59 protein-coding genes and 2 pseudogenes (1 of these 61 running past the window's edge) are annotated in these 56,023 nt (G+C 65.2%); 45 read left to right on the top strand and 16 right to left on the bottom strand.

Annotated elements, in window-relative coordinates; genetic code table 11:
- The first annotated feature begins 17 nt into the window (after nt 1-17).
- The 10 genes and pseudogenes from HNP02_RS19460 (at nt 18) to HNP02_RS19415 (ending at nt 10,970) form a co-directional block, all read left to right on the top strand.
- Nucleotides 18-1,046, top strand: a complete 1,029-nt coding sequence (locus HNP02_RS19460; protein WP_184441464.1) for an MCE family protein — start codon at nt 18-20, stop codon at nt 1,044-1,046.
- Nucleotides 1,043-2,389, top strand: coding sequence for an MCE family protein (locus tag HNP02_RS19455; RefSeq protein ID WP_184441740.1), 1,347 nt, complete (start codon nt 1,043-1,045; stop codon nt 2,387-2,389). The genes HNP02_RS19460 and HNP02_RS19455 overlap by 4 nt, the downstream gene beginning before the upstream one ends.
- Nucleotides 2,386-3,684 carry an MCE family protein gene (locus HNP02_RS19450; protein WP_184441463.1) on the top strand — a complete coding sequence of 433 codons (1,299 nt, stop codon included), beginning with the start codon at nt 2,386-2,388 and terminating at the stop codon, nt 3,682-3,684. Before HNP02_RS19455 ends, HNP02_RS19450 begins: the two co-directional genes overlap by 4 nt.
- On the top strand, nt 3,681-4,814 hold the full coding sequence (locus HNP02_RS19445; protein WP_184441461.1) for a virulence factor Mce family protein: 1,134 nt from the start codon (nt 3,681-3,683) through the stop codon (nt 4,812-4,814). Before HNP02_RS19450 ends, HNP02_RS19445 begins: the two co-directional genes overlap by 4 nt.
- A gap of 1 nt (nt 4,815) precedes the next feature.
- Nucleotides 4,816-6,288 carry an MCE family protein gene (locus tag HNP02_RS19440; protein ID WP_184441459.1) on the top strand — a complete coding sequence of 491 codons (1,473 nt, stop codon included), beginning with the start codon at nt 4,816-4,818 and terminating at the stop codon, nt 6,286-6,288.
- Nucleotides 6,252-6,908, top strand: coding sequence for a mammalian cell entry protein (locus tag HNP02_RS19435; protein ID WP_255506676.1), 657 nt, complete (start codon nt 6,252-6,254; stop codon nt 6,906-6,908). The genes HNP02_RS19440 and HNP02_RS19435 overlap by 37 nt, the downstream gene beginning before the upstream one ends.
- A complete protein-coding gene (locus HNP02_RS19430; RefSeq protein ID WP_255506675.1) occupies nt 6,905-7,528 on the top strand; it encodes a hypothetical protein in 624 nt (207 codons plus the stop codon). The genes HNP02_RS19435 and HNP02_RS19430 overlap by 4 nt, the downstream gene beginning before the upstream one ends.
- Nucleotides 7,529-7,561: 33 nt before the next feature.
- Nucleotides 7,562-9,961, top strand: coding sequence for a CaiB/BaiF CoA-transferase family protein (locus HNP02_RS19425; RefSeq protein ID WP_184441457.1), 2,400 nt, complete (start codon nt 7,562-7,564; stop codon nt 9,959-9,961).
- Nucleotides 9,962-10,316: 355 nt separating this feature from the next.
- Nucleotides 10,317-10,463 (top strand): annotated as a pseudogene (locus HNP02_RS19420) (DUF732 domain-containing protein); the annotation flags it as partial.
- A 45-nt stretch (nt 10,464-10,508) separates the two neighbouring features.
- Entirely contained in the window at nt 10,509-10,970 is a 462-nt protein-coding gene (locus tag HNP02_RS19415) for a CAP domain-containing protein (protein ID WP_184441734.1), read from the top strand.
- A 133-nt stretch (nt 10,971-11,103) separates the two neighbouring features.
- On the opposite strand, the pseudogene HNP02_RS19410 reads toward HNP02_RS19415, so the two are convergent.
- Nucleotides 11,104-11,755 (bottom strand): annotated as a pseudogene (locus tag HNP02_RS19410) (IS1380 family transposase); the annotation flags it as partial.
- 100 nt (nt 11,756-11,855) lie between these two features.
- Here HNP02_RS19410 and nadD point away from each other — a divergent pair.
- The 7 genes from nadD (at nt 11,856) to HNP02_RS19375 (ending at nt 16,122) form a co-directional block, all read left to right on the top strand.
- On the top strand, nt 11,856-12,542 hold the full coding sequence (gene nadD / locus HNP02_RS19405; RefSeq protein WP_184441455.1) for a nicotinate-nucleotide adenylyltransferase: 687 nt from the start codon (nt 11,856-11,858) through the stop codon (nt 12,540-12,542).
- Nucleotides 12,539-12,907 (top strand): ribosome silencing factor, encoded by a 369-nt coding sequence (gene rsfS, locus HNP02_RS19400; protein WP_184441453.1) that lies wholly within the window; start codon nt 12,539-12,541, stop codon nt 12,905-12,907. The genes nadD and rsfS overlap by 4 nt, the downstream gene beginning before the upstream one ends.
- Nucleotides 12,904-13,572 (top strand): glucosyl-3-phosphoglycerate phosphatase, encoded by a 669-nt coding sequence (gpgP, locus tag HNP02_RS19395; protein ID WP_184441444.1) that lies wholly within the window; start codon nt 12,904-12,906, stop codon nt 13,570-13,572. Before rsfS ends, gpgP begins: the two co-directional genes overlap by 4 nt.
- Complete coding sequence (octT, locus tag HNP02_RS19390; RefSeq protein ID WP_184441442.1) at nt 13,562-14,299, top strand: diglucosylglycerate octanoyltransferase; 738 nt, start codon at nt 13,562-13,564, stop codon at nt 14,297-14,299. Before gpgP ends, octT begins: the two co-directional genes overlap by 11 nt.
- A gap of 2 nt (nt 14,300-14,301) precedes the next feature.
- On the top strand, nt 14,302-15,141 hold the full coding sequence (locus HNP02_RS19385; RefSeq protein ID WP_184441440.1) for a DegV family protein: 840 nt from the start codon (nt 14,302-14,304) through the stop codon (nt 15,139-15,141).
- 5 nt (nt 15,142-15,146) lie between these two features.
- Nucleotides 15,147-15,755, top strand: coding sequence for a maleylpyruvate isomerase family mycothiol-dependent enzyme (locus HNP02_RS19380; protein WP_184441732.1), 609 nt, complete (start codon nt 15,147-15,149; stop codon nt 15,753-15,755).
- 118 nt (nt 15,756-15,873) lie between these two features.
- Nucleotides 15,874-16,122 carry a hypothetical protein gene (locus HNP02_RS19375; RefSeq protein WP_184441438.1) on the top strand — a complete coding sequence of 83 codons (249 nt, stop codon included), beginning with the start codon at nt 15,874-15,876 and terminating at the stop codon, nt 16,120-16,122.
- Between the two features lie 23 nt (nt 16,123-16,145).
- On the opposite strand, the gene HNP02_RS19370 is transcribed toward HNP02_RS19375, so the two are convergent.
- Nucleotides 16,146-17,201, bottom strand: a complete 1,056-nt coding sequence (locus tag HNP02_RS19370; RefSeq protein WP_184441436.1) for a dihydrodipicolinate reductase — start codon at nt 17,199-17,201, stop codon at nt 16,146-16,148.
- A 155-nt stretch (nt 17,202-17,356) separates the two neighbouring features.
- On the bottom strand, nt 17,357-17,485 hold the full coding sequence (locus HNP02_RS42850) for a hypothetical protein (protein ID WP_255506674.1): 129 nt from the start codon (nt 17,483-17,485) through the stop codon (nt 17,357-17,359).
- Nucleotides 17,486-17,978: 493 nt separating this feature from the next.
- Here HNP02_RS42850 and HNP02_RS44070 point away from each other — a divergent pair, with 493 nt between their 5' ends.
- Nucleotides 17,979-18,521, top strand: coding sequence for a TnsA-like heteromeric transposase endonuclease subunit (locus HNP02_RS44070; RefSeq protein ID WP_375373693.1), 543 nt, complete (start codon nt 17,979-17,981; stop codon nt 18,519-18,521).
- 430 nt (nt 18,522-18,951) lie between these two features.
- On the opposite strand, the gene HNP02_RS19360 is transcribed toward HNP02_RS44070, so the two are convergent.
- Nucleotides 18,952-19,581, bottom strand: a complete 630-nt coding sequence (locus HNP02_RS19360) for a TetR/AcrR family transcriptional regulator (protein WP_184441432.1) — start codon at nt 19,579-19,581, stop codon at nt 18,952-18,954.
- A gap of 108 nt (nt 19,582-19,689) precedes the next feature.
- Between HNP02_RS19360 and HNP02_RS19355 the strand changes: the two genes are divergently transcribed.
- The 4 genes from HNP02_RS19355 (at nt 19,690) to HNP02_RS19340 (ending at nt 23,647) form a co-directional block, all read left to right on the top strand.
- The gene (locus tag HNP02_RS19355; RefSeq protein WP_184441430.1) at nt 19,690-20,937 is read left to right on the top strand and encodes an alpha/beta fold hydrolase; all 1,248 of its coding nucleotides are present in this window, start codon (nt 19,690-19,692) and stop codon (nt 20,935-20,937) included.
- Between the two features lie 5 nt (nt 20,938-20,942).
- On the top strand, nt 20,943-21,464 hold the full coding sequence (locus HNP02_RS19350; protein WP_184441428.1) for a pyridoxamine 5'-phosphate oxidase family protein: 522 nt from the start codon (nt 20,943-20,945) through the stop codon (nt 21,462-21,464).
- Between the two features lie 229 nt (nt 21,465-21,693).
- Nucleotides 21,694-22,782: an NADH:flavin oxidoreductase/NADH oxidase gene (locus HNP02_RS19345; RefSeq protein ID WP_184441426.1), complete on the top strand. Its 1,089-nt coding sequence runs from the start codon at nt 21,694-21,696 to the stop codon at nt 22,780-22,782.
- Nucleotides 22,783-22,984: 202 nt separating this feature from the next.
- Nucleotides 22,985-23,647 carry a sigma-70 family RNA polymerase sigma factor gene (locus HNP02_RS19340; RefSeq protein WP_184441424.1) on the top strand — a complete coding sequence of 221 codons (663 nt, stop codon included), beginning with the start codon at nt 22,985-22,987 and terminating at the stop codon, nt 23,645-23,647.
- A 361-nt stretch (nt 23,648-24,008) separates the two neighbouring features.
- On the opposite strand, the gene HNP02_RS19335 is transcribed toward HNP02_RS19340, so the two are convergent.
- From HNP02_RS19335 to HNP02_RS19310, 6 genes are all read right to left on the bottom strand, one after another.
- Complete coding sequence (locus tag HNP02_RS19335; RefSeq protein WP_184441422.1) at nt 24,009-25,028, bottom strand: LLM class flavin-dependent oxidoreductase; 1,020 nt, start codon at nt 25,026-25,028, stop codon at nt 24,009-24,011.
- A 165-nt stretch (nt 25,029-25,193) separates the two neighbouring features.
- On the bottom strand, nt 25,194-25,658 hold the full coding sequence (locus tag HNP02_RS19330; RefSeq protein WP_184441420.1) for a hypothetical protein: 465 nt from the start codon (nt 25,656-25,658) through the stop codon (nt 25,194-25,196).
- Between the two features lie 140 nt (nt 25,659-25,798).
- A complete protein-coding gene (locus tag HNP02_RS19325; RefSeq protein WP_184441418.1) occupies nt 25,799-26,689 on the bottom strand; it encodes an SDR family oxidoreductase in 891 nt (296 codons plus the stop codon).
- Nucleotides 26,686-27,612 carry an alpha/beta hydrolase gene (locus HNP02_RS19320; RefSeq protein WP_184441416.1) on the bottom strand — a complete coding sequence of 309 codons (927 nt, stop codon included), beginning with the start codon at nt 27,610-27,612 and terminating at the stop codon, nt 26,686-26,688. Before HNP02_RS19320 ends, HNP02_RS19325 begins: the two co-directional genes overlap by 4 nt.
- A gap of 59 nt (nt 27,613-27,671) precedes the next feature.
- A complete protein-coding gene (locus HNP02_RS19315) occupies nt 27,672-28,742 on the bottom strand; it encodes an SDR family oxidoreductase (protein WP_184441414.1) in 1,071 nt (356 codons plus the stop codon).
- Nucleotides 28,743-28,790: 48 nt separating this feature from the next.
- Nucleotides 28,791-29,771 carry an SDR family NAD(P)-dependent oxidoreductase gene (locus HNP02_RS19310; protein WP_221317746.1) on the bottom strand — a complete coding sequence of 327 codons (981 nt, stop codon included), beginning with the start codon at nt 29,769-29,771 and terminating at the stop codon, nt 28,791-28,793.
- Between the two features lie 22 nt (nt 29,772-29,793).
- Between HNP02_RS19310 and HNP02_RS19305 the strand changes: the two genes are divergently transcribed.
- The 11 genes from HNP02_RS19305 (at nt 29,794) to holA (ending at nt 41,039) form a co-directional block, all read left to right on the top strand.
- Entirely contained in the window at nt 29,794-30,696 is a 903-nt protein-coding gene (locus tag HNP02_RS19305; RefSeq protein ID WP_221317745.1) for a LysR family transcriptional regulator, read from the top strand.
- Nucleotides 30,697-31,122: 426 nt separating this feature from the next.
- On the top strand, nt 31,123-31,650 hold the full coding sequence (locus HNP02_RS19300) for a hypothetical protein (protein ID WP_184441408.1): 528 nt from the start codon (nt 31,123-31,125) through the stop codon (nt 31,648-31,650).
- A 517-nt stretch (nt 31,651-32,167) separates the two neighbouring features.
- Nucleotides 32,168-32,332, top strand: a complete 165-nt coding sequence (locus HNP02_RS19295) for a hypothetical protein (RefSeq protein ID WP_184441406.1) — start codon at nt 32,168-32,170, stop codon at nt 32,330-32,332.
- Entirely contained in the window at nt 32,317-34,020 is a 1,704-nt protein-coding gene (locus HNP02_RS19290) for a hypothetical protein (protein ID WP_184441404.1), read from the top strand. Before HNP02_RS19295 ends, HNP02_RS19290 begins: the two co-directional genes overlap by 16 nt.
- Nucleotides 34,020-35,198, top strand: coding sequence for a hypothetical protein (locus HNP02_RS19285; protein ID WP_184441402.1), 1,179 nt, complete (start codon nt 34,020-34,022; stop codon nt 35,196-35,198). The genes HNP02_RS19290 and HNP02_RS19285 overlap by 1 nt, the downstream gene beginning before the upstream one ends.
- Before the next feature lie 61 nt (nt 35,199-35,259).
- The gene (locus HNP02_RS19280) at nt 35,260-36,291 is read left to right on the top strand and encodes an acetamidase/formamidase family protein (RefSeq protein ID WP_184441400.1); all 1,032 of its coding nucleotides are present in this window, start codon (nt 35,260-35,262) and stop codon (nt 36,289-36,291) included.
- Complete coding sequence (locus HNP02_RS19275; RefSeq protein WP_184441398.1) at nt 36,288-36,716, top strand: RidA family protein; 429 nt, start codon at nt 36,288-36,290, stop codon at nt 36,714-36,716. Before HNP02_RS19280 ends, HNP02_RS19275 begins: the two co-directional genes overlap by 4 nt.
- 78 nt (nt 36,717-36,794) lie before the next feature.
- Nucleotides 36,795-37,622, top strand: a complete 828-nt coding sequence (locus tag HNP02_RS19270) for a slipin family protein (RefSeq protein ID WP_184441729.1) — start codon at nt 36,795-36,797, stop codon at nt 37,620-37,622.
- A gap of 94 nt (nt 37,623-37,716) precedes the next feature.
- Nucleotides 37,717-38,526, top strand: coding sequence for a ComEA family DNA-binding protein (locus tag HNP02_RS19265; protein ID WP_184441396.1), 810 nt, complete (start codon nt 37,717-37,719; stop codon nt 38,524-38,526).
- Nucleotides 38,523-40,073, top strand: coding sequence for a ComEC/Rec2 family competence protein (locus HNP02_RS19260; RefSeq protein WP_309241627.1), 1,551 nt, complete (start codon nt 38,523-38,525; stop codon nt 40,071-40,073). Before HNP02_RS19265 ends, HNP02_RS19260 begins: the two co-directional genes overlap by 4 nt.
- A 21-nt stretch (nt 40,074-40,094) precedes the next feature.
- Nucleotides 40,095-41,039, top strand: coding sequence for a DNA polymerase III subunit delta (holA, locus tag HNP02_RS19255; RefSeq protein WP_184441726.1), 945 nt, complete (start codon nt 40,095-40,097; stop codon nt 41,037-41,039).
- Between the two features lie 28 nt (nt 41,040-41,067).
- Here the strand turns inward: holA and rpsT are convergent, their stop codons facing one another.
- Nucleotides 41,068-41,328 (bottom strand): 30S ribosomal protein S20, encoded by a 261-nt coding sequence (gene rpsT / locus HNP02_RS19250; RefSeq protein WP_184441394.1) that lies wholly within the window; start codon nt 41,326-41,328, stop codon nt 41,068-41,070.
- Between the two features lie 151 nt (nt 41,329-41,479).
- Here rpsT and HNP02_RS19245 point away from each other — a divergent pair, with 151 nt between their 5' ends.
- The 3 genes from HNP02_RS19245 to HNP02_RS19235 are packed head-to-tail and all read left to right on the top strand — an operon-like array spanning nt 41,480 to nt 45,017.
- Complete coding sequence (locus HNP02_RS19245; RefSeq protein WP_184441392.1) at nt 41,480-43,153, top strand: circularly permuted type 2 ATP-grasp protein; 1,674 nt, start codon at nt 41,480-41,482, stop codon at nt 43,151-43,153.
- A gap of 45 nt (nt 43,154-43,198) precedes the next feature.
- Nucleotides 43,199-44,176: an alpha-E domain-containing protein gene (locus tag HNP02_RS19240; protein ID WP_184441390.1), complete on the top strand. Its 978-nt coding sequence runs from the start codon at nt 43,199-43,201 to the stop codon at nt 44,174-44,176.
- Nucleotide 44,177: 1 nt separating this feature from the next.
- Nucleotides 44,178-45,017 carry a transglutaminase family protein gene (locus HNP02_RS19235; RefSeq protein ID WP_184441388.1) on the top strand — a complete coding sequence of 280 codons (840 nt, stop codon included), beginning with the start codon at nt 44,178-44,180 and terminating at the stop codon, nt 45,015-45,017.
- Here HNP02_RS19235 and HNP02_RS19230 read toward each other — a convergent pair.
- Nucleotides 45,001-45,504 carry a MarR family winged helix-turn-helix transcriptional regulator gene (locus tag HNP02_RS19230; RefSeq protein ID WP_309241626.1) on the bottom strand — a complete coding sequence of 168 codons (504 nt, stop codon included), beginning with the start codon at nt 45,502-45,504 and terminating at the stop codon, nt 45,001-45,003. The genes HNP02_RS19235 and HNP02_RS19230 overlap by 17 nt on opposite strands.
- A gap of 87 nt (nt 45,505-45,591) precedes the next feature.
- Between HNP02_RS19230 and HNP02_RS19225 the strand changes: the two genes are divergently transcribed.
- Both HNP02_RS19225 and HNP02_RS19220 read left to right on the top strand, forming a co-directional pair.
- Nucleotides 45,592-46,314 carry a hypothetical protein gene (locus tag HNP02_RS19225; protein WP_184441384.1) on the top strand — a complete coding sequence of 241 codons (723 nt, stop codon included), beginning with the start codon at nt 45,592-45,594 and terminating at the stop codon, nt 46,312-46,314.
- A 2-nt stretch (nt 46,315-46,316) separates the two neighbouring features.
- Nucleotides 46,317-47,189, top strand: a complete 873-nt coding sequence (locus HNP02_RS19220; protein WP_184441382.1) for a TIGR03560 family F420-dependent LLM class oxidoreductase — start codon at nt 46,317-46,319, stop codon at nt 47,187-47,189.
- Here HNP02_RS19220 and HNP02_RS19215 read toward each other — a convergent pair.
- Nucleotides 47,179-48,027: a ribonuclease Z gene (locus HNP02_RS19215; protein ID WP_184441380.1), complete on the bottom strand. Its 849-nt coding sequence runs from the start codon at nt 48,025-48,027 to the stop codon at nt 47,179-47,181. The two genes, HNP02_RS19220 and HNP02_RS19215, sit on opposite strands and share 11 nt — an antisense overlap.
- 236 nt (nt 48,028-48,263) lie before the next feature.
- Here HNP02_RS19215 and HNP02_RS19210 point away from each other — a divergent pair, with 236 nt between their 5' ends.
- The 5 genes from HNP02_RS19210 to HNP02_RS19190 are packed head-to-tail and all read left to right on the top strand — an operon-like array spanning nt 48,264 to nt 53,139.
- Nucleotides 48,264-49,427 (top strand): aromatic ring-hydroxylating dioxygenase subunit alpha, encoded by a 1,164-nt coding sequence (locus HNP02_RS19210; RefSeq protein ID WP_184441378.1) that lies wholly within the window; start codon nt 48,264-48,266, stop codon nt 49,425-49,427.
- An 11-nt stretch (nt 49,428-49,438) separates the two neighbouring features.
- Entirely contained in the window at nt 49,439-50,824 is a 1,386-nt protein-coding gene (glnT, locus tag HNP02_RS19205) for a type III glutamate--ammonia ligase (protein ID WP_184441376.1), read from the top strand.
- The gene (locus HNP02_RS19200; protein WP_184441374.1) at nt 50,824-51,639 is read left to right on the top strand and encodes an SDR family NAD(P)-dependent oxidoreductase; all 816 of its coding nucleotides are present in this window, start codon (nt 50,824-50,826) and stop codon (nt 51,637-51,639) included. The genes glnT and HNP02_RS19200 overlap by 1 nt, the downstream gene beginning before the upstream one ends.
- Entirely contained in the window at nt 51,636-52,379 is a 744-nt protein-coding gene (locus HNP02_RS19195; protein ID WP_184441372.1) for a creatininase family protein, read from the top strand. Before HNP02_RS19200 ends, HNP02_RS19195 begins: the two co-directional genes overlap by 4 nt.
- Nucleotides 52,380-52,401: 22 nt before the next feature.
- Nucleotides 52,402-53,139, top strand: coding sequence for a helix-turn-helix domain-containing protein (locus tag HNP02_RS19190; protein ID WP_309241625.1), 738 nt, complete (start codon nt 52,402-52,404; stop codon nt 53,137-53,139).
- Between the two features lie 3 nt (nt 53,140-53,142).
- On the opposite strand, the gene HNP02_RS19185 is transcribed toward HNP02_RS19190, so the two are convergent.
- Nucleotides 53,143-54,150 carry an aldo/keto reductase gene (locus tag HNP02_RS19185; RefSeq protein ID WP_184441370.1) on the bottom strand — a complete coding sequence of 336 codons (1,008 nt, stop codon included), beginning with the start codon at nt 54,148-54,150 and terminating at the stop codon, nt 53,143-53,145.
- A 132-nt stretch (nt 54,151-54,282) separates the two neighbouring features.
- Between HNP02_RS19185 and HNP02_RS19180 the strand changes: the two genes are divergently transcribed.
- Nucleotides 54,283-54,711 (top strand): CBS domain-containing protein, encoded by a 429-nt coding sequence (locus HNP02_RS19180; RefSeq protein ID WP_184441368.1) that lies wholly within the window; start codon nt 54,283-54,285, stop codon nt 54,709-54,711.
- Nucleotides 54,712-54,724: 13 nt separating this feature from the next.
- On the top strand, nt 54,725-55,345 hold the full coding sequence (locus HNP02_RS19175; RefSeq protein ID WP_309241624.1) for a GNAT family N-acetyltransferase: 621 nt from the start codon (nt 54,725-54,727) through the stop codon (nt 55,343-55,345).
- A 15-nt stretch (nt 55,346-55,360) separates the two neighbouring features.
- On the opposite strand, the gene HNP02_RS19170 is transcribed toward HNP02_RS19175, so the two are convergent.
- Entirely contained in the window at nt 55,361-55,789 is a 429-nt protein-coding gene (locus HNP02_RS19170; protein ID WP_184441366.1) for a DUF3887 domain-containing protein, read from the bottom strand.
- Nucleotides 55,790-55,995: 206 nt separating this feature from the next.
- A protein-coding gene (locus HNP02_RS19165) for a type II toxin-antitoxin system PemK/MazF family toxin (RefSeq protein WP_255506673.1) crosses the window boundary here: on the bottom strand, nt 55,996-56,023 show its final stretch. The gene runs 575 nt beyond the window's last position; only the last 28 of its 603 coding nucleotides appear in the window; the start codon falls outside the window, past its right edge; the stop codon is at nt 55,996-55,998.

Raw genomic sequence — 56,023 nt, 5'->3', positions numbered from 1 at the left:
CATGAAAGGCGCAAACGTTGAGGAACACCCTCGCAAGTGCCAGTTGGCGTCTCGCTACCTTCGGGGTGGTCTGTCTGTTCTTCACGTTCGCGCTGTACGCCACCTTCGCTCAACTCCGATTTCAGACGCAGACGACATATCGCGCGCTCTTCACCAATGTATCGGGTCTCAAGGAAAACCAATTCGTCAGAATCGGCGGCGTGGAGACGGGCAAAGTCAAGTCGATCAAGGTTCAGCCCAACACCACAGTGCTCGTAGAGTTCACGGCAGACCCCTCGGTGATCCTCACCGAGGGCAGCCGAGCAGTCATCCGCTACGACGACCTCATCGGCGGTCGATACCTTGCTCTCGAAGAGGGGACGGGCAGCACCAAAAGGCTGAACTCGGCAGCGACGATTCCGTTAGCGAACACCTCACCGGCACTGGACCTGGATGCACTCATCGGTGGATTTCGCCCGCTCTTCCACGCACTGGACCCGGAACAAACCAACGAATTGACCGGCCAGATCGTCAATGCCTTTGAAGGACAGGGCGATACGATCGGGTCGTTTCTCGATCAAACTGCTGCGCTGACGACGACTTTGGCCGACCGCGACGACCTCATCGGCCAAGTCATCACGAACCTCAATGCGGTACTGGGCTCGCTGGGCGATCAAGACACCCAGTTCGCCAAGGCCGTTGATTCGCTGGCTGCACTCGTTGGCACGCTGGCCGGACGGAAAGACGAACTAGCCGACTCCGTCGCCCATGCCAACGCATCATCGAAATCCATCGCCGAACTCCTCGATCAATCCAGAGCCCCCATCGAAACGGTGGTACACGAGACGGACCGAACGGCCGGCATTGTCGTCGCAGACCACGACTACGTAGACAACCTCCTGAAGTCGCTGCCCGACGCCTACCAAATGTTGGGCAGGCAAGGTCTCTACGGCGACTACTTCAGCTTCTACCTGTGCGACCTCGTCCTCAAGCTCAATGGCAAAGGCGGCCAACCGGTTTACGTCAAGGTGGCCGGCCAAGACTCTGGGAGGTGCACACCCCGATGAAGATGTTCGCCGAACGAAACCCAATTGTCATCGGCGCCCTGGGCGTCGGATTCACCGTGGCCGTCATGGTGGCGGCGCTCAACTACCGATCATTGCCGCTGCTCAACCACACCGACGACTATGCCGCATACTTCGCCGACGCCAGCGGTCTCTACTCAGGCTCAGACGTCGAGGTGTCCGGCGCTGGGGTTGGCAAGGTTACGAGCATCGCTCTAGACGGACCGCGTGTGCTGGTCAAATTCACAGTGGCGGACGACATTCCGCTTGGGGACCGTACCGAAGTCGACATCAAGACCAAGAGCCTGTTGGGGGCCAAGGTGATCGACGTGACCCCCCGTGGGCAGGGAACGCAATCCGGTACGATCCCGTTGGACCGAACAACCTCGGCTTACCAGCTTCCCGACGCGCTCGGCGACGTGACGGCCGCCATCAGCGGACTGAATACCGATCAGCTCTCGCAATCGTTGGCCGTGCTCTCCGACACCTTCAAGGACACCCCGCCGGACCTGAAGGCCGCGATCGTCGGCGTTACACGCTTCTCCGACACCCTCGACCGTCGCGATGGTCAGTTGCGAAGTCTGCTGACCAATGCGAGCAGGGCTTCGGCCGTGTTGTCGCAGCGCAGCGACGAAATCGCCAAACTGATCGCAGACACCGACGACCTGCTGGCCGAGTTGCGCACGCAAAGCAGCGCTCTCGAACAAATCGCGGGCAATCTGTCCGCGGTCAGCAGGCAGATAAAGGGGTTCATCACCGACAACAGGGACACGTTCAAGCCTGCCCTCGACAAGCTGAACGGGGTGCTCACGATCGTGGACAACCGTAGGGACAAACTGCAGGAGTCGATCAAAAAGCTAGACGCCTATGCGCTTTCGCTTGGTGAATCGGTCGGGTCTGGCCCGTTCTTCAAGGCCTATCTTGCCAACCTCATTCCAGGTCAGTTCATTCAACCCTTCGTCGACGCGGCGTTCTCGGACCTGGGTCTGGACCCCAGCACGCTGTTGCCCTCCCAGCGTACGGATCCGCAAGTCGGACAGCCTGGAACTCCGGCGCTTCCCATCCCGTATCCACGTACTGGACAAGGTGGCTCGCCAAACCTCTCGCTTCCCGACGCGATCACCGGCAAACCTGGTGATTCCCGCTATCCGTACCGAGAACCGCTTCCCGCGCCAGCACCCGGTGGGCCGCCTCCGGGACCGCCAGCGCTGCCGCCCGACGGAGTCGCGCCCCCGGTACCAACGTCGGTGCCGGTCTATCAACAGGCGCCTGGTGAAGTCCCGCCATTCGCTTCGGCGGCGCCACCACCTGCTGCGCCAGCCTCGTCGGGAGGCGACTCACAATGAAGCACCGCACCCGAGTGTTGACTGTCATTGCATTGATCATCGCCTTGGCAGGAGGAGTCCTGCTGGTGACGCGGGTCATCGACCGAAACGATCACCTCCATCTGACGACGTACTTCGCCAACAGCAATGGCATCTTCGTCGGCGACGACGTGCGCGTCCTGGGCGTGCCCGTGGGCAAGATCGACAAGATCGAGCCCGAGGCTCAACGGGTCAAGATTGCCTTCTGGGTCGACGGTGCGGTGAAGATTCCCCAGAAGGCCAATGCCGTTGTCATCTCGCCGTCGTTGGTGTCCGCGCGAGCAATCCAGCTGACGCCGGCCTACAACGGCGGTGCGGCCATGACCAACGACACCGTGATCCCGCAGGAACGCACCGCCGTTCCCATCGAGTGGGACGAACTGCGGCAACAATTGAAGCGACTCACCGACACCCTGCAACCGAGGCAGCCAGGCGGTGTCAGCAGCCTCGGTTCCTTAATCGACACCACGGCCGACAATCTTCGTGGTCAAGGGACGGACATCCACGACGCCATCACCAAGATGTCACAGGCGTTTTCGGCGCTGGGCGATCACAGCAGCGATCTCTTCAGCACGATCAAGAACATCTCCGTCATCGTGTCTGCCCTACAAGCGAGTCATGACCTGTTGCGACAGCTCAACGAGAACCTTGCCGCGGTGACGGGTCTTCTGACGGAGGACCCAGGCGGTGTCGGGACGGCCGTCGCCGAGCTGAACGCAGTGGTCGATGACGTCAGGTCCTTCACCGCCGACAACAAAGAAGCGGTCGGAACGACATCGGACAAGCTGGCGTCGATCACCACTGCGCTCAACCAAAGCCTTGGCGACATCAAACAGGCATTACACGTGGCTCCCAACACGTTCCAGAACTTCATCAACATCTACCAGCCAGCGCAGGCAACGCTCACGGGAGCACTGGCGGCGAGCAACTTCGCCAACCCACTCAGCTTCATATGCGGAGCCATTCAAGCGGCATCACGGCTGAACTACGAGCAGTCCGCCAAACTGTGCGTCCAGTACCTAGCACCAATCGTGAAGAACCGTCAGTACAACTTCCCGCCACTTGGCGAGAACCTATTCGTCGGAGCGGCCGCGCGGCCCAATGAACGCACTTATTCAGAAGACTGGCTGCGACCCGACTACGTGCCACCCGCGGCGCCGTCGATCGATCCAATGGGGCCGACGGTCCCGCCGCTCGCCGCCGAATCCCCCGCCCCGGCGACAGATCCCGGACAAGGGCTGCAAGGGATGATGGTCCCATCGGGGTCCGGTTCATGAGGCAACGCAACGCAACGCTCATCACCGTGACTCTGATGCTGAGCCTCATACTCGCCGGCTGCGGTAAATGGCAAGGGGCGAACTCGCTGCCATTGCCCGGCACGGCGGGGCAGGGACCTGGCTCCTACACGGTCCAGGCTCACATGCCCGACGTCGACAACATCCAACGAAACTCGCGAGTGCGCGTCGGTGACGTCACCGTCGGAACAGTGACCTCCATCGAACGCCAAGGGTGGCATGCGCTGGTGACGATGAGTATCGACGGCGACGTGAACTTGCCCGAGAACGCCGTAGCCAAACTCGGCCAAACCAGTCTGCTGGGCTCCAAGCACATCGAGCTCGCGGCTCCCAAGGGCGTACCAGCGCACGGCCGGCTCCACGACGGCTCCGTCATTCCGCTCGCGTCAGGCGACGCCTACCCAACCACCGAGCAGACCTTGAGCGCACTGTCGCTGCTGCTCAACGGTGGCGGGATCGGGCAGATCCAGGAAATAACCCAAGAGCTGTCCAATGCGTTCGCCGGCCGCGAGAAGGACTTACGGGACCTCATCTCGCAAATCGACATATTCGTGACGAAACTCAACAAGCAGACCGACGACATCATCGCAGCCAGCGAGAGCTTCAACGATCTAGTCGGTCAGGTCGCGGCGCAGAAGCCCGTCGTCGACAAGGCGCTCAAGGCGATACCCGACGCGTTGGCGGTGATGAAGAACGAGCGCGACACCCTCGTCGACGCGCTGGAGCAGTTCGGCAAATTCAGTGCACTCGCAGCTGATACGGCCAACCAGACCAAGGACAACCTGGTCAAGGAACTCGAGGAATTGGGCCCCGTACTCAAGTCACTTGCTGACGCAGGACCAGCACTGACTCGGGGCGCCGGTGCTCTGACGACCTACCCGTTCCCGATCTCCTCGCTGTCCAAATGGTTTCGGGGTGACTACGCCAACCTCACGGCGGTCGTTGACTTGACACTGAGTCGGCTGGACTCGACGCTCTTCACGGGAACGCGCTGGGAGGGCAATCTCACTGAGCTCGAAATGCAGTGGGGGAGAACGATCGGCCAGCTTCCAAGCCCCTACACAGCGGGTAATCCACTCATCGTCCCCTACCACCTCGATCAAGGGCCTTAGCATGCGAATGACACGGCGCCTGTGGACCCAGCTCGGCATCCTCTCCGTCATCGCCACTACGGCGTTCGCCATCATGATCTTCGCCTACCTGCGCCTACCGACCATGCTCTTCGGAGTTGGCCAGTACTCGGTGACAGTGCAACTCAAGGAGGCCGGCGGGCTCTACGAACGAGCCAACGTCACCTATCGCGGTACCGAAGTGGGCCAAGTCAAAGCCGTGCAGCTGACCCCTTCAGGGGTGAACGCGATCTTGTCGCTGCGGTCCGACGTCAAAGTGCCGTCGGATCTGACCGCCGAGGTGCACAGCACATCGGCCGTGGGCGAACAGTACGTCGCCCTGGTTCCACGCGATGGCAACGGGCCGGCGCTCAAGAACGGTGACGTGATCTCCGTCGCCAACACGACACTGCCGCCCGACATCGGCACACTGCTCGACGCGACCGACAAGGGCTTACAAGCAATACCGCTGAACAATCTGCAGACCGCGATCAACGAATCATACGCCGCCGTCGGCGGACTCGGCCCAGACATTCACCGACTCATCAAGGGATCGACGTCGCTAGCGATCGACGCCGATCACAATCTGCCCGATCTGCTTAACGTCGTGGACAATTCGGCACCACTGCTCGCTACGCAATCCGACACCTCCGCAGCGATTCACGCATGGGCGAACCACCTCGCGGATCTGACCGGTCAGTTGTCGCAACATGACAAGGACGTCCGAGGACTCTTGGTCGGCGGAGCCTCCGCAGCAGACCAGGCGCGACAACTGCTTGACCGCATCCAGCCGACGATACCCATCTTGGCTGCCAACCTGGCCAGTGTGGCGCCGGTACTGGTTAGTTACCGGGCGGACCTCGAGCAGATCCTCGTACTCCTGCCCCAGGCGATCGCCAACACCCAAGGAATCAGCCTACCGAACCGGTTCACGAAACTGGCCTACAAGGGTGGCTTTCTGAGCTTCAACCTCAATCTGAATCTCCCTCCGCCGTGCAACACCGGGTTCCTGCCCGCGCAGCAGCAGCGCGACGCATCCTTCGAAGACTATCCAGACCGCCCAGCAGGCGACCTCTACTGCCGCGTACCGCAGGACTCGCAGTTCAACGTGCGCGGCGCCCGGAACATCCCGTGCGAAACCAAGCCCGGCAAGAGGGCGCCGACCGCCGCCATGTGCGAGAGCGACGAGGAATACGTCCCCCTCAACGACGGGACAAGCTGGAAGGGCGATCCAAACGCCACGTTGTCGGGTCAAGGCGTCCCCCAGCTACCTGCAAGTATGACGCCGACGCATCCAGACACTCCAGCCGCGGGACTGCCGCCTGCCGTGCCGGCGCTGACCACAGCCGAATATGACCCTGCGACAGGCACTTACATGGGGCCTGACGGTCACGTTTACACGCAGTCAGACCTTGCGCAAACTGCACCAAAGGAGCAGACATGGCAGTCGATGCTGATGCCGCCACCGGCACGTTGACCGCCGAGCCCGGCACCGACGAACTCGATGTCGATGCCCATCACGACGCCGATGCCCAGCCGATCGGCCCCGACGGGGCCGAAACCGACATCGATGAGCGTCTTGCTGGATCTCGGCGGTGGAGTCACCGAATGATGCGATCGGAGGTCGGACTCGGGTTGGCGACGGGCATCGGCATTCTGATCGTGCTCGCAGGGCTCGCCTCCTGGTTGGGCGTCAAGGTTCACCACGAGTATCAAGTCGAACAGCAGCACCAGATGTTCCTTCAAGCCGGCCGACAAGCCGCAATCGATCTGACCACCATCGAATACACCACGGTGGACACCGACATCCAACGCGTCCTCGCATCGTCGACGGGCTCATTCAACGAGGATTTCCAGAAACGTCACTCCGCGTTCGCCCAAGTAATCACGCAGGCAAAGGCCACATCCGAAGGCGCTGTCACCGAAGCGGGCGTCGAATCGGTGAACGGTGACTCGGCGCAGATCCTCGTCGCGGTCTCGGTCAAGACGTCGAATGCCGGCGCGCCCGAACAGGAGCCGCGACACTGGCGAATGCGCATCACCGTACAGAACGTCGGAGGAAGCATGAAGGCAGCCAACCTTGGATTCGTGCCGTGATCGCGCGGCTGCGGCATCGCGCCAATCGGTCGACCACTGAACCAGCCTCGGCTGCGTTCGACACCAACCCCGGTGAGGTGGATCCCGCACTGCCCCAGGCACCCAGCTCGTCTGATGTCAGCGATCAAGTACGGCGACGGCGGACTTCACGCGTCATCGTGTTCGGATTGATTCCGGTGATCGCGATGGGACTCGCCGTCGCCGCTGGATACCTCAAGTGGCAGCAGGGCGCCTTAGACGACAGCGGCCGCGCGTCTGTCGAGTCGGTACGCGCTGCTACTGACGCGGCGGTGAAGATGCTGTCCTATCGACCCGACACCGCGGACGCTGCTCTGCGGGGCGCGCGCGACGACCTTACCGGGCCCTTCCGAGACGCCTATGCGGCTCTGGTCAATGACGTGGTCGTACCAGGGGCAAAGCAGAAGTCGATCTCCGCCGTCGCGACGGTGCCCGCCGCATCTTCGGTGGCATCAAGCCCCACCCATGCGGTGGTCCTGCTGTTCATCGACCAGTCGATAGTTGTCGGCTCCGATGCCCCCACCGCATCCTCTTCCGTAGTCAAGGTGACCCTCGAAAAGATCAGCGGGCGTTGGCTCGTGTCGGCATTCGACCCGGTCTAGATGGTCGATTTCCACTTCGGAAGGTAGGCAACGATGGCCGACACGGCGCTACCGCTTTCCGGTATCCGCGTCATAGACCTCACCGACGGCGTCGCCGGCACGACCGGACGGTTCTTGGCCGAAGCCGGTGCCGACGTCGTCCTCGTCGAGCCGCCCGAGGGAGCGGCGTCACGCCGCCAGCACCCCCAGTTCGAGGGCCACGGTTTGCGTTTCGCCACGACACACTTCAACAAGCGCGGCATCGTGCTGGACCTGAGGACAGACGAGGACCGTCAATACCTGTTGGGTCTCACCGACGAAGCCGATCTCGTCGTGGAGTCGTGGGCACCGGGACGGTTGGCCGAGCTCGGTGTCGGCCCGCAGGTCATGCGACACCGCAACCCTGGATTGGTCGTCGCCTCCATCACCGGTTTCGGTCAGGTTGGTCCATACCGTGACTGGAAGGCAACGGATCTGGTGCTCACGGCGATGTCGTCGGCAATGACCCGGTCCGGGGCCCCACAGCGCGAGCCGCTAAGACCACCCGGTGAACTCGCCAGTCAAACTGCCGCAGTGCACGCCGCCTTCGTTGCGCTGCTGGCGATGTATCGCGCCCGGCGCACTGGGCGAGGTGAATACGTCGACTGCTCGTTGTTCGATCTCGTCGTCCAAGGATTCGATCCCGGATACGGCATGGGCGGCACGGCCACCATGGGACAACCACTCTCACGGCTCCCGCCAGGGCGCCCCGATCGGCGCATGCTGTACCCGATCGTGCCCTGTGCCGATGGGCACGTCCGGATGTTCATCGCATCGGCCAAGCAGTGGCGATCGATGTTCGGATGGATGGGCAAGCCGGCCGAACTGGCAGATCCCGCATACGAGCAGCTCGTGACGCGGTTCATGCAGTGGGAGCGGATTCGCCCCGCCATCGCCGAACTGTTCTCAGACAAGACACGTCAAGACATCGTCCAGACGGCAGCGAGCCTGGGCATCGCCGTGGCATCGCTGAACACGCCGGATGAAGTCCTCGCCAGCAGTCACGTCGAGGAGCGAAATTCCTTCGCTCAGATGGAAGTGGCACCAGGACTCGTCGGCATCGTACCCAACGGATACGTCGAATACGACCGGCAAAGAGCCGGTTTCCGCTGCCGCGCACCGGAACTCGGAGAGCACACCACCGAGGTTCTGTCCGAGACAGCGGTGTGTCGTGCCGAAACGCCAGCCGATGAACACGTGAGTCGACCGCTGCAGGGTCTGCGAGTGCTCGACCTGGGGGTCATCGTGGTGGGTGCAGAAACGGGGCGGGCGTTGGCCGACCAGGGAGCAGACGTCATCAAGGTCGAGAACGCAGCCTTCCCCGACGGTGCGCGCCAATTCGACGGTCCCGAGGCGTGCGGGTACGTCTGCGCGGTCGGCAACCGCGGAAAGCGTAGCCTCGGGCTTGATCTTCGCTCTGACACCGGACGACAACTGTTCGGCGCGCTCGTCGCTCAGTCCGACGTCGTGCTCACCAATTTCAAACCCGGCACCCTGGAAGCACTGCGACTCGACTACGACTCGCTGCGCGCGATCAACCCTGGCGTCATCCTCGTCGAGAGCAGTGCACTCGGCAACACCGGGTCGTGGAGCACACAGATGGGCTACGGGCCGCTCGTCCGATCGACGATTGGTCTCACCCAGCTGTGGCGCCACCCGGATTCCGCCGACGCCTTCGGCGACGACATAACCGTCTATCCCGACCACGCAGCCGCGCGCGTCGGAACCGCCGCGATTCTGGCGGCGCTGGTCGGCAGGCAACGAAACGGCATCGGTTGCAAGATCAGCTTGGCCCAGATGGAGACCATTTTTTGCCAGTTGGCGACCAGCTATCTCCGCGAATCCCTGGAGCCGGGAACCATGGTCGCTCGCGGCAACGCCGGCGAATTCGATGCCCCTTCTGGGGTGTATCGGTGTAAGGGCGCGGACGCCTATTGCGTCATCGACGTCGACGGTGACCAGCAATGGTTGGATCTCGCACACGGGATGTCGCGAGCCGACCTCGCGGCCGATCCGGCCTACGCCACGGCAGCTGGAAGAGTGGCACATCGCCAAGTCCTCGATGGGGCGGTTGAGGAGTGGACGTCACGTTTGGCACCGCGTGACGCGCAGAACCAGCTCCAAGCTGCTGGCGTTGCGTGCGGGGCCGCCGTCCACGTCAGCGCGCTGCTGACCGATCCGCATCTTCGTGCCCGGCATCAGTTCGGCCGACTCGTGCAGCCAGGGTTCGAGACACCGCTCGAGGTGGAGACCGGGCCCGCGTTGTACGACGAGATTCCCGAGCCGGCGCCTCGGCCCGCGCCCCTGTTGGGTGCCGACACCCGCGCGGTGTGCCGGGAACTGCTCGGCATGAGTGACGCCGACATCGACGAGCTCATCATGGCCGGCGTACTCGCAGAGAGCGAGCGACCGTGACGTCCGATCGAACGATACGGTCGACCGAGAGCAGCACGGTCCCCGTTCGTCGGATGATCGATGCTCGTACTTCCGGCGGTTTCTCGGTCGGTGCGCGCGCGCTCGTCGATCCAGAAACGAGAAGGCCGAAGGCCTGTCGACGACGTCGGTGTCGGTTCGGGAGAACCACGCCGACGGTTGACGTCGGGCGGGTGAGGGGGACGGACCTCCTCATCAGTCGGGGCGCGAGGGCAACGGCGACGACCATCGGCGTGCTGACCACGCACGACGCTGGGTGCTCACCGGGGTTGCCAGACGATGGCGCCGACCAACAGACGACTGTGAGATGAAACGGATGAAGTTCCAGATCAGCGCGGTGGTGGGCGATGTCAAGGCCGACTTCGCTACGTCCGACGAGTTCCAAGCCTCTTATCTAGTCACTCATGCGGTCAACGAGCTTTGCCCCGAACAGATTTGGCTGCTCCGCAACTCTGCGGCCGGCTACCGGCCGCCACCTTCGTGACCGAGAGGACACGTCTTGAGCTCGTACAGACGCTTTTACTCCGTGATGGCAACACTCTTGGCGACGGGCGCTGCCGCAGTGGTCATGCCCCCCACGGCGCATGCTGACAACAAGCGCCTAAACAACGGTGTGGTGTCCAACGTTTACACCGTTCAGCACCAAGCCGGGTGCACGAACAACGTCGTCGCCAACAACCAACTTCAGCTCGCCGCGCAGTGGCACACCGATGACGTCTTGAACAACACCGACCTCGATGGCGACATCGGCTCGGATGGGTCGACCACGCAGGACCGCGCCAACGCTGCGGGCTTCAAGGGAGTCGTCACCGAAACCGTGGCCATCAATCCGGCGCTGGCGATCAATGGTCTCGAGGTCATCAACCAGTGGTACTACCGCCCGGACTACATGGCGATCATGTCCAATTGCGCCAACACCATGATCGGCGTCTGGTCTGAGAACAGTCTCGCCCGCAGCGTGGTGGTGGCCGTCTACGGGAAACCCCGATGACCTCGACGCAGACGCGGTCGAGGTGGATGACCATCCACGTCGCTTCGTTACCGAGAAGATGACGGTGAGCCTAGTCACTCGTCTTGAATCCACCGACGGATATGGGGTTGATCCGGGTGTCGGAATAAGGAGACTGGGCCCCTGCGCCCAAGCATGACCGCACCACCTTGCGCGGGCGGTAGGCCGAATCGCCACGGACCAGAATCTGCCCGCTGGCTCCGGCGGCGCGGGCGGTACTGATCGCTTGGGCGACCATCCGCCCGGCACCCTTGCCCGAGCCGGTCTTCCCCGCGCGTAGCTGCATCCCGGCGATCACCGGCGCGGCCCCTGGGGTGCTGATCGTGGTGGCCAGCGGGGACAGGCCCTTGCGCAAGACCTGCTTGCCGGCGATCTTGGTGTGCCCGTAGGAGGCGCCCGCCTTGGCGTGTCCGTACACCGGGCGCAGCAGCGAGTCGATGTCGATGAACACCGAAGGTGAACTCCCGCAACAACGTTCCGACCGTCGAGGTGGCGCATACGCCGTCGAACAGGAACGTCATTCCCCCCGACCGGGCACGTCGATGTCATCGATGAAGTCCGCGCCGGCGATCATTCCCGCTACGACGGTGGCCAGCTTGGGCGCCGGGTTCGCCGCCCCCGACTTGATCCGCGCGCTCTTGGGTGGACCTTCTCGCCGAGCAGCCTGTGCAGCCCGGTCTGCTCGGCCAGCTTCATCACCGGCACACGACACGAGACTGTCTTCGTCGAACACCGCCTTCCGCGGCGAGCCCATGCGAAACTTGCACCGGAAGTGCCTTCCAGCGCTGGACCCAATTGATGCGTAGCGAACACCAATCATCCCAGTTCAGAGGGCAATTTCCTCACTCCGATACCTGGATCAACCCCATGTCCGTCGGTGGATTCAGGCTAAGCTGGCCAACCGTGACTCAACGCAGGCTGGGCGTGATGGGTGGGACCTTCGACCCCATCCACAACGGTCACTTGGTCGCGGCCAGCGAGGTGGCGGACCTGTTCAACCTCGACGAAGTGATATTCGTCCCGACCGGCCAGCCGTGGCAGAAGCGTGAGCGCATCGTCACCGCCGCCGAGGACCGCTACCTGATGACGGTCATCGCGACCGCGGCCAACCCGCGGTTCTCCGTCAGCCGCGTCGACATCGACCGTGGCGGAGCGACCTACACCAAGGACACGCTGCGCGACCTCGGGGCGCTGAACCCCGATACCGAGCTCTACTTCATCACCGGCGCCGACGCGCTCGCGTCCATCCTGTCCTGGCAGAACTGGGAGGATCTCTTCTCCATGGCCCGTTTCGTCGGTGTCAGCCGACCCGGTTACGAACTCGACGGCGAACACATCGCCGCCGCCATGAAGGAGTTGCCCCAAGACGCTCTGAGCCTGGTCGAGGTGCCCGCCCTGGCCATCTCGTCGAGCGACTGCCGTCGTCGCGCAGAATCGGGCCGGCCCATCTGGTACCTGGTGCCGGACGGCGTCGTCCAGTACGTCACCAAGCGCGGCCTTTACCCGGCACACACCTCGGTCAACAAGATGGCCAACAAGGAGTCCCGCGCATGACCGCATCCGAAGAAGCCGTCGGCATGGCCACGGTGGCAGCCAGGGCGGCCACCGACAAGCTCGCCGACGACGTCGTCGTCATCGACGTCTCCGGGCAACTCGTCATCACCGATCTGTTCGTCATCGCCTCGGCGTCCAACGACCGGCAGGTCAACGCGATCGTCGACGAGGTCGAGGAGAAGATGCGCGCCGCCGGACACAAACCGGCCCGCCGCGAGGGCACCCGCGAAGGCCGCTGGGTGCTGCTGGACTACATCGACATCGTCGTGCACATCCAGCACCAGGACGAGCGCAACTTCTACGCCTTGGACCGGTTGTGGCGCGACTGCCCGCTGGTGCCGGTGGACCTGGATGGTCACGAGTGAGGGTTCGCCGCCTGGTGCTGCTGCGGCACGGGCAGACCGAGTACAACGCGGGCAGTCGGATGCAGGGCCAACTCGACACCGACCTGAGCGATCTGGGACGGATGCAGGCCGTCGCCGCCGCCGAGGTGCTGGCCAAGCGGCAACCGCTGCTGATCGTGTCGTCGGATCTGCGTCGCGCGCTGGACACGGCGCTGGCGCTCAGTGAACGTGCCGGGCTGCCGGTATCCGTCGACACCCGACTGCGCGAAACCCATCTCGGCGACTGGCAAGGCATGACGCACCTCGAGGTCGACGCCCTCGCCCCAGGCGCCCGGTTGGCGTGGCGGGACGATGCGCGGTGGGCCCCACATGGCGGCGAGAGCCGCATCGACGTGGCGGAGCGCAGTCTGCCAGTGGTCGCGGATCTGGTGGCCAGTCAGGCCGAATGGGGTGTCGACGAGGCCGACCGCCCCGTCGCGCTGGTGGCCCACGGCGGGTTGATCGCCGCCTTGACCGCAGCCCTGCTCCGTCTGCCGGTGGACAACTGGCCGATTCTGGGTGGCATGGGCAACGCCAGCTGGGTGCAGTTGTCCGGTCATTCGGAACCGGATGCCGGGGCCGACGACGTCCGGTGGCGGCTCGACGTCTGGAACGCATCGGCACAGGTTGCAAACGATGTCCTCTAGCCGCCCAACCCTTCTCATCTTCTGCGATTCCCTGTCCTACTACGGACCAAAAGGTGGACTACCCGCCGACGATCCCAGGATCTGGCCCAACATCGTTGCCGCCCAACTTGGCTGGGATGTCGAGCTGGTCGGCCGGATCGGCTGGACCTGCCGCGACGTGTGGTGGGCGGCCATCCAGGATCCCCGTGCGTGGGCGGCCCTGCCCCGCGCGGGCGCGGTGATCGTCGCGACCAGCGGCATGGATTCACTGCCGTCCCCGCTGCCGACCGCGGTGCGCGAACTGATCCGTTACGTTCGACCGCCGTTGCTGAGGCGGTGGGCCCGCGACGGATACGGCTGGCTGCAGCCGCGGCTGTCGCCGATCGCTCGACCAGCGCTGCCTCCCCACCTGAGCGCCGACTACCTCGAACAGACCAGGGCCGCAATCGACTTCAACCGGCCGGGCATTCCGTTCGTGGCGACGATCCCGTCGGTGCACATCGCCGACACCTATGGCCGGTCGCACCGCTGGCGTGACGGCACCGTCGACGCGATCACGTCGTGGGGGCGTGATCACGACGTGCCCATCGTCGATCTGAAGGCGGCCGTCGGCGACGAGGTGATGAGCGGACGCGGCAACCCGGACGGCATCCACTGGAACTTCGAGGCACATGCGGCCGTCGCCGAGTTGATGATGAAGGGTCTCGCCGAGGCGGGGGTCGCGGTCTCCGAAGTCGCTGGCGACTGACCATGGCCGTCGTGGTGGTCACCGATTCGTCCTCTCGGCTGGAACCGGACGAATTGCAGCGGTGGGGGATTCGTCAGGTGCCGTTGCACGTCCTGGTGGACGGTACGGATCTGCGCGACGGGATCGACCCGGTGCCCTACGACATCCACGAGCGGGCGCACGTCACCACGGCAGGTGCCGCGCCCGCCGACCTGACCGAGGCCTACCGCAAGGCATTGGCCGACAGCGGAGGGGACGGCGTCGTCGCGGTGCATCTGTCGGCGGCGTTGTCGAGCACCTTCAGCACCGCCGTGGCCGCCGCGCGCGAATTCGGGCCCGCGGTGCGCGTGGTGAACGCCCGGTCCGCGGCAGCCGGTGTCGGGTTCGTCGCCGTGGCGGCGGCCCGCTCGGCGGCCTCGGGTGAGGACCTCGACACCGTCGAGGCCGCGGCCAGGTCCGCCGTGCCGCGTGGCCGCGCCTTCATCGTGGTGCACCGACTCGACAACCTTCGGCGCAGCGGGCGGATCGGCACTGCCGCGTCATGGCTGGGGACGGCGCTGTCCCTCAAGCCGCTGCTGTGCCTCGACGTCGACGGCCGGCTGGTGCTGTCCCAGCGGATCCGGACGTTGTCGAAGGCCCACGCGGCGATGATCGAGGCGGTCGCGGAGTTCGTCGGCGACCGCTCGGCCTCGATCGTCGTCCATCACGTCGACAACCACGACGACGCCGACGTGCTCGGTGCGGCGCTGACGGCCCGGCTGCCGCAGATCGAATCGCTGGCCGTGAGCGACATGGGGCCGGTGCTGTCGATCCACGTCGGTGGCGGTGCGATCGGCGTGTGCGTGACGGTGGACGGCGCGTGACCGCTTTGGAGCTCGCCCGCGCCGAACGTCTGGAGTTCGCGGACTTGCTGGCCGAACTGACGCCGGAGCAGTGGGCGACGCCGTCGCTGTGCGCCGGCTGGACGGTGCGCGACGTCGCCGCTCACTGCGTCAGCTTCGAGGGGCTGTCCGGTGGGCAGCTGGCGACGCGATTCCTGAAGGGCCGCCTGCAGACCGACCGCATCAACGCACTTGCGGTCGCCGACCTCGCCGGCAGTTCCCCCGACGACCTCATCGGACTGCTTCGAGACAATGCCCTGCCGCACGGCCTCGGGGCCGGCTTCGGCGGCCGGGTAGCGCTGACCGACAACATGATTCACCAGCAGGACATTCGACGTCCGCTGGGCCTTGCGCGGACGATTCCCGCTGAACGGCTCAGCGCCGCACTGGACTTCGTCCGCTATTCACCGACCATCCGCGGCGCGTTGCGGGTCCGCGGCGTCCGGCTGGCCGCCACGGACTCCGACTGGTCCTACGGCAAGGGCCCCGTGGTTCGGGGCCAGGGCGAGGCTCTGTTGATGGTGATGGCCGGGCGGCCCGACGCGCTGAGCGAGCTTGACGGCCCCGGCCTGACCATCCTCTCGACGCGCATCTGAGCGCACACCCCCCGACCTGCATGGACGGGGAGTGGGCCGAAAAGTGTCGGAATCGCGCCCTCTGCGCGCTCATATCGGTAGCGCGGCAGCCGCCGCGACCGTCCGAGAGGAGCTCAGCATGCGAGTGAACCCCAACACCGTGGCCGCGACAGTCAAGCTGGTGGTCGCTGCGGGCGCCATCGCGGTCGGTGCGCTGGCGCTGGGCGCACCGGCTGCCCATGCCGACGACGCGGTCGTCGACCAGTCCACCGTCGTTGAGCAGCAGCAGCCGTCCGTCGGCGTAGGAGATGAATCCACCAGCGAGGGCCGCAAGGCCAGGGTGTACGTCATTGGCAAGACCACGAAGCCACACATGCGCCAGGGATAGTCGACGCGGAGTGCGATGCCGGTCTAGCTGGCGACGCGGCCCGTCACCGGCGGCAGATCCTTCAGTGTGACGATGCCGGGTGCGGCGGCGACCACCGCGGGCACTGCGTTGGTCACGGGCATCGCGGTGTAGATCATGCCCAGTCCCATGAAGCCGGGCTCGGTCCAGCCCCGCGGAGGCAGACAGTGCAGGACGGTGCGCATGTTGGGCGTGCCGAACACCTGGATGACGTGTCCATGCTCGAGCGGCTTGGGCGGGGTGACGTGGCTGCCCATGGTCCAGTTGAACCCGACGCTGACGACGTTCTTCTCGCCCACCCAGCCGCGGTGGAAGCCGTAGACACCGCCGATGGTCCCGTTGGGGATCTGCATGAAGCCGAGGTCGCTGTCGCCGGTGGCAGTGGTGAACTCGACGTCGAAGGTCAGCCGGTCGAGCGTGGCGCCGATCGCGTCGGCCATCATGGCCGCCGACTCGGCGAACACCTCGCTCTCGCGCCGCACGCTCTCGGCGAGGCCGGGCGTGCCGGGATCCCGTCCGAAGCCCATCGCGGCCTGGGTATCGGCGGATTCATACGTCGAGCAGTCGACCGACTCGGTGATGCGGATCTCGTCGACGTTCTCGCACGCACCCGAGAGCACCATCCCGACCATGTTCGTCATGCCGGGGTGTGCGCCACTGCCGAAGATCGTGGAATTGCCTGCCTGGCAAGCCTTCCGGATTCGGTCAAGGTCTTCCGGTGACTGCTTGCCGCCGGTGATCCACGCCGCGCTTGAGCACACGTTGACCCCGGCCTCGAGCAGCCGGACCAGTTCGTCGACGTTGGGCCACAGCGGGTTGTAACAGCAGGCATCGGGCTTCAGCGCGATCAGCGCGTCGATGTCGTTGGTGGCGGCGATGCCGGTGGGTTCCGGCCAGCCGGCGAGCTCGGCGGCATCCACCCCGACCTTGTCGGCACCGTGGGCGTACACCCCGACGAGTTCCATGTCGTTGCGCCCGATGATGGAATGCAGTGAACGCGTCCCGATGTTGCCGGTGGTCCACTGGATCACCCGCAGCGGTCGGTCCGTGGTCGTCGTCATGTGCGCCTCCTCGTTGCGTCTGCAGTAGACACTATTCGCAACATGTATACGCGCCTAGATTTCGGCCGGTTTCGTCTATGCCCCATGTGAGTTCTCACGCTTCGTGTCCAATTCTCATCTGAGATGTCCACACGATGTCCAAAAGGACACGATGTCTAGAGCGGCGAGGAGCTTGCGGCGAGTTTGTCGCCGGTTGCGCCAACGACTCTGAAGGTGTGCCGGGACAGGTAGCTCATCGAGAGCTGTGACTGGGTGAGCGCACCAACGATCTCCTCGGTCAACATCCTGGTCCATCCGGGGTTGTCATCAGGCGACCGCTGGGATTCCTAGTCAAGTCACGCGACGGCTGCGCTATGCCAGGGTGTGCGCCTTCGAGCGTCCGGGGGGCGCAAGTCGCTGTCATTCCCTGAGAGAGCGTGGAGATTTCGTGTTTGCCGTGTGATGGGCTAGATAAGAGTGCTTGAAGCCCCCGCCAAGGCTTTGCATCCTACGGAGGACCGCACTCGCACGGCTTGGTGCAGCCCGCGTAGGCCTAGGTAAGAGGCGCGCACCCACAGTATTGCTTACCCTTAAATCCATGCAGCGCAGAAATTTTAACTCTTGATGCTGTCAACGGTTGCTCCGCGCTGCGGCGCACCTTGCTTGATTGAGATTAGGTATCGCCCCAGAGTCGATTGCCTCGAGTCCATTGGTTAGAACAAGTAATTGGCGTCACGCTCATCGAAAGACGCACTAACCAAGGGGAGTTCGATCGTGCCACCAAAGATCAAATCGCCAATGATGGTGATACGCGACGCATACAAGGGCGAGAACGCGATAGCGGCCGAGCACGTTCTGCCGCTCATGGTCCAAGACGCCCACCCATGGCGTGAGTTCCGTTGGTATCTAGGTCAACCTCACTTCTCGGGCAGCTACTGGTCCTCGACCGAGTCCAAGCACGCTGTCTACGAGTCGCGGCTCGAACTCGGCCGGCTGCTCATGGCGGATTTCGATCCTTCGGTCGGGAAGATCGTTGCTCAGCCGTTCATGATGAGGGCGAAGGTCAACGGCTACACCCGGGGCTACGTTCGCGACTACTGGTTGCTTACCGCCGACGGCTCCGTAGTGGTAGAAGTCAAACCGAAGCACAGAATTCACGACCAGCAGTCGTCGCAAAACTCGAGTGGGCTCGCGAGGTCGTGGAATCCATCGGATGGCGATTTGAGATCGCCAGCGAACAGCCCGCTGCAGTGTTGGATAACGTGCGTATCCTCGCGGGATACCGCCGAGCCGAATGTATCTCGCAGTCTGCGCTCGAGGGCGTGTGCGCAACCGATGTAGACGGACTCCAGTTCAGGGACGCTGTCCAACGCGTCTCGAACCGGAACTCTTCGTTCGTGCAGCGCTTCTGCGCATGTTGTGGACTCACGAAACTCACCATGGACCTCTCGCAAGTCACCTGCTCGAAGAAGGTCCTCCACTCAGCAGTCAGCTCCAAGACAACGCGTTACGCGGAGGGGTCGTCATGAGCCGGGCTGTGACGCAGATTCGCATCGGCAGCCGTTTCGTGCTCGACGGCGACATACATGAGATCGCCGAGCTCATCCCGTCCGTGACGAGCTTCGAAGCCGTCCTGAAGGGACCGACAGCGTTCGTGCGCATGTCGATGCTCGGGCTCCTCAGTGATAAGCGCGGGCTCCGTGTGGCGCTCGCGTCCACGTGGCGGGGGCACAGGTCAAGACCGCGACGATTCACGTCGGGACGTAATCCGTCACTCAGCGGCCAACACCGACATCGATGCTGCTTGGATCCCGGCGACCACCACTCGAGTCAGGCGCTCGACGTAGTGCGCACCCTCGGGTGTCTGGATCACTGCCAGACGCCAATACAGCGGGCCCGCAAGTACATCCAGTGCAGTCTCGACGTCGACCGACGGATCCAGTTCGCCGCGCCGAACCGCCCGGTCAATCATTTCGGCGGCCCGGGCGCGCCGCGGATCACGCACCCTCGCCAGCAGGTCCTCACCCAACTCGCCGCTACGTGTCCCTTCGGCGAACAGATCCGGAAGAATCGCACGGACCATCGGAAGCCGCAGGCCGTCGTAGGCCTCGTACAGGAATGCGCGCACGTCACCGACCAGCGATCCGGTGTCGATGACGGGTATCGCTGCACCTGCCACCTCGGACACGACCGCCACCACCATCTGCTGCTTGGACGGCCAACGCCGATACACGGCGGTCTTGCCGACTCCGGCCCGACGCGCGACCGATTCGATCGACAAGCGCGCGTACCCCACCTCGGCGAGATCGAGGATCACGGCGGCGCGAATGGCTTCGGTCACGTTCTCCTGTAGTACAGCTGCACCCGCGGGGGCGCGGCGGACCGAAGTCTTCGTGGTCATCCAGTCACTGTATCGCACATCACAACGAAACGGTTGCGTTCTATCGTCGGTGCGCCTAATCTTACATCGGTACGCATCCGTATCGACGTGGAGAATCGGGTTACCGCAATGACTTTCGCCTTCCGCAACGAGCCCTTCTCGTTCGAGACCCTGCGCGCCGCGGGCAGCGCACCTTATGACGGGGCCGACCTCGGCGAGGTGCTGGCCACCGCCCGCTCCATCCGCAACGGCAACGAAGAGGACTGGTTCCGGGCGTGGCGTGACACCGCCGACCGGGTACACCGCATCGCCGACGTGGCCCTGGCCAACGGGCACCGCCGCAGTGCCTGCTCGGCGTTCCTGCGGGCCTCCAACTACTACCGGACTGCGGAGTTCTTCCGCCGCGCAAATGCCTCCCGCGACCTCGAGGCACTCGCGGTGGCACGACTTTCGCGAGAGGCGTTCGTCTCGGCGATCGTACTGATGGAGCGCCCCGCGCAGCGCATCGAGATCCCCTACGGCTCAGCTACATTGCCGGGCTACCTGTTCCTCGTCGACGACACTGGACGGCCACGCCCCACCGTGGTCTACACCAACGGATACGACTCGACCGCAGAGGAATCCTGGTTCGTCATCGCCGCGGCGGCACTGCAGCGCGGGTACAACGTGCTGGCCTACGATGGCCCCGGCCAAGGTGCGGTCATCCGCGAGATCGGCCTGGCGTTTCGCCACGACTGGGAAGCGGTCCTGACCCCAGTGCTGGACTACTGCGAACAGCAACCGGAGATCGACTCCGAAGCCGTCGCGCTGTTCGGATACAGCATGGGCGCCTATCTCGTGGCCCGCGCTGCCGCGTTCGACCGCCGCGCCGCCGCGCTCATCCTCAACGACGGCATCTACGATTTCCACCAGGCCTACGTCAACGCGCTCCCGGGCTGGCTGATGCGCCGAATTCAAAGCAGCAAGGACACCGTCGCCAACCACATCATGGGCGCATTGGCCGCCAGGAGCACCCAGGTGCGGTGGGGGCTGAACAACGGCGTCTGGACCATGGGCGCGAGTTCCTACGCCGACTTCATCCGGCGCACCACCGATTACACCCTCGCCGGCATCGCCGACCGCATCGCCGCGCCCACCCTGATCATGGACGCCGAAGAAGACCAGTTCCTCGCCGGACAACCCGCCATCCTCGCAGCGGCCATGACCGCGCCGACCACTCTGGCCCGGTTCGCCACCGCCGAAGGCGCCGGCGAACACTGCCACGTCGGTTCTCTGCCGCGAGCCCACCAAGTCATCTTCGACTGGCTAGACACCACTCTCGCCGCCGCAACCGCCACGGTCGACACCCCGTCGACCGCCCAGCCCACGAAAATCTGACCAACATGGAAATCAGCACCATCACACCACCCGGCAAGACCGGATCCTTCGCCGTCGGCAACCGGGAGACCGGACGCACGCTCGAAGACCTGCCCGCTAGCCACCGCGCTTTACTCGACGAACCCGTCACCGCCGCCATGGCCTGCCTCAACGGCAACGGCACCATCCACATCAGCCCCGTCTGGGTCAGCCGCGACGAAACTACGATCCTGCTCAACTCGGTCCGCGACCGACAGAAAGACCGCAACCTGCGCCTGCGGCGCCAGGCATCGTTGCTTTTCATCAACCCCTCCGACCCCTACCATTGGATGTCCGTCCAGGGCGAGGTCATCGAGACCATCGACGAGGACGACCCCGAGCGCGGCGCCACCGTCACCGCGTCATTGAACGACATGAGCCAGGCATACCTCGGTGAAGCCATCTACCCCCTGCGCGACCCCGCCGGCGGCGAAGTCCGCTCTCTGTATCGGCTCCGACCCAACCGGGCGCAAGTGTTCGGGGACTCACATTCGTTGACGGGCCCGTGACGTGTCGCTGACTCCGTTGGTCGGCTGAGGCATTCATCCGCCCGGCCCCAACAGAAGGTGATGAACGCATTGGCCTAATCGCAAAGGGCCACGCGTGGGGCACGCATCGACGCCTCACTCGTTCGGCTAATGCTCGGCAGGAGTTGTCATCGCACAGTTACATCGCTCGGCGAAGAGGCTGGCGACCAGCGGCCGGTAACACGGCTGATTTCGAAATAGAGGAGATTTCATGGCCACGTTGTTCGAGCCGATCCAGCTCAGGGGGCTGACCATCCCGAACCGGGTATGGATGTCGCCGATGTGCACGTACTCGGCAGAGTCTGGAGGGCGCGCTGGCATGCCGACGGACTTTCACCTCGCGCACTACGGGTCGCGCGCTGCCGGTGGCACCGGGTTGGTGATGATCGAAGCGACCGGTATTCGATCTGATGGTCGAATTACGCCGTGGGACTTGGGCTTGTGGTCTGACGAGCAGACACCCGAGTTCCGACGTTTGGCACAGGCAATCACATCAGCGGGTGCCGTGCCCGCCATCCAGCTTGCTCATGCCGGCCGGAAGGCGTCGGTGGATCGGCCGTGGCGCGGCGGTGCGCCCCTCACCGAAGGCGCCGACGGTTGGCCGACGGTGGGGCCAAGTGCCATCGCGTTCCCCGGTTACCCCACGCCGACGGCTCTCGATCGCGAAGGAATCGCCGACCTGGTCGAGTCGTTCGCCGCCGCGACGCACCGAGCTCTCGAAGCCGGTTTCGAGGTCGTGGAGATACACGCGGCACACGGCTACTTGCTGCATTCTTTCCTGTCCCCACTGTCGAACCAGAGAGGTGACGAGTACGGGGGCACTCTGGAGAATCGTGCGCGCCTCGTCCTCGACGTGGTCGACACCGTTCGTGCGATCTGGCCGGCGAACCTGCCGGTTTTCCTGCGCATCTCCACGACTGACTGGATCACCGAGGATCCCTCGGATGGACGCCGCGGGTGGACCGTCGAGGACTCGATTCAGCTGGCCCGCTGGGCGTCTGGGCGCGGCGTCGACCTCATCGACGGATCCTCGGCGGGCATCGAACCAGCAGCAATCCCGCATACCCGTGACTATCAGACCGCCCTCACCGCGCGTGTCCGAAGCGAGGCGCAGGTCACCGTGGGTGCGGTCGGCCGCATTACGGATGCTCGGTGGGCCGAAGAACTTGTCGCGACCGGACAGACCGACGCGGTATTTCTCGGCCGCGCGCTATTGCGCGATGCCTCTTGGCCAAACAACGCGGCAGCGTTGCTCGGCGCCCCACCGCGCTTCATCGAACAGTACGACTACGCACTCTGATCAAAAAAGGCCACAGGGATGCTTAGAAGCTGCTCGCACCCGCCGCCGAGACTCGCGACGCGGCGTTGGCTACCGTCCAACACAAGATCACCGTTCAACACAATTCATCGCGAGCTGATTGACATCGGGATATGTGGAAAGCCAACGCAATTCGTCGATCGCGGGTCCGGCTTCATTCGCAACGTGCAAGGAACGGGCCGTGATGACCACGCTCGATCGTGACGCGGTCGGAGCGGTGGGTGAGGCCGTCCGCACCGACTCGGACGGCGTCCCGGTGGTCGAGACGGACGCCGAGCTGACGGCACGCTTCCAGCGCGACGCGATCCCGCTGCTAGACCAGTTGTACGGCGGCGCCTTGCGGATGACGCGGAACCCTGCCGATGCCGAGGACCTACTGCAAGAAACGATGATCAAGGCGTACATGGGATTTCGGACATTCCGAGATGGGACGAATTTGAAGGCCTGGCTCTACCGAATCCTGACCAACAGCTACGTCGACGTCTACAAGAAGAAGCACCGGCGACCGGCAGAGTATCCGACCGAGGAGATCACCGACTGGCAGCTCGCGGCGAACGCCCAGCATTCGTCGACCGGACTGCGGTCGGCAGAGATCGAGGCGCTCGAGTCCCTGCCGGACACCGAGATCAAAGCGGCGCTGCAGGCGCTTCCGGAGGAATTCCGGATGGTGGTGTACTACGCCGACGTCGAAGGATTCGCGTACGAGGAGATCGCCGAGATCATGGACTCGCCCATCGGCACGGTGGCGTCGCGGATGCACCGGGGACGGCGGCAGCTGCGCGCCCTCTTGTCCGATGTTGCCAACGAACGCGGTTACGCTCGCTCGACTACCAAGGCGCTCCGATAGCGATGCTGGGGCCGGTCACTGCATAGTTAGGTGGCCTAATATGGATGCCGCGCTAAGGCCCGAAGTGTCACATCGGAGCGGGGCACTGTAAGTGGCTGAGAGATGACTCGCGTCCGTTCGGTCGTGCCGTTGGGGAAGGAGGTTGGGCGATTGGTGTTGCTCGTAGGAGCCGGACCCACGGAACTGACCTTGGCGTATGGATTACTGCAGCTTCGTGCGTTAGGCGCTGCTCACTCAGTGCGGGCGCGTACACCGTCGTATCGCAGTTCACCCCGTTTCGATTTCCCATCGCCGACCGGAGTGGAGCCCTTGGGGCGAGGTTGCGACGGCCCGCCGGGGCCTTGCTGCTGGTTGGCTCGTATCAGGGCTGTAGTGACCGGCGCACGTCGGCTAAGGCCATCGCGCCGTCGCGTTGGCGTTGTGCGCCCAGGCCGGGAAAATATGACCGGGCGATGAAGTGGAGATTTCCTCCAACTCTATCGGAGTACTCGTGGATGCGTTCGGCCACTCGCTCGGCACTGCCGACAACGCTGATGTCGCGCGCCCAGGATTCAAAGTGTGAGTCCAGTTTTGGGCGGCGTTGCAGAACGCCGTTGAAGCCGAACTTCAGCCCGAACTCCGTGTACTTCCATGTCTGATAAAGGATGTGATCACTGGCCGCGGCCCAAGGGTCGGCATCGTCGGTGACGAAAGTTTGGAGGTGGACGGCGATCTCGATGTCGTCTGGGTTGCGTCCGTGTCGTTCTGCTTCCTCGCGGACGGTGCGGACCGAGGTGGCGAGCTCGTCGGGGGTGCAGTTCGTTGCCATGTAACCGTCGGCGAGCCGCCCCGCCCGGCGAAGTCCGACGTCGGCTCCCGCACCGATCCAGATCGGTATCCGGCCATTCGCGGGTTGGGGAACGATGTATCCGTAGCGGCTTCCGTCAGCTGATGTCTTCGCGGGTTGACCCTGCCACCCGGCGCGGCACACATTGATGGCGTTCTCGAGGGCTCGCGCCCGCGTCTTCGTCGACCGGTCCAATGCGGCGAATTCCTCTTCGCGCCAGCCCAGTCCGAGTCCGAGGATGACCCTTCCGCGGGAGATCAAATCTGTCACTGCCGCATCTTCGGCGAGTCTCACCGGATCGTAGAGCGGGGCCAGCACCATGGCGCTGCCGATCGATGCGGTGGTGGTCACGGCAGCAAGCGCCGACATCAAGGGCAGCAACGCTGGCAGGTATCCGTCATCGGTGAAGTGGTGCTCAGACACCCAGATCGATTCCGCACCAGAGGATTCTGCGATCTTCGCCAGTTCAAGGGCTTCGGTGTACAAAGTCTGCCAGTCCCGCGGGTCATCGGGGTGGGTCTGGCAGGTGATCAGTCCGTAGCCGAGTTTGATCATCGCATGCCGCCTTCGCCGAGTTGTGGGGGAGTATTTGGGGTGATACCCGCGTCGTGGGCCGCCGCGGTCGAGGAAACAGTCGTCATTGGGATCTCTTCTCGTCGAATGGTGTTGTTCTGGTTTGTGAAGTCAACGGCCGCCACTCCGCGCGAGCCTTTTACGCTCCTAGGTGCTGGAGCAGTCGTCAAAGAGCAGGGGCAGTGGGGGATTCGCGCTGTCGAGGAATTCGACCGTCGAGAACACCAGTTCGGTGTCGCCAACGTTTTCGAGGTCGTGAAGGAGGTATTCGCCTTCGGCGAAATGAAAGTGGCGTGTTTCGCCGGCTACGTAGGTGACTTCGCGTGTGGTTCCGTCGGCTGTGTGTTGTCTGCTTGATCCGGGATTGATCGCGGTCCAGAAGTAGTCCAAGACGTGCCGGTGGGCGGCCACGCGCTCTCCTGGTTGCAGACGTATCTCCCAGACGCGGACCCGGTCGGATTCGCTCAGTAGCCGACTTCCCACTTCTCCGTTGAACGCGTTGTCCAGGAAGTCTTGGCGAACTTCGTCATCCCAGGTGCGGAAGTTTTCGCCGATCAGTGTTCCGGCCAGCGGCTGATCTGTGAGTTTCTCGTCGTTAGAAGTAGGGGGCATGTCGTTCCTTCCGCGTGTATTCCGGGGTGATGTTGGACGAGCGTGGTTGGTGGAGCCATGGGATCGGTCTGCGTCGTGAGTCCGTGTGCACGCAACGAAGTCAGATGGTCAGGATCCTCGGGGAGGGCGGGAGCGAGTGTTCAAGGCTGGTGCACCGCTGAATCGGGTCTGCCTCCACGCGGTGTGTCCTGGGCTGCTAGCCGCGTGTTGTATGCGGTGCGCGCCGGTTGATCGACATCGGTCAACACGCTGTCAGCTCGCAGGAGATGCGCTACTGCATCTCGCCAGCTGCGCGGCAGCACTGACATTGCGTTATTGATGGCGCCGGCATATCCAGGCACGTACACATCTGCGCCCCGCCCGCGCAGCACCGCACGAACGATGGCTTCGCCCACGACGGTCGGGTCGACGGGGCGCACGCCGCGCGCCGAGCCGAGCCCGTCGGCCATCTCGGTGGCGATGATTGCCGGTATGACGACGGAGACGGCGATGTCGCTGCCACGAAGCTCGCCGCGTAGCGATTCGCTCAGCCCGACGACGGCATGTTTGGTGGCGGAGTATGTTGCACCGCCCGGCGCGGCCATCTTGCCGGCCACCGAGGCCACGTTGACGATGTGGCCGCGGCCACTGGGACGCATCCGGGCGAGGGCGAGCTTGGAGCCAGTCAGCACGCCGCCCAGGTTGACGGCGACCTGGATGTCGGTGGAGGCGTCGCTCTCATCGGCGAACAGTCCCACATGCTGAATGCCAGCGTTGTTCACCATGACGTCCAGCGGACCCAGTCGGTGCTCTACCTCGTTGAGAAACGAGTCGAAGCTGGCCCGATCGGTGACGTCGAGCGCAAGGCCGATCGCTTCCTTGCCGATCCGCGCTGCGGCGACACGATTAACTCCTGTATCGAGGTCGCCGATCGCCACCACGGCACCTCGTCGTGCGAATGCCTGGGCCGTGGCCAACCCGATCCCGCGGACGCCTCCGGTGATCGCGACGACTTTCCCGTACAGGTCTAGGTTCGTGGTGCGCGCGCTCATGTTGCGAGTCCGGCGTGCCTGCAGAGGAATTCAACCTCCAGACGAAGCACTTCATCAAAGGCCACACCGCCTTCGTACACGTCGTAGTGGCCGCCCTTGCTGCGGTGCAGTTCGGCGTGCGCAGCCCGCTGGGCCACGCGCAGAGCCGGTGCCACCGGAGCTTGCGTGTCGGTTTCGGCGACGATGAGCAGAATCGGTATGCGAATGGACGCGGCGCGGCGAACGGGCCGGTGCATCGGGATGCTCAGCAGTGAACGCGCGGCCAGGCGGTTGTTCCAGTCCACCGATTCCCGTGGCGTTACCATCTTTTCGCCGAACAGGGCATCCGGGGTGTCGGCGACGCCCCACTGTCCTGGTGCCACGCTGACGGGCAGGTAGATCGGGGCTCGCCCGAACAGCGAACCGATCCGATCCGCCACCGCGACCGCCATGAGGCGAATCGATCGACTGGGCCGAACCAGCGTGGCCCCCGCGAGACCGTCGACGAGTGGGCACTGGGCGACGGCGCCCGCGAGTCGCGAGTCCGACGCGGCGAGCGCGGTGACGTGCATGCCGGCGAACGACGTGCCCCACGCGAAGATCCGTTGCGCGTCGATCGTGGGATGCGCTGCTGCCCAACCGATTGCGTCGCTGTAGTCTTGGCGCTGGCGCGGGACGTTGAGTTCATCACGCGGCTGCCCGCTTGAGCCGCCCCATTGCCGATAGTCGATCGCCATCACGGCGAAGCCTTCACGGCAAAACCGTTCCGCGAACGGCGACAATCCGCCGGCCTTCACTGCACCCAGGCCGTGTCCCATGACGACCGCTGGGTGGGGGCCTTGCCCCGCGGGCTCGTAGAACCACGCCTCCAGCTCCTCGCCGGAGGGCGTCGGGATGCGCACGGTCGTGCGGGTTAGCGGAGTGTTGTCATTCGGGTTGGTCATGATCGGTCTTCCTGACTTTCATCGTTGAACCGGTGCGCTGGCGGTGGAGTCGACATGTCTTACTGGACGGTGAGAGTGCTCGGGATGATGCGGTTGCGCTGGAGGTCGGCGAACAGCTCGGCGAACATGCGGTCCGTCTCGATGAATGGGGTGAAGCCGTACCGTCGTGCCTTCAGTGTCGAGCGCGCTATGTCCCAGTCCGAGCCGAAGATGGCGTCCGCGAAGCCCCACGAGACGATGTCGGAATATGGGTATGGCTGCAGGTTGTGCTTGGCGACGATGCGATCCCACACCGGGCCCTTGTCGGCCATGAATTCCGTCAGCGAGATGTGTCGCGGTTCCGCGTCGGGGAGACCGAACATGGCCGCGAAGTTCGGCCAAATGTTGCACCAGCGGAAGTAGTCGCCGTTGGTGATGTTGAACGCTTCTCCCGCTGCTGAAGGCTCGGTTGCTGCCCACTGTGCCGCCTGGGCGAGGATGCGCGCGTCAGTCACTTCGTAGAGAGCCGTCCACGCGCCTGGCTTGCCGGGGAACGAAAATGGGACACCCAGTTCACCGCAGATCGCCGCGTACACAGCGATCGCCATGGTCAAGTTCATCGGGTTACCCACGGCGAACCCGCAGACCGCCTCGGGGCGAAGGGCTGACCACGCGAAGTCACCGCGCACAGCGGCTTCTTCAAGCCAATCCTGTTGGTCGTAGTAGAAGTTCGGCGGCATGTGCCGCGGGTCGTCTTCGAGCGCCGGCGTGCGGATCGGCCCGAGGTGGCAGCCGTACCACTTCCCACCCTCCATCAGGTTGACGTGTTCCAGGCGCGAGGATGCCGAGCGCAGCGCCTGCACGGCGTTGACGAGGAGGGTGAGATTCGCATCGACCTCGAGGGTGCGGGTGGGCATGGGCTGATAAGCCGCGTAGAAGACGTGTGTCGTGTCTGTGAGTTCTGCCAGCACAGCAGTCGCGCTGTTCTCTTCGCGCAAGTCGACCGACAGGAAACGGGCCGTCGTGTCGAAATCGGGATCCCGTCGCGACAGCGCGATCACATCCCAGCTCGGGTCACTGGTCAGGTGATCGATCAGCGAGCGCCCGATCACTCCCAGCCCACCGACGACCACTGCGTGTCGATCAGACATTCCAAACCTCCATAGTTGTCAGTCGTTGGGTCACACAAGCCACAGTCGCTAGGCGGCGGCGACGATGCCACCGTCGACGGTGTAGTCAGCGCCGGTAACGTGTTTGGACACGTCCGAGGCGAGGAAGGCGATCACCCGAGCAACGTCGTGGGGGTCACCGAGGGTCTGCAGTGGCAGTTTTCGAACGTCCTTGGCGAAATGATCGATCGCCGCCTCTTTGTCGAGGCCGTATTCGGTGGCCAGCGAGTCGGCGAAGCCACCCGGTCGATCCCACGCGGGTGTTCGCGTCGGGCCCGGTGAGACACAGTTGGAACGGACTCCAGCAGGACCGAATTCGATGCTGAGCGCCTTTGACATCATCAATATCGCAGCCTTGGAGACGCTGTAGTCGACGAAGAAACGGTCCGGGGCGCGTCCCACGTCTGAGGCCACGGACACTATGGCGCCGCGCCCTTGTTCGACCATGTGCGGCAGCGCTGCGCGACAGGCTCGCACGGCTGAATAGAAGTTGAGATTCATCAGCTCATTCCATTCCGCGTCCGAGACGGCCAGGAAACTCTCGCGGAACGGGAACGCGCCCACGTTGTTCACCAGCACGTCCACTCGGCCGAACGCTCTCATCGTCTCGGAAACCGCGAAATCTGGGCCGTCGGGCGTGGAGAGATCGACCCTTAGTGCAGTCACGTCGTCCGAGAGCTCGCCGGCGGCCGACGGATCGACGTCCACGGCAACCACCGTCGCGCCTTCGGCGAGGAATATCTGGGCCGTGGCCAAACCGATCCCCGACCCCGCCCCGGTAATTACGACAACGCGGTCAGTCAAGTGAAAATCCATCGAGGTCTCCTTACTGAAGCCATCAAGTACGTCAGGTGAATCTGGCCGATAAGAGGTGATGCGCTGTGAAACACGTGATCCAGCAGAGCAGTTCGCACTCCGACACTCACACACCGTGGGAGGGGGTCGCAGCCATGCCACTACCTTCGCCGCCCCACCGATATATTGCAAAGACGAAAACATCCGATTCTCCATAGCCAAACGTTATGTTGATGTGGTGAACCTTCTGCAGCTTCGGTACTTCGTCTCCATCGCCGAGGAGGGTTCGTTCACCCGTGCCGCGCAGCGACTACTCGTGGCTCAGCCCTCGCTCTCGCAACACGTGAAGAGCCTCGAACACGAACTCGGTGGGGCGTTGTTGGAGCGCCTCCCCAAGGGCGTTCGGCTCACCTCGGCAGGCAAGGAGTTTCTGCCCGAGGCCCGCTCTGCTGTCACCCATGCCGATCGCGCAAAGCGCAATGCGCGCAGCGTGTTCGGACTCGAAGGCGGCGAACTCGAAGTCGCCACCGTGACGTCGGTAGCCTTCGGAGTGCTACCACCGGCCTTCGAACTGTGGCACGCCAACCATCCGTCGACCAGGATTGCTCTGCGCGAGTTCACCCACCGTCAGGCACTCGACGACGCGGTACGAGCGGGTGTCGGCGACATAGCGGTCGGACCTCGCCCGCCGCACTGGAAGGGCCCGCTGGTCGCTCTGGGATGGGAGGAGTTCGTCGTCGTCTTGCCTCGGTCGGACCCGCTGGCGAAGAGCAAGCGGGCGATATCGCTGGAGGAACTCGCAGACCGCGATTGGGTTCTCTACGGGCCCGACCACGGATTGACCCACCTCATTCAGACGGCCTGTGCACGGGTTGGCTTCATTCCCCGCAGCGTTGCTCAAACAGGACAAGTAGCCGCGGCCGCCCATCTCGCCGCCTGCAGTCTGGGTGTGACGATCGTTCCCAGCAACGTCCTACCGCCCGGCCTCGACGCCGGTGTACGAAGACTGAAGTCACCACTGGTTCGTCAACTCGTCGCCTTTACCCGCCGGAGCTGGTCGCCGCTAGCAGAAACATTCCTGCAAGCACTCGTGGTCCTGCCCTGGGACCAACGGCCCCACGGGGCGACTGTCGTGGACTGACTGACTCGGGTCCATCCCGCGGAGACTGCGGCCCTCTCCTGACGGCGCGAACACACTCACCAAGTGGAAGATCGAAACGCTGACGAACAACTGCCTCGCTCAACCTCAGTCGTCAGAAGACAGTTATCGAGGGCGCCCTTGTGCGTGAGGGATCAGGCGGCGTGTTCGAAAAGTGGAAATGGCTCGCCGACATGCATAATCATGTGTTACGCGAGTGGCGGAAACTTTCAACAGTTCAGAATCGATGCTGAACAACAACGTCACTCGTTTCGGCCGTTCTTATCGACCCATTGAGCCATATGCCCGATTGCCTGCGTTCGTGGAATGCGACGAAGCAACCGAAGTTGCCAGCCGGCCCGACCCGCCTTGCAGCGGCGAAGAGGGTGCTCGACGGACTTGTCGCTCATCCGTGCGAAAGTCTCCGGTATGCACCTCTCAGACTTCTCGAGCCTTGCGAAGGAATCTCGCGACAGCACCGGCGGCTTCTCGCAATTTCGCAGTAACCCGCACTCAGTTGCCCTCGGGTGGCCTGACGACGTTCTAGAGCAGTGGCTGTACGACCACTCAGACAACGGCTCCTTCCTCGAAGATTACGGAAGCCTCGATCTGACGCGGCTCCGCTGGGATGTCGAGGTTATTACCGTTGAAGGGCTCTTGACGTTGCCTACCGGTTCCTCGGATGCGGGTTGTATCGAGGACTTCGCCGCTGACCCCGACCACTGGGTGCGTGTACGCCGCGAGGGCGTCCATATGGGCGTGTCTCAATGCTGGGAGATTCATGGAACCTGGAAACGATGGCCGATCTTGATCGACAGGCAGACTCTGAAGCCAACAGACCATGGCCTGCAAGTCATCGAAGGCAGAACGAGGGTTGGTGTGCTCAAGGGCCGATATCGTCTTGGACGCCGCGTCGCAGACCATCACCTGGCTTGGGTTGGGCGGCGAGCGACGTAATGGGCACATCGTCGGCGTTCCGGAATCCGTTGCGTTGCAGGATCGGCCGGTCGAACGCGAAGCGGCACTGCCGCACTACGTGACTCACATGTGCTGTCACAGTGACGCAATGACGGCCAGGCGATTCCCGGCAATGCCGAGTCTCAAAGTTGTCTTCGGGGGGTCTGCTCCTTCGCAGATTGGACACGAACGTGAGACAAATCCCGGTGGACACGACGTGAGACACCGCGCGTCGCCGCACTTCAACGATGTGCGATTGGACACGCAGTATGAGAAGTCACACCCCACATCGGCTCGCGTGATCCGCGGCGTGGCGGCCGGATGGACTGAATACGACAGGCGACCAAGGGGAACAGGGCTCTTGGTCGCCGGTACATCGTTTCCCCTTTCGACACGACCGCGTCATTCAAACTCGATGCCGAACGCCGTCGACCAGTCGTAGAATTACCCCGCTCGGGGGGTACGGAACGCCGCACTCATTGATTTGCATGCAGTCCTTTCCAACGGGGGTTGGCCCATGGCTGGTGTTCTCAAGACCGTTGCTGCCGCCAAATCGCAGGACTGCCATCCCGTCCTGGATGGCTACGCCAGAGGCGTCGAGTCCATGATCCACCGCGATGCCCGGCTGACGGTGCTCGTTGCAACGACATTCTGGAAGGACTTCCCATGGGGTATGCGCTAGCCGAGATCGACCTGATGATCCAGGACGAGAAGTTCGGCGCGACAGGCGAAAAGCTTGTCGAACAGAAGAAACTGAAACTCGACGACGACGAACACGACCGCTTCCTCGACGGACCGACGTGTCGACGGATTGCCATCGTCGACTTCGAGCCGGCGACGGGTGCCCCGCTTGACGCTCCGGCGACCTTCACCCCATTCACGGCATCCTCGCCGACGCGGGGGCGCTTCAAGACGGAAGGGATGAAGCGTGACTCCCCAGAGTTCCTCGCCGTCAACGCATTCGGCACCGTGTTCGAAACGGTACAGATGTTCGAAGAGTCGGGGGCGTTGGGTCGGCCGGTCACCTGGGCCTTCGAGGGGGAGCAACTTCTCGTCGTCCCGCGAGCAGGTGAATGGGCGAATGCGTTCTACGACCGTTCCACCCGCAGTCTGCAGTTCTTCTGGTTCGAATCGGGTGAGGGCAGGGTGTACACGGCGCTCAGCCGCGACATCGTCGCCCACGAATGCGGGCACGCTCTGCTCGATGCGGTGATTCCGTCGCTGCACGATGCGTCGGGGGCGGAGTCGCTCGCGATTCACGAAGGTGTCGCCGACCTCGTCGCGGTCTTGATGGCGTTGCGAAGCGCGGGGCTTCGCCAGAAAGTGCTGGAACAGAACGGCAATTCGATCTCGAATGCCACTGCGTTCAGCTCGATCGCCGAGCAGTTCGGGATCGCACGGCCCAGTCCCGATGACCCACATCCGCACGCGTTGCGCGACCTCCTCAACGACAACACCATGACATCGGTCAGCGGGACCGATCCGCATCAACTCAGCACCGTGCTGTCGGCGATCTTCTACGAGACGCTGGTCGACATCTTCGAGCGAGGGAAGTCGCTGTGGTCCACGCCGGCCCCCGCTGACAAACCGATGAACGTCGATCACGCCGCGAACCGCTCGCTGGGCATCGCCGCAGACATCTTTCGGCGCCTGCTCCTTCGCGGCATCGACTACATGCCGCCCGGCGAGCTGACCTTCGGCGACGTCGGGCGTGCCACCTTGGCGGCAGACAATGCGACCGACCCCGACGGCACCAGCGAAGGCAAGACCGAAGTGCGGCAACGGCTTGCGCAGCGATTCGTCGATCGTGGCGTGGTCTCGGCGGTGACGGACCTTGCGCTGATCGCGCCTCAGGAGCTGAACATCGCGCCTGCGGATCTGGCCGACATCCGCGACAGCGACTGGGCGGCCTACGCCTACGTCGAGAAGCACCGCGCGGCGTTCGGCATCGCCGAAGGGGTGTCCTTCAAGGTGCTGCCGCGGGTAGACGCGACCAAGAAGATCGGTGGTGGCGACAATACCCAGCGCGAACTGATACTCAAGGTCACCTGGGACTCGGTCGAGGCCAATGGATCCCCTGCGGTCCCGGCAGCCAAACGACGAGTACGGACGGGTGCCACGCTGGCGGTCCGATGGGACGACGGGAGGGTTCTCGCGCTCGTCGGCAGCGACGTGATGAGGGCCGAACAACGCGAAGGGCGGGATCGTTTCCTGACCGCCTTGCTCTCCGGCTCCCGGGTCGCGGTCGTCCAAGAGGGCGATGCCGCCCCGCAGTCGCGCCCGTCATCGCGCGTCGAGGTGCGCATCATGGGCGACGTCGCTCGGATCACAGGCACTGAACGGCTCCTACACATCGAGGAGATGAACTGATGGCAGATCTCATCATCCGTGCGTACAACGTGCTGTTCGGCGACGCGATCCTGATTTCGATCCCCGATCGACAGCACAACGGCACCGAAGTCGTCCGGCACATCCTGATCGACGTCGGCAACCTGCTCGCCAGCAAGGACGACGTCTTCATCCCGGTCGTCAAGGACATCGCCGACCGCACCGGCGGCGAGGTTGACCTCTACGTCATGACGCACGAGCACCTCGATCACGTTCAAGGATTGCTCACGGCGAAGAACAATGACGTCGATCTCGCGGCCAAGTACGCGTGGCTGACCGGCTCGGCCGCCGAGGATTACTACGAAACACACGAGAACGCCAAGAAGAAGAAGAACGATTTCGCCGAGACCTACAAGGGTCTCGTCGAACAGCATTCCGCCGCGAGCGATCCCTGGCTCACGATGATGATCCAGAACAACAGTGCGTTGCTGCCCGAGGGCGCGCTCGGCCTGCGCACTGCCGACTACGTCGACCACGTTCGCACCGTCGCGCCCGCAGCGAAGACGCACTACGTCGACCGCACCACGTCTCTGGCGGGCAAGCATCCGTTCAAGGAGGCGAAACTGCGCATCCTGGCCCCCGAGGAGGACACCTCCGACTACTACGGGCGACGGAGTCAGCCCAGACTCGGCGCGGCCGCCGGGGAAGGGATAGCGGTCGGGGCCGGCCGGCAGGCGGCGGCAGCCGAAGCCCAGTGGCAGCCACCGGTCGGTGTGCAAGCCGGCGCGTTCTACGACCTGGTCCAGTCGCGAAACCACGTGAACAGGCAGGCGATCATGGAGATCGACGCGGCAGCGAACAACACCAGCGTCGTTCTCGAGATCTCCTGGCGCGGCTGGAAACTGCTGTTCCCCGGCGACGCCGAGGAACGGAGCTGGGAGACGATGCGCGACCAGGAACTGCTGAAGCCGGTGCACTTCGTCAAGATTGCGCATCACGGCAGCGTCAACGGGACGGTTGCCGAGATCCTCGACGTCGTGTTCCCCGAGGACGAGCCCGACGGGAAGCCGCGACGCGCACTGGTATCGACTCACGACCACGACTGGAAGAGTGTCCCGGACCCCGACACCCTCAAGCTGTACCCCAAGCGCGGGTGCGAGGTCTTGGACACTCGAGACGTCGCGGAGGGAGAAGCCGTCGAGATCGTGTTCGAGGGCTGAGGCGAATCGCTCGGCACCCGCTCAACAGGAAGGGAGACCGTCGCGCTGGCATGATCGCCGGATGCAGCACGACCTTCCCGCCACTCCGTCCACGGTGCACTGGGGTTACTTCGACCCGCGACTGGAGCCCGCACTCGTCGTCGCATCGGGAGATCTGGTCGCCATCGAGACGCTGACCCACCACGCCGGTGACGCCCCCGACCTGCTCATGGACCCGCGAATCGCCGACGTCTTCGCATCGGTGACCGACCGCGGGCCTGGCCCGCATCTGCTCACCGGACCAATCGCCGTCGAGGGTGCCCGGCCCGGCGACGTGCTGCAGGTCGACATCCTGTCCGCCACGCCGCGGCTGCCCTACGGGTCGAATCTGGCCGGACACTGGGGACACCTGTACGACGAGCTGCCCACCGAGCGGGTGACGGTCTACGAACTCGACGCCGACGCCCTTCTGGGCCGGGCGCTGTTCGGCTACGACTGGACCGCAACGCCTTTGGCCGATCAACCGGGCACCATCGTCGTACCGAATGCCGCGGCGCGCGAACCCGCGCTGTCCGGTGTCGTCGTCCCGTTGCGCCCGCACTTCGGGACCATGGGCGTCGCGCCTGCCGCTCCCGAGCGGGTGTCGTCGGTGCCACCCGGTGACCACGGCGGCAACGTGGACAACTGGCGCATCGGAGCGGGCGGGCGCATGTTCTACCCTGTGCAGGTGCCCGGGGCGCTGCTGTCGGTGGGCGACCCGCACGTCTCGCAGGGCGACGGCGAGATCAGCGGGACCGCGCTGGAGTCGTCACTGAACGGATTGCTGCGCTTGACCATTCGACGTGATCTACCCTTCACCGTGCCCGTGCTGGAGACCTCGACCGAACTGTTGGTGCACGGCTTCGGCGACACCCTGGATGCGGCGATGAAGGCCGCGGCGTTGCGCACGCTCGACGTGCTCGTGCTCGTCTTCGGCCTGACCCGCAGGGACGCCTACTCGTTCATGTCGGTGGCCGTCGACTTCACCGTCACCCAGGTCGTCGACCAACGCCAGGGCGTGCACGGCCGCATCGACAAGCGGTGCTTCCCGCGCTGGCCGGGCGTCGCGGCATGACCGGCATCCGTGCCTTCAGCTTCACGCCTGCGGACGGCGTGCCGCCGGGCGTGGCGCCGTTCTCCCACGCCACCGCCGCCGGGCAGACCTTGCACGTCACCGGTCAGATGCCGACCGATACGACCGGGACCGTGGTGGGTGCCGACGTCGCGACCCAGACCGATCAGGTGCTTCGCAACCTGCTGCGCGTGACCGAACTCTGCGGCGGGGGGCTGGCCGACGTCGTCTCGGTGCGCGCCTACCTCATCGACTGGGACGACTACGCCGCCTTCAACGCCGCCTACGCGGTCTGGTTTCCCGAACGGTTGCCGTCGCGCACCTGCGTTGGGGTCACCGGGCTGGCGGTCGGCGCACTGGTCGAGATCGACTGGGTGTGTTGGCGAGACGATGGCTGGAACGGCTCGCCGGTGCCACAATCGATGTAGGCCCGCGGGCCCTCCAGACGGCTGCCGCGGGGTAGTCCCTCGAGGAGGAACACCGTGAGCATTCTCTACACACTCGCAATGGCAGGCGCCGCAAGCCTTGGCGTGATTTGGCTTGGGCTGGCCAACATCCGCGTGGTCAAGCAATTCGAACGGGGCGTCGTCTTCCGATTCGGACGAGTCCAATCCGGCGTCCGTGGGCCGGGACTGACGATGCTGATCCCGTTCGCCGATCGCCTGCAGAAGGTGAACCTGCAGATCATCACGCTCCCGGTGCCCGCACAGGACGGCATTACCCGCGACAACGTGACCGTCCGGGTGGACGCCGTCATCTACTTCAACGTCTCGGATCCGGTGCGGGCGGCCGTCGACGTACAGGACTACATGTCCGCCATCGGCCAGGTCGCGCAGACGTCGCTGCGGTCGATCATTGGCAAGAGCAATCTGGACGACTTGCTGTCCAACCGCGAGCACCTCAACCAGGGCCTGGAACTGATGATCGACAGCCCCGCGCTGGGCTGGGGTGTGCAGATCGACCGCGTCGAGATCAAGGACGTGGTGCTGCCCGATTCGATGAAGCGGTCGATAGCGCGCCAGGCCGAGGCAGAGCGTGAACGACGGGCCAGGGTCATCACCGCCGAGGGCGAACTGCAGGCGTCCGAAAAGCTGGCTCAGGCGGCCGAAATCATGGCAGAACACCCGGCGGCTCTGCAACTACGGCTCCTGGAAACCGTCGTCGAGGTCGCGGCGGAGAAGAACTCCACCTTGGTGCTTCCCTTCCCCGTCGAGCTGCTCCGGTTCCTGGAGCGAGCAACGCCTTCCAGCGACGCGCCATCAACGCCGGACGGCAAGACCCTGCAACTGAACCCACCACGGGTTCCCGACGACGCTCGCGGCCTGCAGCTCTGACCCGCCATCCACAGATCGTCGTTCATCCACAACCGAGCACCTAGGTCCGTCCGACCCGGCGATCCCGTCCGTCGCCGCGCCTACCGTCGCGGCCATGCGAACCGAACTGCCCGCCGACCGGGCGCAGCGTCGCCTGGCATCGGAACCCACCGAAGCCGAACGGTCCGAGGAGGAGGAACCCGATAGGTCACTGTCGCGGTGGCTGCCCGACGCGCCGGCGACGGGCGGCCCGGGCTGGGTGGCGGCGATCCGGGCGGACCCCGGCCGCGCAGGCGTCATCGCGCTGGTCGCGGTCGGCGCGATCGCGGTGCTGGTCACGGTGTTCACGTTGGTGCGCGACGACCCACCGCCGGTGGTCTCGGCGAAACTCCCTCCCGTGCAGATGGTTTCGTCGACCAGCCCGCCGGCGGGCAGCCCAGCAGCTGAGCCCGGCGGGCCGGTCGTCGTCAGCGTGGTCGGTCTCGTCCATCGGCCAGGACTGGTCACGCTGGACTCGGGTGCACGCATCGCCGACGCACTGACCGCGGCCGGAGGGACACTCGACGGCGCGGACCTGATCGGGCTGAACATGGCCCGCCGAGTGTCCGACGGTGAGCAGATCGTCGTCGGCATCACCTCACCGCCCGGTGCACCCACGGCGATGGGAAGTTCGATCACGGCGCCACCGGGACAGGCGGCAGGACCCGCAGGCACATCAGGTCCCGAGCCGCCGGATGTGGTGAACCTCAACACCGCAACGCTGGAAGACCTCGACGCGTTGCCGGGCGTCGGGCCGGTCACCGCAGCGGCGATCGTCGGGTGGCGCGACGCCAACGGCCGGTTCACCAGCGTCGAGCAACTCGGCGAGGTCGACGGCATCGGTCCCGCGCGGCTGGAGAAGCTGCGTGACCTGGTCCATGTGTGAGCACGCCCGATGCCCGCGCGGTCGGCCACGACCTGCGCCTGGTTCCCGCCGCGTTGACGAGCTGGGGCGCGACGGCGGCGGGCATCCTCTGGGGTGGTGCCGCTTCACTGTGGGCCATGGCGGCGGCGGTGGCCGTCACGTTTCTGGTGACGCGATGGTGGCGCGGAAGGCAACCGGATTCGGCGGTCTGGCCCGGGGTTCTCGCGGTGGCAGTCGTCGGGATCGCGTTCTCGATCTCGGTGACGTTGCGCGTGCAGGATGCGGCGCGGCATCCGGTAGCGGGGCAGGTCGGCGCGACGCTCTCGGTGGTGGTCGTCGCGGCGGAGTCGCCCCGCACGGTGGCTGGGGGCCGGGTGATGTTCCGCGGCAACCTGACCGCCGTCGACGACCGGCCGCTGTCCGGTCGCGTCGTGGTGTTCGCGTCGGGCATCGGATACGGCCAGCTGACCGCGGGCCGCCCTGCCGCCTTCCGTGCCCGAGTCGGCCCGCCAACCCGGCGAGACCTCACCGTCGCGGTGCTGACGGCGACGGGGGAGCCGACGCTCGGCCGGGCGAGTCTCGTCCAACGGATCGCCGCGCGGGTGCGCACCGACTTCGCCGACGCGGCGCGGTCAGCGCTGCCCGCCGACCAGGCCGCGATGCTGCCCGCGCTGGTGTTGGGCGATACGTCGACCTTGACCGGACCGACGGTCGACGAGTTCCGGGCTGCTGGTCTAACTCATCTCACCGCCGTGTCTGGCGCCAACGTCACCATCGTCTGCGGCGCAGTCCTGTTGACGGCGGCGGTGGTCGGCCCGCGTGTCGCGGTAGGCATGGCCGCGCTGGCGCTGGCCGCGTTCGTCGTGGTGGTGCAACCGTCGGCGAGCGTGCTGCGTGCGGCAGTGATGGGCGCGATCACGCTGCTGGCGATCGTCGCGCACCGTCGACGACAGGCGATTCCTGCGCTGTCGACCACCGTGCTGATCTTGATGGTCGGCGCGCCCCAACTGGCCGTCGACATCGGCTTCGCGCTGTCGGCGTCGGCCACCGCAGCGCTGGTCGTGATCGCACCCGTGTGGTCGCGACGGCTCATCGACCGGGGCTGGCCCAAACCCCTTGCCGACGCGGTCAGCGTCGCCGTCGCCGCCCAACTCGTCACGGCGCCGCTCGTCGCGGGGATGTCGGGAACCGTCAGCCTGGTATCGATTGCGGCGAACCTCGCGGTGGCGGTCGTCATCGCGCCCATCACCGTGATCGGTACTGGCGCGGCAGCGGTGTCGACCGTATGGCCGGCGGCTGCTCAATTCTTGGTCCGCTTCACCGGGCCCGAATTGTGGTGGCTGCTTCGGGTGGCGAGGTGGGCGTCGGCAGTGCCTGGCGCCGTCGTGCCCGTCCCGTCCGGCCCCGCGGGTGCGTTCTGCGTGGCGGCGGTGGGACTCGGCTCCGTCGTCGTGTGGCGGTGGCGGTGGGGGCGCGTCGGCGTGGCGTCGGCAGCGGTGTGCCTGATCGCGTGGGCGGTGGCCGGCGCCGGTGTCAGCCCGGGAACGGGCGCTGTCGGCGCGACGTGACACGATCTCAGCGTGAGCCAACTGCACCTCGTACTGGGTGACGAAGAACTGCTCGTAGAACGGTCCGTTGGCGACGTGCTGCGATCCGCGCGCGAGGCGGCGGGCACCGTGGACGTCCCCGTCGATCGACTACGTGCCGGCGAGGTGAGCACCAGCGAGCTGGCCGAGTTGCTGAGCCCGTCACTGTTCGCCGACGAGCGCGTCGTGGTGTTGGAGTCGGCGGCCGAGGCAGGCAAGGACGCGGTGGCACTCATCGCCGCCGCTGCGGCGGATCTGCCGCCGGGCACCATGCTCGTCGTCGTGCACTCCGGCGGCGGGCGCGCCAAGGCGCTGGCCGATCAGCTCAAGAAGCTCGGCGCCGAGGTGCATCCGTGCGCCAAGATCACCAAGCCAACGGAGCGTGCTGAGTTCGTCCGCAGGGAGTTCCGCGAGCTGAGGGTCAAGGTCAGCGACGACGTGGTCACCGCGGTGCTGGACGCCGTGGGCTCCGACCTGCGCGAGCTTGCCGCGGCGTGCTCGCAGCTGGTTGCCGACACCGGCGGTCACGTCGATCCCGTTGCGGTGCGCCGCTATCACAGCGGGAAGGCCGAGGTGAAGGGTTACGAGATCGCCGAGAAGGCGGTCACGGGTGACGTGGCAGGCGCGGCCGAAGCCCTGCGCTGGGCGATGATGAGCGGCGAACCGCAGGTGGTGCTGGCCGACGCGCTCGCCGAGGCCGTGCACGCGATCGCCAGAATCGGGCCGCTGTCGGGTGATCCGTACAAGCTGGCGGGTGAACTCGGCATGCCGCCGTGGCGCGTGCAGAAGGCACAGAAACAGTCCCGCCGCTGGTCACGCGATTCGGTGGCCGAGGCGATGCGGTTGGTCGCGGCGCTCAACGGCGACGTCAAGGGCGTGGCGGCGAATGCCGACTACGCACTCGAGACGGCGGTGCGCCGGGTGGCGGAACTGGCAGCCAAGGGCTGAGGCGAGCGCCCGATCGAGGGCAGCTCGATCAGAGCTTGTTGAGGGCCAGCGAGAGAGCGGACTTCTTGTTGGCCGCCTGGTTCTTGTGAATGACGCCCTTGCTGGCGGCCTGGTCGAGCTTGCGGTTGGTGGCAACCAGCAACTCGGCGGCCTTGTCCTTCTCGCCGGCGTCGATGGCTTCACGGAGGCCGCGGACAGCCGTGCGAAGTTCGGACTTCACCGACTGGTTGCGCAGACGAGCGCGCTCGTTGGTGCGGATGCGCTTTTCCTGCGACTTGATGTTGGCCACGCGTTGATTCCTTCTAAATGTCAGCTTGGGTTGGCATGGGTGTTCATGCGGGCGCCCGGTGTCGGGCAGCGAGGGTTCAGGTTACCAGCGCGTGCCCCAATTACCCAAAGCGATTGCCAGTGGCCTGCCGAAACGGCGCTGGTGAGGCAGCATGTCACAGGTGAGCCTTCGAACCGTTCCCACAGCCAGTGCGCGGTCGTCGCGCAAATCCCCGTCCTCGACGAAGCGCTACGAGGGGATCTTCGACGGTTACAACAGCGTCGGCGGTTATTCGCAGGCCTTTGACGAGATGTTCGACGCCGATGGCAACGTGCGCGGCCCGTACAAGGGCATCTTCGCCGAGCTTGCCCCGTCCGATGCCTCCGAGCTCGCGGCGCGTTCCGACGCGCTCGGCCGCGCCTTCATCGACCAGGGGATCACCTTCTCTCTGTCGGGTCAGGAGCGCCCGTTCCCGCTGGACCTGGTGCCAAGGGTGATCTCTGCCGCCGAGTGGTCGCGGCTCGAGCGCGGCATCACCCAGAGGGTCAAGGCGCTGGAGATGTACCTCGACGACGTCTACGGCGAGCAGGAGATCCTGCGCGACGGCGTGATCCCACGCCGCCTGGTGACGTCCTGCGAGCACTTCCACCGCGAGGCCGCCGGCATCGTGCCGCCCAACGGCGTGCGGATCCACGTCGCAGGGATCGACCTGGTGCGCGACGCGCAGGGAACGTTCCGCGTCCTCGAGGACAACCTGCGCTCCCCGTCAGGGGTGTCCTACGTGATGGAGAACCGGCGCTCCATGGCCCGCGTCTTTCCGAACCTCTTCGCCACGCACCGGGTGCGCGCGGTCGGTGACTACTCGTCGCATCTGCTGCAGGCGCTGCGCAAGGCCGCTGCCTCCAACGAGGCCGACCCGACGGTCGTCGTCCTCACCCCAGGCGTCTACAACTCGGCCTACTTCGAGCACTCCCTGTTGGCCCGGCAGATGGGCGTCGAACTCGTCGAGGGCCGCGACCTGTTCTGCAGGGACAACACCGTCTACATGAGGACCACCAACGGCGAACGCCAGGTCGACGTCATCTACCGGCGCATCGACGACGAATATCTCGACCCCATGCACTTCAAACCGGACTCGGTCCTCGGGGTGGCGGGGGTGCTGAACGCCGCCCGCGCGGGCAACGTCGTGATCTCCAGCGCGGTCGGAAACGGAGTCGGCGACGACAAGCTGGTCTACACCTACGTGCCGACGATCATCGAGTACTACCTCGGCGAGAAACCGCTGCTGGCCAACGTCGACACCTACCGCTGCTGGCTCGAGGCGGAGCGCGAGGAGGTGCTCGACCGCGTCGACGAGCTCGTCATCAAACCGGTCGAAGGCTCCGGCGGCTACGGCATCGTGTTCGGCCCGGATGCCTCGGAGAAGGAGCTGGCCACCATCTGCAAGAAGATCCGCAGCGACCCGCGCGGCTGGATCGCCCAACCCGTCGTGCAGCTCTCGACGGTGCCAACGCAGATCGACGACGAGCTGGCCCCTCGGCACGTCGACCTCCGGCCGTTCTGTGTCAACGACGGCGACGACGTGTGGGTGCTGCCGGGTGGGTTGACCCGCGTCGCGCTGCCCGAGGGCTCGCTGGTGGTCAACTCCAGCCAGGGCGGCGGCTCGAAGGACACCTGGGTGCTCGCCTCGCGGGCGTCGGTGGCCGATCGCGAGCTGGCTGCCGCCGAGGTGGTCAGGGCATTGCCGAAGTCCACCAACGGAACCAAGTCCGAGAAGGGCCCCGACGCGTCGCAGCAACAGCAACAGTCGCAATCGGGGCAGCAACAACAGCAACAACAGCAATAGGGGAGATGGACTTGCGATGAGCGCTTGCGCGAAGAGGAGACAATGATGCTGGCACGCAACGCGGAATCGCTGTACTGGATCGGGCGCTACGTCGAGCGGGCCGACGACACGGCCCGCATCCTCGACGTCACCGTGCACCAACTGCTGGAGGACTCCAGCGTCGACCCCGACCAGGCGTCAAGAACGCTGCTGAAGGTGCTCGGCATCGAGCCGCCAAAGGTGGCGCTCGACCTGTGGTCGCTGACCGACCTCGTCGCGTTCAGCCACGACACCCAGGGCGGCTGCTCGATCGTCGAATCCATCGCCGGGGCCCGTGAAAACGCCCGCGGCGCACGCGAAGTCACGTCGACCGAGATCTGGGAGTGCCTCAACACCACCTACAACGCGCTCGCCGAGCGGGAACGTGCCGCGAAGCGACTTGGCCCGCACGAGTTCCTGTCGTACGTCGAGGGTCGCGCCGCGATGTTCGCCGGGCTGGCCGATTCCACGTTGTCCCGCGACGACGGGTACCGCTTCATGGTGCTCGGCCGGGCGATCGAACGCGTCGACATGACCGTGCGGCTCCTGCTCTCGCGCGTCGGCGATAGCGCCTCGTCGCCGGCGTGGGTGACGGTGTTGCGCTCGGCGGGTGCGCACGACACCTACCTGCGCACGTACCGCGGCGTGCTCGACGCCGTACGTGTCGTCGAGTTCATGCTGCTCGACCGGCTGTTCCCGCGCTCGGTGATGTACTCGCTGCGGCTGGCCGAGCACAGTCTCGAGGAATTGCACAACGGCGCGCACAATCGGATCGGAGCCACCGACGAGGCGCAACGCCTGCTGGGTCGCGCCCGCAGTGAGTTGGAGTTCCTGCGGCCAGGGGTGTTGTTGGAGTCTCTGGAGGAGCGCCTCGGCGGGCTGCAGATGACCTGCGCCGAAGTCGGAGAGGCGTTGGCGCTGGAGTACTTTCACTCCGCCCCGTGGGTGGCATGGACGGACGCCGGCCGCAATGGATCGCTGGTCATCGAAGAGGGCGAGGTCTGATATGTGGCGGTTACGTGTCGTGCACTCGACCGGCTATGCGTACAAGTCACCGGTGACGGCGTCCTACAACGAGGCGCGGCTGACCCCACGCTCGGACTCCCGGCAGAACGTGATCCTCAACCGCGTCGAAACCGTGCCAGCCACCCGGTCCTACCGGTACGTCGACTACTGGGGCACCGCGGTGACGGCGTTCGACTTGCATGCCCCGCACACCGAACTGGAGGTCACCGCGTCGTCGGTGGTGGAGACCGACAAGGGTGAGCTGCCCGCCGACAGGGTCTCCTGGGAGGACCTGAAGTCAGAGGCCGTGCTCGACCGCTTCGACGAATACCTGACGGCGACGAAGTACACCCCGGACAGCCGGCGCATCGCCAGGGTCGGGCAACGCATCGCCAAGTATCACGATCCGCAAGAGGCGGTGGTGGAGGCCGCGAACTGGGTGCACACCGAGCTCGACTACGTGCCTGGCACCACCGGTGTGCACTCGTCGGGATTGGACGCTCACCGGGAGGGCAAGGGCGTCTGCCAGGACTTCGCCCATCTGACGTTGATTCTGTTGCGCAGCATGGGGATTCCGTCCCGATACGTGTCCGGTTACCTGCATCCCACGCGCAAGGCAGCGGTCGGCGACACGATCGATGGCCAGAGCCACGCCTGGGTACAGGCGTGGACGGGTGGGTGGTGGCACTTCGACCCCACCAACGACAAGGAGATCAACGAGCAGTACATCAGCGTGGGCGTCGGCCGCGACTACTCCGACGTCACACCGCTGAAGGGGATCTACTCAGGCGCGGGTTCCACCGACCTCGACGTCGTCGTGGAGATCACCCGGCTGGCTTAGATCGCACGTTGGCGCGGCCGAGGGTTCGATAACCCGGGTGGACGTGCGGGGTCAGGCCCCGTTGCTGCGCCAGAGTCGCGAGGAGCTCGCGCAGCGTTCCACGTTGCTGTTCGTCGAGCCCCGCGGTCATGCGGCCTTCGTGTTGGCGGGCAAGCGTTGAGATCTTCTGCATCAACCGTTTTCCGGATGCCGTGAGGTACAGCGCATGGAGGCGTCGGTCATCGGGGTTACGTCGACGTTCGACGTAGCCGCGGGCCTCCAGCTCGTCGACGTGTGCCACCACACGGCTCGGCAACACGCCGAGTCGACCGCTCAGCGCCTGCTGGCTGCGCCCGGGTTCGGACGCGATGGTGCGAAGTATCCCGGCGTGCGGCGCGGATAGGTCGATCGTCGCCATCTGCTCGGCGAACTGGGTCGCGGCGTCGTGTCCCAGCTGAGTGAGCAGGAAGGCGATCCCGTCGCCGTGGTCGTCGTTGGTAGCTGACACCCGACGATCATACATCCGGCGAATCGTTCGAATGCGAAATCATCTTCACCCTTGCGTCGGCGGCCGTAGCGTCATATCGTTCGTCACATGAACGATTCACTCACAGATCGAAATGAGGTCTCCGGCCGGCCACGACAGGGTGGACCGCCGCTGGCCGTGCTGGCCGGGATTTCTCTGGGGCTCTTGGTGGTCGGACTTGGCGTCAGCGCAGCCATGGGCGGCGTGATGCCGCTGCCGTACGGCTCCGACACGGCGATACAGGGCTACTTCCATGGCAATTCAGCTGCGGTGCAAGTCGGAGCCATCGGGGTGTTCGCGTCCTCCGTACCGCTAGCCATCTACGCCGCCACGGCCAGTGCAAGACTGCGCCAACTGGGCATTACCGCGCCCGGCGCCACGATCGCGCTCGCGGGTGGCATCTTGGCCGCCGGTGGGCTGGGGCTTTCGGGACTACTGGCCTGGACACTGTCGCGACCCGAAGTCAGCGCCGACCCTGCGCTCGTTCGTGCGGTGTACTACCTGGTGTTCCTTACCGGCGGCGCCGGACACGTCGTCGCGCTCGGACTGCTGATCGCGGGTATCGCGGTACCCAGCCTGATCCTCGGCCTCCTCCCCAGGCCGGTCGCCTGGACCGGCCTGGCCATCGCCGTCGTCGCCGAGCTGACCACGGTGGTGCTCATCTGGCCTCCGCTTGCCGTGCTGCTGCCGGTCGCCCGCTTCTCCGGATTGATCTGGCTGATCGTGGCCGGTGCACTGCTGCCGCTGCGCCGCAGACGCCGGAACGAGACCGTCCACGCCGCGGAGGCGTGACCATGAGGCTCAGCGTCAGCGTCACCAACTACTCGTGGCCGCACCGCGAAATCCGGGCCCAACTCGCGGCACTCGCCGACACGCTGGACGACTCCGCGGTCGACACCCTGTGGGTTGCCGATCACCTCCTGCAGGCCGATCCGTCCAGTCGCCTCGACGAACCGATGCTGGAGGCTTACACCGCGTTGGGCTTCCTGGCCGCCCGCACGTCGCGGCTACGGCTGGGCACCATGGTCACCGCCGCGACATTCCGCGCCGCCGCTCTGCTGATCAAGGCGGTCACGACGTTGGACGTGCTGACCGATGGCCGGGCCTGGCTGGGCATCGGCGCAGGGTACAACGCCGACGAGGCCCGTGCGATGGGCTTGTTCATGCCCGCAACGGCCGAACGGTTCGCCCGGTTGACCGAACTGCTCCGGTTGGCTCAGCAGATGTGGAGTGGCGACGACGGTCCGTTCCGGGGCAACTATCTGGAACTGGAGCACCCCGTCGGCAGTCCCCGACCCGTCGCATCACCTCGGCCGCCCGTGTTGATCGGTGGCACGGGCGAGCGGCGCACGCTGCGCCTGGTCGCCGAGTACGGCGACGCCTGCAATCTGTTCGACGTTCCCGACGGCGGCCAGACCATCCGGCGCCAACTCGAGGTGTTGGCGCGGCATTGTGCAGACTTCGGCCGGCCGGTCGACGAGGTGGAACGGACTGTCAGCACCGCACTCGAACCCGGTGAGACAGTCGACGAATTCGCACGCCGCTGCATCACTTTGGGCGATCTCGGGATAACGCATACGGTCGTCATCGTGCGCGGCAGGCCGTGGACTCCCGAAGCCCTCGCCACGGTGACGGACGCGGCCGCACGCCTGGCCGCTACCGGTTGATGCACACCCCGGGGTGTACCTCGACGCGATGTAGGTCGTCGCCCAGCTCGATCTGGCGGGGGAACACCGAGGCGGCCAGCGCGCGCCAGTCGTCCTCCTGTCCGGGAGCCAGCGGCGGGACGTAGTGGGTGAGGATCAGCGTGCCCACCCCGGCCCGCGTCGCAGTGCCTGCGGCTTCCTCGACTGAGGAGTGGTAGTCGAGGATGTCATTCAGCCGCTGTTGCGGCACTTGCGCGATGAGGTCCTTGCGGATCACGGTGTGAACCAGCGCTCCCGCCCCAGCGGCGAGTGCGTCGAGGCTTTCGCACGGCACTGAATCACCGGCGAGCACGACCGACGCCCCGCCGTACTCGATGCGGAAGCCGATGGTGGGCTCCACGGGTCGGTGATCGGTTGGGGCAACCCGGATCTGGACACCGGATGAGTTCCACACGGGGCCCCCAGTGTACTCGTGCACCTCGATGGCGGGCGGTTCGGTGATATCCGCGTGATGGGCGATCCGGTAGCTGATGTCCGGTGCCAGCGCCTCCAGCGTGGCCGCGACCACGGCGGCCGTGCCTGGCGGCCCGATGATCGGCAGCGGCGTGCGCACGAACGTCGTCACCCACCGCGTCGTGATGACGTCGCCGAGGTCGGTGATGTGGTCACTGTGCAGGTGCGTCAGCAGCAGCGCCGAGAGACCTGCGGCCCCGACGCCGACGGCCGCGGCCCGTTGCAGCACGCCCCGGCCACAGTCGACCAGGAAGATCTGCTCGCCGGCGCGCACCAGCGTCGACGGCCCTGCGCGATTCGCGTCGACCATGGGACTGCCGGTGCCGAGCAGGGTGACTTCGATCATGACGTCATACCTAACCCGTTCGGAACGGAGCGGGGGCTGGAACGGAAGGACCCGCCGACCGCCGACCGGTCGCCGGGCAGCACAGTAACGGCACAGGTTTCGATAACTCATTGAAATTGTGGCCTGAAGCCAGTGGTAGTTCGACGTTTTGCCCAGATACGAGCCAGTGAGGGTTTCAATTAGTCATTTACCACGACGAAACAGCCCAGCAACAGAACCTGCCTATCGTCGGGTCCATGACATTCGACTACTCACGACTCACCGCAACCTGTGGGGTCGAGTCACCCGAGAACGCGGTCACCCTGCCGCCAGAGGCCTACGGCAGCGACGAGCTGTACGCCGCCGAAGTCGACCGGGTATTCAAGCGCGGCTGGATTCCGCTCTGCCGCGTCGAGCAGGTTCCCATCGACGGGAGCTACTACAGCATCGACATCCTCGGCACACCGCTCGTCGTCACCCGCGACCGCAAGTCCGACATCCGGGTGTTGTCGCGCAACTGCACCCACCGCTGGATGGAGGTGTGCACCGGCGCGGGGGAGGCCAACGTCCTGCAGTGCCCCTACCACCTCTGGTCCTTCGGGCTTGACGGTCATCTCGCAGGAGCACCCGAGATGAAGCAGTCTCCTGGGTTCGACCGGAAGGACTATCCGCTCACGCAATTCCGGCACGAGGTGTGGAAGGGCTTCGTGTTGGTGAACCTCGACGGGCAAGCGGAATCCTTGGCGAGCCAGTACGCGGCGCTGGATCCGATCGTCGACGTCTACGACCTGGAGAATTACCAGACCGTCGAGCAGACCGACTGGGGAGTGTGCGAGTGGGACTGGAAGATCATGGTGGACAACTTCATGGAGTGCTACCACCACATGGGCCCGCACCGCGGATCACTCGAGGACCAGTTCCCGGCTTCCCTGAGCTACACCGGTGAGGTCGGCGACTACTTCACCACGATGTGGTCGGGGCAGGCTCCCGGCTACCCCGCGGAGCCGCCGTTCCTCGCTCCCGGCGCCCCAACGCTGAGTCCTGAACACCACCACAAGTCGCTCATCTTCATCGGCTATCCGCTGCTGCAAATCGCGATGGGCCCCGCATACATGTACTGGCTCAAGGTACTTCCGCTCGGGGCTGGCAAGATCGAGCTACAACTCGACATCTGTATGTCACCGGCCGCGCTGGCTGCGCCGGGGCTCGAGGAACGCCGCAGCCAGTTGGTCAAGACGATCTGCGACATCCACCGCGAGGACCTCGATGCCTGCACGGCCGTCCAGCGCGCCGTCCGCTCAGGCGTGACGGGCGTGGGCAGGCTCTCGCACCTCGAGCGGCCGCTCTGGGAGTTCTATCGCTACCTCGGCCGTGAACTCGGAATCATCAGCAACACCGCCGATCTCGCGTCGACGGCGTAACGGGAGAAGACATGACCGCCACATTGAACGGCCAGCCGTCGCACACTCGGACGGCAACGGAAGTCACGGAGGTCGCCGAACGGCTGGCGGCCTCCGGCGTGAAGTACGCCGCGATCAGCTTCGTCGACATGCACGGCAAGCCGAAGTCGAAGATGGTGCCGCTCAACCACCTCGACCAGGCATCGCGCGGTTCGGAGATGTTCACCGGCGCCGCCCTCGATGGGGTACCGCAGGACGTCAACGACGACGAGGTCGCACCGCACCCCGATCTGGACGCGGCGATCATTGCCCCGTTCAACCGCGAGATCGCCTGGTTCCCTGGTGATCTCTGGATCGGGGAGACCCCGTTCGAGGCCTGCAGCAGGCAGATCCTCAAGCGCGTGACGGCGGACGCTGCGACGTTGGGCTACACCTTCAACCTCGGCATCGAGACCGAGTTCTTCCTGCTCACCGACGACCGTGTCGGCACACCGGCGCCTGCCAGTCCCGACGATGTTCTCGACAAGCCGTGCTACGACCTTCGCGGCATGTTGCACAACTACGCGGTCGTCGACGAGATCGTCTCGGCGATGAACGAACTCGGTTGGGATGTCTACTCATTCGACCACGAGGACGGCAACGGCCAGTTCGAGACCGACTTCACCTACACCGACGCGGTGTCGATGTCGGACCGGTTGGTGTTCTTCCGCATGATGGTCGGCGAGATCGCTCGCAAGCACGGATTGTTCGCGTCGTGGATGCCCAAGCCGTTCGCCGACCGGACCGGCAGCGGTGCCCACTACAACATGTCGCTGGCCGACACCGCTGGCGTCAACCTGTTCGCCGACCCGGACGATCCGCGCGGCTGTGGGCTGTCCAACCTCGGATACCAGTTCACCGCAGGCGTGCTGCGCCACGCATCGGCGATCTGCGCGGTGATCGCCCCGACCGTCAACAGCTACAAGCGACTGGTCAAGCAGGGCAGCATGTCCGGGCTGACGTGGGCACCGATCTTCGCCTGCTACGGCGACAACAACCGCACCAACATGCTCCGCATCCCCAGGGGCGGCGGCCGGGTCGAGTGCCGCGCTGCCGACAGCGCCAACAACCCGTATCTCGGTGCGGCGCTGGTCCTCGCGGCAGGACTGGAGGGCATCCGCGAAGGCCTCGACCCCGGGGACCCCAACCGGGACAACCTCTACAACCTGTCGGAGGCCGATCTGCTCGAACGCAACATCGGATGGCTGCCCCGCTCCCTCGGGGAGGCGATCGACGCACTCGAAGCAGACCCGCTGGCGCGCAGCGTGTTCGGTGATGCGATGTTCGAATCGTACGTCGCAGCGAAGCGGTCGGAGTGGGACTCCTTCGCCGCCCACGTGTCGTCGTGGGAAACCGATCGCTACCTGAGGTTCTGGTGATGACGTCGGGATACCCGGTCGCGGTGGTGACCGGCGGAGGCCGTGGGATCGGCGCGGGTATCAGCAAGGCGCTCGCACGGAATGGATTTCACGTGGTGATCGGGTGGACCTCCGACGAAGCCGCCGCGAAACAAACCGCGGCGGACATCGAGGAGGCCGGCTCGACCAGGACGGTCCTGGTTCGCGGCGACGTATCCGACCAGCACACGTCCGCCGACCTCGCCACAGCCGCCGTCGCCGAATTCGGGCGACTGGATTGCTGGGTAAACAACGCCGGCTACATGGAGGCCGGGTCGATCCTGACGCTGACCGGCGATCAATTGCGGCGCTGCTTCGAAGTCAATTTGCTGGGCACATTTTACGGCATTCAGAGTGCCGTCGAGGTGATGCGGTCTTCCGGCGGGCTAGAGCGAAGCGACTCGGGGAAGGGTATGCGCGGCCGGATCATCAACATCTCCTCGGAGGCAGGTATCCGTGCTTGGCCGCTCTACGGAGCGTACGCACCCTCGAAGTTCGCCCAGATAGGCCTTGGACAGGTGGCGGCTCTGGAGCTCGGTGGAATGGGCATCACGGTCAACACGGTGTGTCCCGGCATCATCGAGACCGATATGGTCCTCAGCAAGTGGGGCGCCGAATCGGCGATCACGGGCAGTTCGATTGACCGGATTCGCGCCGACGTCACGGCCGAAACGCTCACCGGCGCGCTGTGCACGCCTGAGGATGTCGGCGAAGCGGTTGTTTGGTTGGCGAGCCCGGCAGCGAAAAACGTGACCGGACAGTCCATCTGTGTGAACGCCGGGGTGACGTTGCATTGAACCACCGATGGAATGAGCTCACTTCGGCGCAGCTGGCCGACCGCATCGACGCCGATCCGGATTGCGTGGCACTGATACCCGTCGGGGCCACCGAACAGCACGGACCACACTTGCCGGTCGGTACCGACACCATCATCGCCACCGAACTCGCAGAAGCCGCGGCCGGGGAGTCGGCCGTCGTCCTGCCTGCGCTTGCGTTCGGCGCCAGCTTCTTTCACGGCTCCAAACTGGCAGGGACGGTGGCGTTCTCTGGTGAGGAGACCGCAGCGGCGGCCAGCCTCCTCGCCGAGGCGTGCGTCGACTCGGGCTTTCGCCGCGTGCTGTTCGTGAACGGGCACGTCGGCAACGCAGCGCCGCTCTGGATCGCCTGCGATGGGTTCCGCCGAGTGTTCGCCGACCGCAGGATCGGCGTCATGCAATGGTGGGATCTGACCCCCGACATCGCCCGGCGCGCCACCGAGGACGCGCTCGACTGGCATGCGAACGCCGCGGAGACCTCGATCATGCTGGCGTTGCGGCCCGAACTGGTCGACACCGACAAGATGCAGACCGCCGACGATCCCGACCGGACGGAGGGCAGCGTCTTCCGGTATGCGGTTCAGCACGTGTCCACCAACGGCGTGACGGGCTACCCGTCGCGGGCCACGAAGTCGTTCGGCCTCGAACTGTGGCGCGACGTGGTCTCGGCCGCACGCGACACGGTCGAGCGCGCCCACGACGAGCAAGCACCGCTCGGCTAGCTGCGGCAGTACGATTCGCATCGTGTCGACACCCGAGCGCCGGGCGCCGGTTCGTGCCATCGGACGCCCACGCAACGATGCCGATGCGGCGCCGACGGCATCGCCCCGCGCGGGGATCGTGAACGCCGCGACGAAGCTGTTCTCCGAAAAGGGCTATGCGCAAACGACGATGAGCGACATCGCCCGCGCGTCGGGCCTACAGCAGTCGTCGCTGTACTACTGGTTCCGCAACAAGGAACAGCTGCTGCAGGAGGCCCTGCTCGTCAACCGGGCGCCGTTGAAGTTCATTGCGGAGGTGGGCGCCGGTTCCGGCTCGCCGGCCGTCAAGCTGTATCGGCTGTTGCGGTTCGACACCATGCAACTGGCGATGTCACCGATCGACTTCAACGAGATCCAGCGCATCGCACACGAGCAGCGCAACGAATTCCACCAGTTCTGGACGGATTACGAGCGACTCAAGGACTGGGTCGCCGACCTCATCGGAGCGGCGATCAACGAAGGCAAGTTCATCGACTGCGACAAACAGGACACCGCCGCGTTGCTGCTCAACTTCGACGAAGGTGCACAGAAGCGGACCCGCCTGCACACCGATCAGGGGGACCGGGTCGACGAGGCGATCCGCGTCGGCGAACACGTCGCGATCATCGCCGTGCGCGGACTGCTCAAGCGGCCCAGCGAGATCGAACGCATCCGTGCGCAGGCCGCGCAATTCGACGACGCCGCCGTCGCATTGCAGATCGCCCAACCGCCGCCGGACTGACCGCTATTCGCGGCCGGCCGACACCCACGACAAGTCGCCGAACCGATGTCCCGACACCGCGGCACCCGCCGCGTCGAGCGCCGCAAGCTGCCCGTCGGTGAGTGCCACGTCCAGCGAGTTGAAGTTCTCCTCGACGCGGGCCGCGCGGCGGGTGCCAGGAATCGGCACGGCGGCCACCCCCAGTTCGTCGGCGCGGTAGCGCAGCCAGGCCAGGGCGACCTGGGCGGGCGTGGCTTCACGCTCGTCGGCGACGGCGCGGATCACGTCGACCACCGCCAGGTTGGCCTCCAACGCGCCATCGGCGAATCTCGGCATCGTGCGCCGGAAGTCCGATCCGGCGGCCAGGTCGGACGCAGACTGGACGGTGCCGGTCAGGAACCCGCGGCCAAGCGGCGAGTACGGGACGAAGCCGACGCCGAGTTCGGCCGCGGTGGGCACCACGTTGGGTTCGACGTCGCGGCTCCAGATCGACCATTCGCTCTGCACGGCGGCGATGGGGTGGACCGCCACGGCGGCGCGCAGTTCGTCGGCCGTGACCTCGGACAGTCCCAGGTGGCGCACCTTGCCCGAGGCGACCAGTTCGGCCATCGCTCCGACGGTCTCCTCGATCGGCACGGTGACGTCTCGGCGGTGCATGTAGTACAGGTCGACGACGTCGGTGTTCAGCCTGGCCAGGCTCTCGTCGATGGACTCGCGGACGTAGGCGGCGTCGCCGCGGGCGGCCAACTGGCCCGCCGCCCGGTCAGCCGGGTTGCCGACGATGCCGAACTTGGTCGCCAGCGTCACCTCGTCGCGACGGTCGGCGAGAAGCCGGGCGATCAGCCGCTCGTTGGCGCCCCCGCCGTACACGTTGGCGGTGTCGATGAACGTGACCCCCAGGTCGACGCTCCGGTGCAGCGTGGCCAGGGAATCGTCGTCGTCCACCTCGCCGTACACCGGCGTCAACGCCATTGCGCCGAAACCGATTGCGCTGACCGTCAATTCATCGCCGAGTGTGACTGTTTCGGTCATCAATCGCTCTTTTCTGCCGTTTGGGTCAACAGCCTCGTCAACCGGCTCGGCCGAGAATCTGTTCCTTCGCTGTCAGCGGGGCGTATTTTGGGTGGTGACTCGATGTGAGCCATGTCACAAAGGAGGCGCCCGGTGCGGATCTCAGACGTGTTGAGGAACAAGGGTGGGACGGTTTCCACCGTAGGCCCGGACGTGACGGTCGGCGAGCTGCTCGACGGACTCGTCACGCGCAACATCGGGGCGATGGTGGTGGTCGGACCGGGCGGGCTCGTCGGCATCGTCTCGGAGCGCGACGTGGTGCGCAAACTGCACGAACTCGGCGTCGGACTGCTCGACCGGCCTGTCTCGGAGATCATGACGGCCAAGGTGATCACCTGCACACCCGCCGACTCGGTGGACAGCCTCAGTGCCCTGATGACCACGAACCGGGTGCGCCACGTGCCGGTCATCGACGGCGGGGAGTTGACCGGAATCGTCAGCATCGGCGACGTCGTGAAGACGCGCATGGAGGAACTGCAGACCCAGCAGGAGCAGCTGGAGGCGTACATCACCCAGGGGTGAATAGGGTGGTTGCGTGAACAGCGTCGCGGCTCGACCCGCCACCCGCGCAGACATCGGTGCCCTGTCCGTGGCATTGGGCCGGGCATTCTTCGACGACCCGGTGATGCGTTGGCTGCTGCCGGACGCCGACCTGCGCCGACGCAAGCTGCACCGGTTGTTCGCTTCGCTGACCCGGTATCACCACCTGTCCCGCGGTGGGGTCGAGGTCGCGCCGGACGGTGACGGCATCGGCGGAGCCGCGCTGTGGGATCCACCCGGCAAGTGGCAGACCTCGCGTGTCGACGAATTGCGGGCCATGCCGGGGCTGCTGCTGGCCTTCGGGGCATCCCTGCGCAGGGGCCTCGAGGTCAGCGAGCTGATGAAGGAGGCCCACCCGGAGGAGCCGCACTGGTATCTCGCGGTGATCGGCAGCGACCCTGCGGTGCGTGGCAAGGGGTTCGGTCAGGCGTTGATGCGGTCGCGGCTGGACCGCTGCGACGCCGAGCACGCGCCCGCCTACCTGGAATCCAGCAATCCCGACAACGTGCCGTACTACGAGCGGTTCGGCTTCGAGGTCACCGGTGAGATCAAGCTGCCCAGCCGCGACGGCAACCCCGGCCCCAGCCTGGTCCCGATGTGGCGGCAGCCGCGGTAGATCGCGCCACTTGAATCAGGGGACCGGGACACCTTCCTTGAGAAAGTACAGACCCGCGATCTGGCCGTCAGAACGAACGGACAGCCGGAACTGGCCGGGCGCGTTTTGCATCTGCAAGGGCACGTTGACGACTGTGATCTTCCCGCGCGTGACGTCCTGGGGATCGCCCTGCGATTGGTACGGGCCCAACTGTTCTTGGTAGGCCGTCCAGGCCTGCTGGAGGGCGTCGGGCGACAGTAATCGGCGCATGGTCTGGTCGAAACTGACGGTGGCCGCAGTTGGGTCGCCCTGCACGATGGCGTTCAAGGTTGCCAGCGCGAGCTGGTCCGGGGTGACGGAAGCCGGTGTCGACGGGGACGTCGGCGGAGGCGCGGCCGTCGAGGTCGCGCAGCCAGCGGCGGCGATCAGCACACCCAGCATTAGGGCGCCGACTGCAGTACGCATGGACTTGAGTTCCCTTCTGTGGTCGCGAACCCAATAGGCCACTCTCACAGATGCGACGAACTTACTGGGCGGTCTTCACCGTTCGACGCGGGCGTCGAGTTCGATGAGTTGGCCGACGTAGCCGAGCAGTACACCCCGCGAACAGACGTAAAAGGCCCTTAATCTGGCCGGATGAGGGCGTTCTGCGTCTGCTCGCGGAGGGGGCGTCAGCTCCAGGAGTACTCGGCCCGCAGC

The sequence above is a fragment of the Mycobacterium sp. AZCC_0083 genome, from assembly GCF_014202335.1.
In the GTDB taxonomy this organism is placed as follows: domain Bacteria; phylum Actinomycetota; class Actinomycetes; order Mycobacteriales; family Mycobacteriaceae; genus Mycobacterium.
This window is presented reverse-complemented; position numbering and strand designations above follow the sequence as displayed.

Bases quoted from the DNA above. Each gene is read 5' to 3' on its own strand.
- HNP02_RS19245 (WP_184441392.1), top strand. From the start codon at position 41,480: ATGTCACAGGTGAGCCTTCGAACCGTTCCCACAGCCAGTGCGCGGTCG.
- HNP02_RS19200 (WP_184441374.1), top strand. From the start codon at position 50,824: ATGACGTCGGGATACCCGGTCGCGGTGGTGACCGGCGGAGGCCGTGGG.
- rsfS (WP_184441453.1), top strand. From the start codon at position 12,539: ATGACCGCATCCGAAGAAGCCGTCGGCATGGCCACGGTGGCAGCCAGG.
- HNP02_RS19355 (WP_184441430.1), top strand. From the start codon at position 19,690: ATGACTTTCGCCTTCCGCAACGAGCCCTTCTCGTTCGAGACCCTGCGC.
- HNP02_RS19345 (WP_184441426.1), top strand. From the start codon at position 21,694: ATGGCCACGTTGTTCGAGCCGATCCAGCTCAGGGGGCTGACCATCCCG.
- HNP02_RS19415 (WP_184441734.1), top strand. From the start codon at position 10,509: ATGGCAACACTCTTGGCGACGGGCGCTGCCGCAGTGGTCATGCCCCCC.
- HNP02_RS19320 (WP_184441416.1), bottom strand. From the start codon at position 27,612: ATGACCAACCCGAATGACAACACTCCGCTAACCCGCACGACCGTGCGC.
- HNP02_RS19300 (WP_184441408.1), top strand. From the start codon at position 31,123: ATGCACCTCTCAGACTTCTCGAGCCTTGCGAAGGAATCTCGCGACAGC.
- HNP02_RS19445 (WP_184441461.1), top strand. From the start codon at position 3,681: ATGAGGCAACGCAACGCAACGCTCATCACCGTGACTCTGATGCTGAGC.
- HNP02_RS19330 (WP_184441420.1), bottom strand. From the start codon at position 25,658: ATGCCCCCTACTTCTAACGACGAGAAACTCACAGATCAGCCGCTGGCC.
- HNP02_RS19290 (WP_184441404.1), top strand. From the start codon at position 32,317: ATGGGGTATGCGCTAGCCGAGATCGACCTGATGATCCAGGACGAGAAG.
- HNP02_RS19280 (WP_184441400.1), top strand. From the start codon at position 35,260: ATGCAGCACGACCTTCCCGCCACTCCGTCCACGGTGCACTGGGGTTAC.
- HNP02_RS19240 (WP_184441390.1), top strand. From the start codon at position 43,199: ATGCTGGCACGCAACGCGGAATCGCTGTACTGGATCGGGCGCTACGTC.
- HNP02_RS19315 (WP_184441414.1), bottom strand. From the start codon at position 28,742: ATGTCTGATCGACACGCAGTGGTCGTCGGTGGGCTGGGAGTGATCGGG.
- HNP02_RS19225 (WP_184441384.1), top strand. From the start codon at position 45,592: ATGAACGATTCACTCACAGATCGAAATGAGGTCTCCGGCCGGCCACGA.
- HNP02_RS19450 (WP_184441463.1), top strand. From the start codon at position 2,386: ATGAAGCACCGCACCCGAGTGTTGACTGTCATTGCATTGATCATCGCC.
- glnT (WP_184441376.1), top strand. From the start codon at position 49,439: ATGACCGCCACATTGAACGGCCAGCCGTCGCACACTCGGACGGCAACG.
- octT (WP_184441442.1), top strand. From the start codon at position 13,562: ATGTCCTCTAGCCGCCCAACCCTTCTCATCTTCTGCGATTCCCTGTCC.
- HNP02_RS19325 (WP_184441418.1), bottom strand. From the start codon at position 26,689: ATGAGCGCGCGCACCACGAACCTAGACCTGTACGGGAAAGTCGTCGCG.
- HNP02_RS19350 (WP_184441428.1), top strand. From the start codon at position 20,943: ATGGAAATCAGCACCATCACACCACCCGGCAAGACCGGATCCTTCGCC.
- HNP02_RS19375 (WP_184441438.1), top strand. From the start codon at position 15,874: ATGCGAGTGAACCCCAACACCGTGGCCGCGACAGTCAAGCTGGTGGTC.
- HNP02_RS44070 (WP_375373693.1), top strand. From the start codon at position 17,979: ATGATGGTGATACGCGACGCATACAAGGGCGAGAACGCGATAGCGGCC.
- HNP02_RS19360 (WP_184441432.1), bottom strand. From the start codon at position 19,581: ATGACCACGAAGACTTCGGTCCGCCGCGCCCCCGCGGGTGCAGCTGTA.
- nadD (WP_184441455.1), top strand. From the start codon at position 11,856: ATGTCCGTCGGTGGATTCAGGCTAAGCTGGCCAACCGTGACTCAACGC.
- HNP02_RS19370 (WP_184441436.1), bottom strand. From the start codon at position 17,201: ATGACGACGACCACGGACCGACCGCTGCGGGTGATCCAGTGGACCACC.
- HNP02_RS19310 (WP_221317746.1), bottom strand. From the start codon at position 29,771: ATGGAGAATCGGATGTTTTCGTCTTTGCAATATATCGGTGGGGCGGCG.
- HNP02_RS19455 (WP_184441740.1), top strand. From the start codon at position 1,043: ATGAAGATGTTCGCCGAACGAAACCCAATTGTCATCGGCGCCCTGGGC.
- HNP02_RS19285 (WP_184441402.1), top strand. From the start codon at position 34,020: ATGGCAGATCTCATCATCCGTGCGTACAACGTGCTGTTCGGCGACGCG.
- HNP02_RS19215 (WP_184441380.1), bottom strand. From the start codon at position 48,027: ATGATCGAAGTCACCCTGCTCGGCACCGGCAGTCCCATGGTCGACGCG.
- HNP02_RS19295 (WP_184441406.1), top strand. From the start codon at position 32,168: ATGGCTGGTGTTCTCAAGACCGTTGCTGCCGCCAAATCGCAGGACTGC.
- HNP02_RS19270 (WP_184441729.1), top strand. From the start codon at position 36,795: ATGGCAGGCGCCGCAAGCCTTGGCGTGATTTGGCTTGGGCTGGCCAAC.
- HNP02_RS19170 (WP_184441366.1), bottom strand. From the start codon at position 55,789: ATGCGTACTGCAGTCGGCGCCCTAATGCTGGGTGTGCTGATCGCCGCC.
- HNP02_RS19220 (WP_184441382.1), top strand. From the start codon at position 46,317: ATGAGGCTCAGCGTCAGCGTCACCAACTACTCGTGGCCGCACCGCGAA.
- HNP02_RS19235 (WP_184441388.1), top strand. From the start codon at position 44,178: ATGTGGCGGTTACGTGTCGTGCACTCGACCGGCTATGCGTACAAGTCA.
- HNP02_RS19210 (WP_184441378.1), top strand. From the start codon at position 48,264: ATGACATTCGACTACTCACGACTCACCGCAACCTGTGGGGTCGAGTCA.
- HNP02_RS19385 (WP_184441440.1), top strand. From the start codon at position 14,302: ATGGCCGTCGTGGTGGTCACCGATTCGTCCTCTCGGCTGGAACCGGAC.
- HNP02_RS42850 (WP_255506674.1), bottom strand. From the start codon at position 17,485: ATGTTGACCGAGGAGATCGTTGGTGCGCTCACCCAGTCACAGCTCTCG.
- HNP02_RS19340 (WP_184441424.1), top strand. From the start codon at position 22,985: ATGACCACGCTCGATCGTGACGCGGTCGGAGCGGTGGGTGAGGCCGTC.
- HNP02_RS19275 (WP_184441398.1), top strand. From the start codon at position 36,288: ATGACCGGCATCCGTGCCTTCAGCTTCACGCCTGCGGACGGCGTGCCG.
- HNP02_RS19425 (WP_184441457.1), top strand. From the start codon at position 7,562: ATGGCCGACACGGCGCTACCGCTTTCCGGTATCCGCGTCATAGACCTC.
- HNP02_RS19265 (WP_184441396.1), top strand. From the start codon at position 37,717: ATGCGAACCGAACTGCCCGCCGACCGGGCGCAGCGTCGCCTGGCATCG.
- HNP02_RS19440 (WP_184441459.1), top strand. From the start codon at position 4,816: ATGCGAATGACACGGCGCCTGTGGACCCAGCTCGGCATCCTCTCCGTC.
- HNP02_RS19435 (WP_255506676.1), top strand. From the start codon at position 6,252: ATGGCAGTCGATGCTGATGCCGCCACCGGCACGTTGACCGCCGAGCCC.
- HNP02_RS19185 (WP_184441370.1), bottom strand. From the start codon at position 54,150: ATGACCGAAACAGTCACACTCGGCGATGAATTGACGGTCAGCGCAATC.
- HNP02_RS19335 (WP_184441422.1), bottom strand. From the start codon at position 25,028: ATGATCAAACTCGGCTACGGACTGATCACCTGCCAGACCCACCCCGAT.